The sequence below is a fragment of the Sanguibacter sp. A247 genome, assembly GCF_052324925.1.
Lineage (GTDB): Bacteria > Actinomycetota > Actinomycetes > Actinomycetales > Cellulomonadaceae > Flavimobilis.
On record NZ_JBQPRE010000001.1, the window covers coordinates 1 to 57,671 of the forward strand.

Sequence of the window (57,671 nt, forward strand, 5' to 3'; positions counted from 1 at the left end):
GGCTTCCCTCTCGTACGAGAGTTATTTGGCATTGACTATCAAGCACACTGTTGAGTTCTCAAGGAACAGACGCGCATCCTCGCTCTTCCCTTGCGGGTCCTGCTCGGAGGCAACCGTTCAAACTTACTCCATCTGCTTTCCGTTGTCCAATCCGGTTTCTTTCGAATCCGGAGGGGCGGAGAGCGTCCGAATCCCGTCACGACACAGCGATGCTGCATCAGATCTGGGAGCGGTTCTCCCAGCGGGACCGGCCACGAGCTCTCTCCTTGCGGAGGCCTGCTCGCTGTCCGTTCCTCCCTGCCGGGTGAACGAGTAGAACGTTACGCGGAGGATTCCGCAGGGGTCAAATCCGTGACCGGTGACGCCGGTCACCCCTCCCGCCGGGCGCGATACCGTGTGCCTGTCGGCAGAGCTGCCGGCCCCGGCATCATGCCGTTCCCTGCAGGAGCACGCCATGCTCGAAGCCATCGGCTGGATCGGATCCGCGATCCTCGTCTTCTCGCTCATCCAAACCCGCATCCTGCGGCTACGGATCCTCAATCTCATCGGGTGCCTCGTCCACATCGGCTACAACACCGCCGTCGGCGTCTGGCCCATGGTCGGCCTCAACGTCGTCCTTGCGATCGTCAACGTCGTGCAGCTGCGCAGGCTCCTGCGGGAGCGCCACCTCACCGACGGCGGCTACGACGTCCTGCCCACCGCGGTCGACGCGCCCGTCCTCGAGCACCTGCTCGCACGCCACCACGACGACATCGCGGCCCTCCACCCAGGCCCCGTCGCTCCCGCCGAGGCAACCGACGCGTTCCTCGTCCTGCGCGGGGACGAGACCGTCGGCGCCGTCCTCCTCCATGACACCGGCGACGGGACCGCGCGACTCACCCTCGACCACGTCATCGAGCGCTACCGCGACTTCACCCCCGGTGAGCACGTCTTCCGTCGCCCCGGCCCCCTGACCGGACGCGGCTACACCCGCGTCGTCACCCGCCCCGGAATCACCGGTCGCACCGCCTCCTACTACGAGGCCGTCGGCTTCGAACGCGACGCGACGACCGACGAGTTCGTCCTCACCCTCGACGCGGGATAGCCCAGCGACGCAGACAGCGCCCGCCGTCCGCACCCGAACGGGTGGAACGGCGGGCGCCGTCGTCACACCGACGATCACCGCGACGCCCGCAGCAGCAGGCCGCGGCTGGCACGAGGCCCCTAGACCCAGACGAGCGCCTGACCCGGCTCGTGAAGGACGGCAGCGACGTCCGCGAGGACGCGGCTCGCCAGCTCGCCATCGACCAGCCTGTGGTCGACGCTCAGCGCCAGCTGCGTCACCCAACGCTTCTTGATCTTGCCCTTGTGCACCCACGGCTGCTCGCGGATCGCGCCGAACGCCAAGATCGCCGCCTCGCCGGGGTTGAGGATCGGCGTACCCGTATCGATGCCGAAGACACCCACGTTCGTGATCGTGATCGTGCCGTCCACCATGTCTGCGAGCGGCGTCTTGCCCGTCCGCGCGAGCGCCGTGAGCCCACCGAGAGCCTGCGCAAGCTGCAACAAGGTCGCACGGTGGGCGTCCTTGATGTTCGGAACCATGAGACCGCGCGGCGTGGCCGCCGCGATCCCGAGGTTGACGTAGTGCTTGTAGACGATCTCCTGCGCGGCCTCGTCCCAGCTCGCGTTGATCTCGGGGTGCCGGTCGATCGCGATGAGCAACGCCTTCATGGCAACGAGCAGCGGCGTCACGCGGACCTCCGCAAAATCACGGTCCGCACGCAGCCGCTCGACCAGACGCATCGTCCGCGTGACGTCGACCGTGTGGAAGACCGTGACGTGCGGAGCCGAGAACGCGCTCGCCACCATCGCCTCGGCAGTGCGCTTGCGCACCGACCGCACCGGGACGCGCGTCTGGCGACCGTCTGACGTCACCGCACCTTGCGCGAGCCACGGGTTGTCGTCGTCGTTCGGGTACGTCGCGAGCGTGCGCGGATCGATGCGCTCCGCCTGCCCCAGCACGTCCTCACGCGTGACGAGCCCGCCCGGGCCCGTCGGGACGATCGACGTGAGGTCGACGCCCAGGTCCCGTGCGAGCTTGCGCACAGGCGGCTTGACCCGGACACCCGACGCCGACGACGCAGAAGCCGGGCTCGACGCCGAGGGCGCCGGCGCAGGAGTCGCCGGACGCGCGGGAGCCGACGCGTCGGCAGGCGCAGCGCTTGCACGCGACGGCGCGGGTGACGACGGCGCGGCAGGCGCAGCGCTCGCACGCGACGGCGCGGCAGCCGACGACGTGGCTGTGGGCTGCGCCCGCCGCGGCCGACGCGTCGGTGCGTGCTCCGCCGTGCCGTACCCGACGAGAACCGCGCCCGACCCCGAGTCAGCATCGCCGGGCTCCGCCGCCGCGACAGCCGGAGCCGAGCTCGCGGCCGTACCCGACACAGCAGCCGGAACCGCGACGCCACCCGGATCCGTGTCGATGACGATGATCGGCGTCCCGACGTCGACCGTCGTGCCCTCGGGCGCGAGGATCTCCGCCACCACACCCGTCCACGGGCTCGGCAGCTCGACGAGCGACTTCGCCGTCTCGATCTCGACGATCGTCTGGTTGACCGTCACCTCGTCACCCACCGCGACGAGCCACTGGACGATCTCAGCCTCGGTCAGGCCCTCGCCGGCGTCGGGCAGAGGAAAGGACTCAAAGGTCGGCACAGCGTCTCCGTCTCAGAAAGCCAGCGAGCGGTCGACCGCGTCAAGGACGCGGTCGAGCCCGGGCAGGTAGTCGTGCTCGATCTTCGCGACCGGATACGGCGTGTGGAAGCCGCCCACACGCAGCACAGGCGCCTCGAGCGAGTAGAAGCACTCCTCGGACACGCGCGCCGCGACCTCGCCGCCCACACCGTGGAAGACGGGCGCCTCATGGATGACCACGCACCGGCCCGTGCGACGCACCGAGTCCGCGATCGTCGGGAAGTCGATCGGTGAGATCGAACGCAGGTCGATGACCTCGAGGCTGCGCCCCTCCGCCTCCGCAGCGGCCGCAGCCGCGAGCGCCACATGAACCGACGGCCCGTACGCGACGAGCGTGAGATCCGTGCCCGGCCGCGCGACGACCGCGCGGTCGAGGCAGTCATGACCGATGGCCTCGTACGCGGTCGGCACACCCGCCTCAGGCAGCGCGAGCGGCGCCACCTCGACCGGACCCTTGTCCCAGTAACGTCCCTTGGGCTCGAGGAAGAGCACCGGATCCGGCGACGCGATTGCCTCGCGCAGCATGAGATAGGCATCGGCAGAGTTCGACGGCGAGACCACACGCAACCCGGCCGTGTGCGCGAAGAGCGCCTCGGGGCTCTCCGAGTGGTGCTCGACCGCACCGATGCCACCGCCGTAAGGAACACGGATGACGATCGGGAGCGTCACGCGACCCGAGGTGCGGTAGTGCATCTTCGCCAGCTGCGTCGTGATCTGGTCGAACGCCGGGAAGATGAAGCCGTCGAACTGGATCTCGAGAACCGGCCGATAGCCCCGCATCGCCAGACCGATCGCGGTCCCGACGATGCCGGACTCCGCGAGCGGCGTGTCGACGACGCGGTCCTCACCGAACTCGGCCTGGAGCCCGTCCGTCACGCGGAAGACCCCGCCGAGCCGGCCGACGTCCTCACCCATGACCAGAACCTTCGGGTCCTCCGCGAGCGCCTGACGCATCGCGAGCGTGATCGCCTTCGCAAGCGGCAGCGCAGTCGTCCCCACGGGGAACGGGGCCACGCGGGCCTCACCCGCGGCGGTCGTCGTCATCGTGGTCATCGGGCACCTCCGTCGGCGAAGCCGGACTCGTACTCGGCGAAGAACGCGCGCTCATCCTCAAGAACGGCGTGCGCGCTCGCGTACACGTGATCGAACATGCTCGACGCGGGCGGCGCTTCCATCGTGCGCACGGTTTCGCGCACGCGCGCGCCGAGAGCGCCCGCTTCCTCGCGCACCTCAGCCGCCCAGGAGTCCTCCCACGCGTCCTCGCGGCGCAAGAGCGCCTCGACACGAGCGATCGGGTCGCGGTCGCGCCACTGCTGCTCAAGCTCCCGCGTGCGGTAGCGCGTCGGGTCGTCGGACGTCGTGTGCGCACCCATCCGGAACGTGAACGCCTCCACGAGGCTCGGGCCCCCGCCCGAACGTGCCCGCTCGAGCGCCTCCTGGGTCACGGCGTAGGTCGCGAGCACATCGTTGCCGTCGACCCGGATGCCCGGGACACCGAAGCCCTCACCGCGACGCGCGACCGGAACCCGGAACTGGCGGTCGTTGGGCTCGGAGATCGCGAACTGGTTGTTCTGGCAGAACAGCACGAGCGGCGCCTGGTTGACCGCCGCGAAGACGAGCGCCTCGTTGACGTCGCCCTGCGCGGTCGCACCGTCGCCGAAGTACGTGACCACCGCGGTGTCGACCGTCGGGTCGCCCGTCCCGACGACGCCGTCTCGCTGGACGCCCATCGCGTAGCCCGTCGCGTGCAACGTGTGCGAGCCGATGACGAGGGTGTAATTGTGGAACCGGTGCGCCTCGCCGTCCCAGCCGCCGTGGTCGATCCCGCGGAAGAGTCGAAGGATCTCGGCGAGGTCGACGCCGCGCGTGTGCGCGACGCCGTGCTCGCGGTAGGAGGGGAAGACGTAGTCCTGGGGCGCGAGCGCGCGCCCGGACCCGACCTGCGCAGCCTCCTGGCCGAGGCACTGGGCCCACAGGCCGAGCTGCCCCTGGCGCTGGAGCGACGTGGCCTCGTCGTCGAAGGCACGCACGAGCACCATGTCGCGCCACAGGTTCCGGACGTCGCCGTGATCGAGGTGGGCCGCGCGTTCGCGGTAGCCCTCCCAGCGGTCGTCCGTCGTGCGCTCACCCGTGGGGGTGAGCAGCTGCACCATCGGAACGTCTGAGCCGTTCTGGCCCGTGCGCTCGGTTGCGTCGTCGGTCACGAAGGGTCTCCCCGAGAGCTTTCGGCAGGACGCCGACCGCGGCCGACGTTGGCTACGGTTGCGTAACCTACGCCAGCGTAAGCAGATGGGATCGACGAAGGGATGGGCTGGCGCGCCACGAGCAGCGACAGATCTTTGTAGGAGTCCCACAAAGCCGTTCGTGAGACCCGACGGCTGTCCTCGTCAGCGCTCCGAGCGGTCCGCACGACCGATCGCGAGAGATCCGCAGAACGACACGATCGAGACGAGCAGCGCCGCGACGATCGCCGTCCAGAACCCACCCTCGATGCGGATGCCCCACGACGTCTGCTCGGTGATCCACGCGGTGAGCATGAGCATGAGTGCGTTGACCACGAACGTGAAGAGGCCAAGCGTGAGGATGTAGAACGGCGTCGACACGAGCGCCACGATCGGGCGGACGGCCGCGTTGATGACACCGAAGATGGCCGCAGTCCCGAGGAGGACCGCGATCTTGCCCTCCGTCGAGCTCGATCCGACGAGGAAGAAGCCCGAGACGAGCAGCGACGTGATCCACAGGGCGAACGCGTTGACGATGACACGCAGAACGAAGCTCATGACGTGATCCTGCCAGCACCGCACTCCCGTGTCAGTGGGATGCTGTCCCCGTGAGCGACTCCCCCCAGCTGCGGCCCGCCGTCGGCGCGCTGCCCGCCTACGTCCCCGGCGCCCGCGCAGGTGCAACCTCGTTCAAGCTGTCCTCGAACGAAAACCCGTACCCCGTGCACCCGGCCGTCCTCGCCGCGATCGCCGACGCCGCGCAGGACACCAACCGGTACCCCGACATGCACGCGACCGAGCTGTGCACCGCGATCGCCACCATGATCGGCGTGCGTCCGGGCGAGGTCGTCGCGGGCAACGGGTCCGTGGCCGTCCTCTCGCACATCCTCGCGGCCTTCGTCGATGCGGGCGACGAGGTCGTCATGCCATGGCGGTCGTTCGAGGCCTACCCCATCGCGGTACAGATCGCGGGCGGGTCCCAGGTGCGCGTTCCCCTCACCGACGGCGGTCGGCTCGACCTCGCAGCCATGGCCGCGGCCGTCACGGAACGCACCAAGGTCATCCTCGTGTGCACGCCCAACAACCCCACCGGCCCCGCCGTCCACAGGGACGAGCTCGAGACCTTCCTCGCGGCGGTCCCGCGCCGCGTCGTCGTCGTGCTTGACGAGGCCTACGTCGAGTTCGTCCGCGACCCGCAGGCGCCCGACGGCGTCGCGACCTACGCGGCCCACTCCAACGTCGTCATGCTGCGCACGTTCTCCAAGGCCTACGGCCTGGCCGGGCTGCGCGTCGGCTATGCGGTCGCGCGGCCACGGCTCGCGGCCGGGATCCGCGCGTGCGCGACACCCTTCGGCGTCTCGCACGTCGCCCAGCTCGCCGCCCTCGCCGCAATCGCCCACCGCGACCGCCTGCTCGAGCTCGTCGACGAGATCGTCGACGAACGCACCCGGCTCGTCGGGCAGCTCCGCGCCCAGGGCTGGGACCTGCCCGAGACCCAGGCGAACTTCGTGTGGCTGCCGCTCGGCGAGCAGACCGTTGCCCGCGCGGCCGAGGCAGCGAGCGCCGGGGTCGTCGTCCGTCCCTTTGCGGGCGAGGGGATCCGGGTGAGCGTCGGTGAGCCCGAGGCGACCGATCTCTTCTGCCAGATCACCGCAACGTGGCGCGACGGGTCCTGACCCAGCGCGCGAGCACCTCGGCGCAAGCGGGATCATGAGGACTGCGGAGCATAGATCGCGACGCCTCCCGGGATGAGATCTTGCACGGGCCCGTGCCCGTGCCCGTGCCCAGCGACCTCGCGGACCACGCCGTCGATCGCAGCCGTCACGGTTGACCCCTCGAGCGCCTCCGCCACGCGCGCGCCATTGCCGATCGCATGCCTGCTGTCCTCCGCCGCGTGAGGCGTGCCGAGCGCCTCGGCCGGGTTGAGGTTGATGGTCGTCCGCGACGGGGTCGCGGGGTTGGGCCGGCCATCGAGCGCATGCACCAGATCCCCCGCGGTCTCGTAGTGCGCCGCCACAACCGACGGTGGCAGGTCGATCCCGCCGCTGGGTGACCCCACCGTGATGAGCCCTCCGTCGCCGCGCTCCGCTGCGAGCCGTGTCGCGATGATGCCACCCTGGCTGTGGCCCACAAACACGACCTTCTCACCCGCCCGGATGCCCGCCGCCGCCATCGCCGCCTCGACCGCGCGCAGGGAGCGCTCACGTGTGCCGCGCAGCAGCCCGGTGTTGTTCGCGTACGAGCGCGCATGATCAGCCTCGTAGAAGTCCTTGCGCCGGGGGTCCGGCTTCCCTTCGCTCCCCGGGATGTAGACGACCCAGGCACTCGAACCGTCCGCGAGCAGGTTGCGCTGAATCCCGACAGCGCCGTCGCGCGCGTCACGGTTGATGGCTTCGAGCGTCCGCAGGGCCTCAGCCGACGTGCCGGCGCGGCGCGCGTCCGCGACGGCCGGCTGGGCCACCATCGCCGGGGTCGCCAGCTCGGCGCGGGTCTTGCGGGTGCGCAGCCACGTGAGGGGTTGGATGAACCCCAGATCCGTCACGTCGGTCAGCAGGTCCGCGGTTCCCGCACGCGTCAACGGATCGCGCGCGCCCATCGCCCACGTGAACGGCGCGGCGAGCGGGCTCCAGGTGGCCGACGCAGCGGCGCGCGCGTTCGTGAGGACATCGAGCGCCAGACCCACGTAGTCGACATTGGCCAGGCCACGACGCACGACGTCGGTGACGGACGAGAACACCGATCTCTCTGCGCCCTCATAGATCGTGCGGGCCGCCGTCACGTCGCCGGCCAGCAGCCTCGCCTCACGGACCGCAGCGTCGAGCCCATCCCCCACGCGCCCGAGGTCGTACCTCACGTCCGCCGCCTTGCCTGAGGCCACGCTCCAGGCCGTGCGCACCCCGCCGCTCAGGGGCGAGACACACGCCTCGCCCGTCACGCGCCTCACCTCGAGACCGACTCGCTCGGTCACCGCGTCGAGGTCGGCCACGGCCGCAGCCTGCTGAGCCGACGCGCCCTCCAGAGCGGATGCGAGCGACCTGAGGTCGGTCGCCAGCTCGTCCAGGTCGTCGAGGTTGATCCGCGCGTCCAGCGTCCCTCCGGCCACGCTGACCCCCGCGGGCAACGGCGGCGGGGCAAGGCCGGGACCGCGCCCGTCGCTGCAGCCAGGGGGCGTGCCGCTCACGGCTGCACCGACCGAGCGAGCTCCGCTGCGGACTCGGCGGCACCCATCGCCTGCGTCAACGACATGAGTGCCGTCTCAACCTCGGCACAGGTCGCCTCGACCGTCACGAGGGCCTCGCTCAGGTCCCCGAGGAGCGAGAGGAACCGGGTGGCCGAGTCCGAGCGCCACGACGTCCCGCTCACCTGTCGAAGCGTCGCGTGCGCGGCCGTCAGGGCCCCGGACACCTCGCTCATGCGTGAACCCACCCACGTGATCTCTGACCCGAAGGGTGCGGGATATGCGGGCAGCGGCGTGTAGATGTCTTCGATCATGCGGCCGACGGTAGGGGCCCCCCGGTCGACGCGCGCGGCCGCTCCTCACATCCGTGGACGGCACGCGAGAACCCTGCCCTGTGGTCAGGTCGCAGGCCGGACGACCCCGCCGCAGCGCGTGCCCGCCGTGGCAGGATGCTGCCATGCCTTCGACGACGCCCACGCCCGTGCCCGCCCGCGTCAGCCTCGCCGACGCGAACCCGCCGATCGCCCTCGGCGCGCTCGACGGTCGGTACCGGCGCTCGGTCGCACCCCTCGTCGACCACCTCTCCGAGGCCGCGCTCAACCGCGAGCGCCTCCACGTCGAGGTCGAGTGGCTCATCCACCTCACCGAGCAGCAGGTCGTCCCCGGCGCCCGCACGCTCACCGAGAACGACAAGGGCTACCTGCGCGCCATCGTCGCCGACTTCGGCGCCGCCGGGATCTCGGAGCTCGCCGAGATCGAACGACAGACCGTCCACGACGTCAAGGCCGTCGAGTACTTCATCAAGCGCCGCATCGCCGCCGCCCCCGGCACGCTCGGGGACGACACCGCCCTGCCGTCCGTGAGCGAGCTCGTCCACTTCGCGTGCACGAGCGAGGACATCAACAACCTCTCGTACGCACTCATGGTCCAGGGCGCCGTCCGCGCCGTGTGGCTCCCCGCCGCCGACGCCCTCGTCGACCAGATCGTCGCCATGGCCCGCGAGCACGCGGACGTCCCGATGCTTGCGCGCACGCACGGCCAGCCCGCAACGCCGACGACCGTCGGCAAGGAGCTCGCCGTCCTGGCCCACCGCCTCCGCCGCCAGACGCGCCGCATCGACACCGCCGAGTACCTCGGCAAGCTCAACGGCGCGACCGGCACCTACGGCGCGCACCTCGCAGCCGTTCCCGGAGCCGACTGGCCCGCGGTCTCCCAGAGCTTCGTCGAGCACCTCGGCCTCACGTGGAACCCCCTGACGACGCAGATCGAGTCGCACGACTGGCAGGCCGAGCTCTACGCCGACATCGCACGCTTCAACCGCATCCTCCACAACCTCGCAACCGACGTGTGGACGTACATCTCCCTCGGCTTCTTCACCCAGATCCCCGTGCCCGGGGCGACCGGCTCCTCGACCATGCCGCACAAGGTCAACCCCATCCGCTTCGAGAACGCCGAGGCCAACCTCGAGATCTCGAACGCGCTTCTCGACACGCTCGCCGCAACCCTCGTCACAAGCCGCATGCAGCGCGACCTCACCGACTCCTCGACGCAGCGCAACATCGGCACCGCATTCGGCCACTCCCTGCTCGCGATCGACAACGTCGCCCGCGGCCTCACCGCGCTCGCCGTCTCCGAGCCCACGCTGCTCGACGACCTCGACCACAACTGGGAAGTCCTCGGCGAGGCCATCCAGTCCGCCATGCGCGCCGCCGGGGTTGCAGGCGTCACCGGCATGGAGAACCCCTACGAGCGGCTCAAGGAACTCACGCGCGGCCACCGCGTCACCGGCCCCGAGATGCGGGAGTTCATCGGGACGCTCGGCCTGCCGCGCGACGTCACCGAGCGGCTGCAGGCCATGACGCCGGCGTCCTACACCGGCATCGCCTCGAGCCTCGTCGAGCGCTACCTCTGACGCCCACGCGGGCGGCTCCGTCACCGCGGTGACGGAGCCGCCCGCGTGTCACAACGCGTCGGTGCGGCGCAGGATCGCGCCCTCACGCATCGCCCACGGGCAGATCTCGACCTCCGCGACCTTGAGGGCCCGCATCGCCTCCTCAGCGACGATCGCGCCCCCGACGATCTGATACGTGCGCTCCGGAGTGATGCCCGGGAGCTCGGTACGACCCTGAGCCGTGAGCCGTGCCAGCCGCGGGACCCAATCGGCGAGCATGGAGCGGCGCAACCGCCAACGATCGTCGGGCCCTACCGCCTCGACCTGCATACCCGCGAGCCGCGCGAGCGAACGGAACGTCTTCGACGTCGCCACGACGTGATCCGGCCGCGGACGCTCCTCAAGGGCGCCGAGCGCCTCCCCCAGGACACCGCGCGCGTAGCCGCGCAACGCGTCGACCTGCGCGGGCGTCGACACGTCCGTGTCGAGGAACTGGATCGTCGACCGCCCCGCGCCGAGCGGCAGCGAGAACGCGATGTCAGGAACCTCGCCCTCCCCGTACGCAACCTCGAGCGAGCCGCCCCCGATGTCGAGCAGCAGGATCCGCCCGGCACCCCAGCCGTGCCAGCGCCGCGCCGCGAGGAACGTGAGCGCCGCCTCCTGCTCGCCCGAGAGGATGCCGATCGACTCCCCGAGGATCTCCTCGATCCGCGCGATGACCTCGCCACCGTTGGGTGCCTCGCGGATCGCCGACGTCACGAGGACAAGCAGCTCGGCGATCCCGCGCTCGCGCGCGAGCTCACGCCCGTCACGCACACCCGCCGCGATGAGCTCGATGCCCGCCTCGCCGATCGAGCCGTCGGGCTCGAGAAAACGCATGAGCCGCACGACCGAGCGCCGGCTCGCCACCGGCACGTGCGGACGGCCGCGCTCGGCATCGACGACGAGCATGTGCACGGTGTTGGACCCGACGTCCAGGACTCCCAGCCTCATGGGGAGACGCTACAGGCGAAGCACCCTCAACGGCGGTTGATGACGGCCTTCGTGCGGCCCGAGCCCTTCTTGACGATCTTGCCCTTCGCGAACGACTGCGTGCACACGCGCTTGGAACCCTTGCCCTTGCACGTGCGGTCGCTCGTCGGCAGCCCGAGCTTCTTCTGAGACTTGAGGAAGACCGTCCGGAAGTGGCCCGTCACCGCGACCGTGTCACGACCCGTGCGCGAGACGAGCGTGGCCTTGGCGAACTCCTGTCGGCACGTGTTGACGCCCTTGCGCTTGGTGCACCTGGTCGCGGCCTTCGCGTAGCCGTAGTTGCGGCCCGCCTTGCGCTGCGCGTTCCACTCGGCGCCGATCCGGCCGTTGGCGTGCTGGACCCCGTACTTGGGGTGCGACGTGACCACGCCCTTGCTGAAGTCCTGGCGGCACCACTTGCCACCCGTCACCTTCGCGCACTTGCGAGCCGATGCGGGCCAACCGAGCGATCCGCTGCGCCCGCCCTTGCGCACCCAACGCTTCGAGAAGTCACCCGTCACCGCGTGTGTTCCATACGTCGGCTGCGTCGCCGCGTAGCCGCCCTGGAACTTCTGCGTGCACGACCGACCAGACTTCGTGCAGCGCTGCTCGGCACGCGGCATGCCCAGCGCTCCGTTGCGCCCGCCTGCCTTGACCCATGCAGAGGCGAGCCGGCCGAGGACGACGCGCGTGCCCGTCGTCGGTGACGTCGCACCGTAGCCGCCCGTGAACCTCTGCGTGCACCGACGGTCCTTGCCACACCGCTGCGCGGCCTTCGGCCAGCCGAGCGCACTCGTCTGCGAGCCGAGGCGCACCCACTTCGTGCGGATCGCACCCCGGGCCATCGTGAAGCCCTTCGACCCCGACGACGCGATCGTGCCGCCCGCGAACGTCTGGACGCAGTAACGCGGCGACCCGGTGGTGCACCTGACGTTCGCGCGCTGCACCCCGAACGCGCCATCGACCCCACCCGTGCGCAGCCACGCCGACTGCACGGGACCCGTCACGCCGATCGTCGTCGAGCCGAACCATTGCGTGAACAAGCGCCAGAAGTTGCGGTTGCCGTAGGACGAGCACGCATCGCCCGTGCCCGAGAGGTTGCTCATCGCCGCGGCGTTGGGTGTGTACGGCGTGTAGTAGTAGAGGCCTGCCGTCGCCTTGTTGGCGATCTTCACGGTCTTGGTTCCACAGCTGAGCTTGGGGTGGTACTGGATCTCGTGCGTCTGGCCCGCGGGGCGCCAGCTGTAGATTCCGGGCTCATTGGCGTACCGCTGGTACTGGCGACCAGCCCCGTACACCTGGTTGAAGAAGCCCTCATTGGCAGGGTTGCAGCCACCCGAGTCGGGGCAGGCAAAGCCGGTCGCAGCGTCGTACTGGCGCTGCGTCGGCGCCTTCGCGGTCACGAGGCCCTGCTCCTTCTGCAGGAGCACGAGAAGCGACTTCGCGCTCACGCCGCACGCCTTGGCGACCTTGGCGATGACGGTCGAGGCACGCTCGTTCTTGCTGCCCCGGTAGGCGCGGCAGTAGCTGTTGGCCTTGACCGACGCCGTCGTCAGCCGGAAGTTCTTCAGGCACGTCGGCCCTGACGTGGCCGCGCAGTCCGGCACCTTGTCGACGAGGAACGACTGGATCTGCGACGCGCTGAGGTCGGCTCCCGCGAAGAACACGTCATCCGTGATGATGCGGCCCGCGTCGAAGCGGCCGAGGGGGGTCGAGACGACCTGGTCGTCGTCGGCTGCCCTCGCGACGGGCGTGACAGACGCCGCTGACGACGCTGCGGCCGGCGCAGCCTCGACGACGGGCACGCCGAGCCCCACGACGAGCGTCGCCCCGCACACGAGCGCGGTCATCCGCCTGGCGCGCCCGCGTGGGTCCTCAGCGGACGGCAGGGGTGTTGCGCGGGTGTGCCTCATCATTCGCCACATCGTGTGCTTCCGTCCCAGCGTCCTCGTCCGTGCGCGGCTGCCCGCCGTTGCGGAACCGTCGGCCGCCGCGTGCGGTGAGCGTCCGAGCGCGGCATCGTCGCGCCCGGCCCGACCACCGTACGACGCCCGCGCGCCGCGCGCACCCCCCTTATCGGGTGCGAGCAGCGACCGCCGCCTTGGCCGCGAGCAGCGCCGCGTGCCGGCGCGCGAACGCGGCACGACGTGCCGCACGCGCCGCCGCCTGCCCTGACGCTGGCGATCCGCAGGAGTCCGTCTCCGCCGCCGCCTCTGCCGCCTCGCGCTCGGCAGCTGCTGTGAGCTCGATCGCCACACCACGGACGAGCGCATCGATCGTGCGTCGCGACTCCCGCCGGGCGAGCTCGCTCAGCCCGTCAGCGACGAGCGCGTCGGCGTGCGCGACGGGCTCGGCGCCCGCCGCCGGTGCGTGCGCACCGATCGTCGCGAGGTCGAGGAGCATCACACCCTCGACATCGCCCACGGCCGCCTCGACATCGCGCCGCAGCGCCAGGTCGAGGATGACGAGCGGTCGGCCGAGAGGGTCAGGCTCGTGTGCCCGCATCTCGGCGCGCTCGGTCGCTCTCTCGCGCGCTGCCGCGACCCCTGCGGCGTCGAGAACATGCCCGACGCGTCCCGAGCACGAGACGACGAGGTCGGCGTCCGCAACCGCCTCGACGAGTCCCTCCGCGCCGACCGCAACCGCACCTCGCGTCGCCGCAAAGTCCTCCGCCCGGCCCGAACGCGAGTGCACGCGCACGTCGACGACGCCGCGACTACGGAGCGCGGCGAACGCGGCACCCGCATACGAACCCGTGCCGACAAGGACGGCTCGGACCTGCCGCCACGGCGGCAGGTTGAGACCGGCAAGATCGAGGCCGACACCGACGACGGACCGGCCGACCGCACCCAGGCCCGTCGCCGACTCGACGCGCCGCGACGTGCGCGACGCCTGCTGGAAGAGAAGATCGAGCGCGGGGGTCGACGTGCCGAGCTCACGAGCCCGCACCGCCGCGCGTCGCACCTGGCCCGCGATCTCACGTTCGCCCACGACCATCGACTCGAGGCCCGCCGCGACGCGCAGCAGATGTTGTGCTGCGTCCTCGGCGGACCGGCGGGTGAGCGCGGACGCGACCTCCGAGCTGCCGAGGCCCGTCGCAGACGCGACGACCTGCTCGACCCGCTCGGCCGCAGCACCGGCGTCGGACGCGTCGACGTAGACCTCGACCCGGTTGCAGGTCGTGAGAACGACCGCGCCGTGGACATCGACCGACCGCGCGGGTGCAGACCTCGCCGGGGCTGGCGCGACGATGTCGAGCGCGAGCCCCGGGCCCACCGAACCGAGCTTCTCGAGCAGATCGAGATCAAGGTCGTGGTGCGACGCGGAGAAGGACCAGATGTTCACGGTGAGAATGATTCAACCATCCACAGGAATCCACGGCACAATCGTTCTTGATGAATCTCACCACACACCCGCTTTCTGACGGGACGACATCTTCCTCGCGCATTGTGCGCGCATTCCTCGGCGATCGACCGGAGGTCACACCAGTCTGGTTTATGCGCCAGGCCGGGCGTTCCTTGCCGGAATATCGCCTGATTCGCGAAGGCACCGGGATGATCGAGTCGTGCCTCCGCCCCGACCTCGCGGCAGAGATCACGCTCCAGCCCGTCCGACGCCACCACGTCGACGCCGCCGTGTTCTTCTCGGACATCGTCGTACCCCTCCGGCTCGCCGGCGTCGACGTCGACATCGCCCCGGGCGTCGGGCCCGTGCTGGGAGCCCCCATCCGCACAGCCGACGACATCGCACGCCTCGAAGAGCTCCACCTCGACGACGCAGCGCTCGCGCCCATCAGGGAAGCCGTCGAGCTCTCGGTCGCTGGCCTCGCCGCCGAGCCCGGAGCAAGCGGCGAGGGCGACACCCCACTCATCGGGTTCGGCGGCGCACCCTTCACCCTGGCCGCCTACCTCGTCGAGGGCCGGCCCTCGCGCGACCACCTCGCGGCCCGCGCGCTCATGCATGCCGACCCCGACCTGTGGGCACGCCTGCTCACGTGGTGTGCGCAGGCCACCTCCGACTTCCTCGTCGCGCAGGTGCGCTCCGGCGCAAGCGCCGTCCAGCTCTTCGACTCGTGGGCGGGGTCGCTCTCGCTCGCGGCCTACGAACGTTCAGTCGCGCCGTTCTCGCGCCTCGCCCTCGAGGCAGTCCACGCGCTCGACGTCGGCGGCCGCGCGGTTCCCGTCGTCCACTTCGGCACCGGGACCGGGCACCTCCTGGGAGCCATGCGGGCCGTGGGCGCCGACGTCGTCGGCGTCGACCACCGGACGCCGCTCAGCGAAGCCTCCGCCCAGCTGGGCCACGCCACCCCGCTCCAGGGGAACATCGACCCTTCCTACCTGTTCACACCTCGTGCAACGCTCGACGCACACGTCCACGACGTGCTGCGCAGCGGCCTCGCCGCACCCGCGCACGTCGTCAACCTCGGCCACGGCGTCCCGCCCGACGCCGACCCCGACGTCCTCACGGGCGTCGTCCGCACGGTCCACGCTTGGCAGCCGGAGGCGTCATGACCCGCACGATCGTCGTCGGCGCAGGAGTCGCGGGCCTCACGGCCGCGCGGGACCTCGCCCGCGCCGGTCACGACGTCACCGTGCTCGAGGCGTCGCCCCACCTAGGTGGGTGCGTCGGGCCGCTCGTCGTCACGCGCGGCGGGATCGACCGTGCCGAGCCGCAGTGCCCGGCCGACTCCCCGTTCGAGAGCGTGACGCTCGACGCAGGTGCGGAGTCCTTCGCGACCCGGTCGACGGCCGTGGCCGAGCTCCTCGGCGAGCTGGGACTCACGGACGACATCGTCCAGCCAGCGTCAGCGCCCGCCTGGGTGCGGACGCCGGACGCCCTCATGCCGCTGCCCCGCTCAGGCATCCTCGGAATTCCCGGCGACCTCGACGACATCAGGCGTCTGCTCGGCACGCGGGCATGGCTGCGCGCACGCCTCGACGCGGCGCTTCCCGCGTCCGTCGGCACGGGTGGCGACGCCGTCTCCGTCGGCCACCTCGTGCGCGCACGACTCGGCGTCGACGTCCTGCGCGCGCTCGTCGCCCCAGTCGCAGGCGGCGTCCACTCCGCATCGCCCGACCTCCTCGACGTCGACGCTGTCGCGCCCGGGCTGCGCGACGGCGTGGCGCGCCACGGCTCGCTCATCGCAGCCGCCGCGGCCGCCCGGGCCGCCGCCCCCGCAGGGTCCGCGGTCGCCGGCCTGCGCGGCGGGATGCACCGCCTCGTCGCGGCGCTCGTCACCGACCTCGCCTCGATGGGCGTCGAGATCCGACGCTCGACACGCGTCGAACGTCTTGAACGTCTTGGCTCTGCCTGGCGCGTCCACAGCCTCGGGCCCGCACGTCCCGGGACGTTCGAAGATGCCGTCGGCGCGCACGCCGCCCAGACCGAGGACGCCGACGGCGTCGTGCTCGCCGCGAGCGCGGCCGAGGCCGCACGGCTCCTCACCGGGCACGTGCCCACCGACGTGCTGCCACCCACACCCGGCGGACACGTGAGCATCGTGACCCTCGTCCTCGCCGACGCACGGCTCGACGCCGCCCCACGCGGCACGGGAGTGCTCGTCGCGTCGGGCGTCAACCCAGCGCACGGCGTACGCGCCAAGGCCCTCACCCACTCGAGCGCGAAGTGGGCGTGGGTGCGCGACGCGCTGCCCGACGGGCACCACGCCGTGCGCCTCTCGTACGGACGCCTCGGCGGCGATCCCGACCCCGGTGACGCGTCCGCGACGTCGCTCGAACGCACCGCGCTGCACGACGCAGGCCAGCTGCTCGGCGTGCCGCTCACCCCCGCGCAGGTCGTCGGCACACGGGTCGTGCGGTTCTCGGCGGGCATGCCGTTCGCGGCCCTCGGGCACGCAGCGCGCGTCACGCGGCTTCGGGGTGCTCTCGAGGTCGTGGCTGGGCTCAGCGTCACGGGCGCATGGGTGGCTGGGACCGGCCTCGCCTCCGTCGTCGCCGACGCGCGGCGGGTCGGCCGCGAGCTTCACGGCACCGCCCACCGCTGATCCCTTCACCTCTCGAAACGCGCGACAGGGACGTGCTCGACCCTCATTGCCGCGAGCCCCCTCCCGGGAGTGAATTCACGCAGGTTTGATGAACAATCGTCATGACAAATCGCCAGATCGACCTCACATGGCGACAGCGTCGCAGCATTTCCCCTTGAGCCCCACCGGGGACCACAATCGACTGCATGAGCCACGACGCGTACGGCACCCCCACGTCCGAGCACGACGGCCCCGAGCCCGTCGCCTACACACTCTGGGCCGTCCTGCGACGCGACCTCGCCGCCGAGCCGCTCCTCACGCGACTCCTCGGCGACGAGGTCGACGCGACCGCAACCTCGGTCCCCCAGGACACGCTCGTCGAGCTGCTCGAGGCAGCGTCGTCCGACCTGGGCGAGCTCGCCGACGACCTGCCCGAGGGCGTGACCCTCCGCGGCCTCTACGACACCTCCGGCCTGCGCGCCGACGCCGACGTCATGGTGTGGCTCACGGGCGACACCGCCGAGAGCCTCCAGGCCGCGCTCCGCACCCTGCGCACGTCCGTCCTCCTCGGCGACCTCCTTCCCGTGTGGAACGCCCTCGGCGTCCACCGACCCGCCGAGTTCACCGCGCGCCACCTGCCCGCGTTCATGCGGGGCGCGGAGCCCAAGGACTGGCTCACCGTCTACCCGTTCGTGCGCTCCTACGAGTGGTACCTCCTGCCCGAGGAGGAGCGACGCGCGATGCTCTCCGACCACGGGCTCAAGGGTCGCGAGTTCCCCCAGGTGCTCTCCAACACCGTCTCCGCGTTCTCGCTCGGCGACTACGAGTGGCTCCTCGGGCTCGAGGCCGACGAGCTCACCGACCTCGTCGACCTCATGCGTCGCCTGCGCTACACCGAAGCCCGCCGCCACGTGCGCGACGAGCTGCCCTTCTACACCGGCCGCCGCGTGAGCATCGAGCGTCTCGCTGCAATCCTCCTGGACGTCGCATGAACCCCGAAAACCCCCTTCCACTCGCCGACGACGCGCACGCGTGCGCGTGCGGCCACGACGACTGCCAGGACGTCGAGCTCGAGCTCGACGACTACCTCGCGGACATCGTCAGCCAGCTGCCGCCCGCAGCCGCGTCCCAGCGCGTCGCCTACGACGCCGTGCTGCTCGTCGGCTTCGGCGGCCCCGAGGGCCAGGACGACGTCCTGCCGTACCTGCGCAACGTCACCCACGGCCGCGGAATCCCCGACGAGCGCCTCGAAGAGGTGGCCGTCCACTACCGCGCCCGCGGCGGCGTCTCGCCGATCAACGAGCAGAACCGCCAGCTGCGAGCCGCCCTCGCGGCCGAGCTCGCGGCCCGTGGCCTCGACCTGCCCGTCCTGTGGGGCAACCGCAACTGGGACCCGTACCTCGCAGACACGCTGCGTGAAGCCGCCGACGCTGGTCACCGGCACCTCCTCGCGATCGTCACCGCCGCCTACTCGTCGTACTCAGGCTGCCGCCAGTACCGCGAGGACCTCGCCCGCGCGCTCGACGAGACCGGGCTCACCGGGGTCGTGCAGATCGACAAGGTGCGCCAGTACTTCGACTCCCCCGGGTTCGTCGCACCCTTCGTCGAAGGCGTCCGCGGCGCGCTCGACACGTTGCGCGGCAAGGACCCCGAGAAGGTCGACGCAGCCGGCGGCGTGCGCGTCCTCTTCTGCACCCACTCGATCCCGACGGCCGCCGCAGAGGCGACCGGACCTCAGAGCGGCCCGGGCGGGCAGATCGGCTGGGCCGACGGCGGCGCCTACGAGGCGCAGCACTACGCCGTCGCGAACGCCGTCATGAACGCGGTCGACGACACGGTGCCATGGGAGCTCGTCTACCAGTCACGCTCAGGCGATCCCCGGACACCGTGGCTCGAGCCCGACATCAACGATCGTCTCGCCGAGCTCGCAGCCGACCCCGACGATCGCCCGGACGCCGTCGTCATCGTCCCCCTCGGCTTTGTCTCCGACCACATGGAGGTCCTCTGGGACCTCGACACCGAGGCGCTCGGGACGTGCGCCGAGCTCGGCCTGCGCGCCGAACGCGTGCCGACGCCCGGCGTCCACCCGTCGTTCGTCGCGGGCCTCGTCGACCTCATCGCCGAACGGACGGACGCAACGACACAGGCGCCGACGCAGGCGACGTGCGGGGCGGCCGGGAACCTCGGCCCCTGGTACGACACGTGCCGGCCTGACTGCTGCGTCGACCCGCGCGGGCGCGTGCTGCCCACCGTCGCAGAGGACGTCGGGTGACCGTCGTGCGCGTCGGGACGCGCGCATCCGAGCTCGCCCGCACCCAGACCGGGCACGTCGTCGACGCGCTACGCACGGCCTCCCACGCGCGCGGGGCCGCACTCAGCCTCGAGACGGTCCACGTGACGACCGAAGGTGACACGACGCGCGCGTCGCTCTCACAGCTCGGCGGCACAGGCGTGTTCGTCGCCGCACTGCGCGACGCCCTGCTCGAGGGGCGCATCGACATCGCGGTCCACTCCCTCAAGGACCTGCCGACGGCGCCTGCTCCCGGGCTCACGGTCGCAGCGATGCCCGAGCGTGTGACACCGCTCGACGCGCTGTGCGCACGCGACGGGCTCACGCTCGCGACGCTCGCGCCCGGCGCGCGCATCGGGACCGGGTCCCCGCGGCGACGGGCGCAGCTGCTCGCCGCGCGGCCCGACCTTGAGGTCGTCGACATCCGCGGGAACGTCGGGACGCGTCTTGCCCGCGCGCTGGGGCCAGACGCCGATCTCGACGCGGTCGTGCTTGCGGCGGCAGGGCTCGCGCGTCTCGGTCAGGACGACGCGATCTCGGAGCTGCTCGACCCCTCCGTCATGCTTCCCGCTCCCGGTCAGGGTGTGCTCGCGATCGAGACTCGCACGGGCTTCGACGTCGCTGGTCTCGAGGCGCTCGACCACCTGCCGTCGCGGCTTGCTGCGACGGCCGAGCGTGCGCTGCTCGCGCGCCTCGAGGCCGGGTGCGCGGCGCCCGTCGGCGCTCTCGGAACCGTGTCCGTGACGGGCTCGGGTGCCGGTGCGCGCATGCACCTCGACCTCGATGTCGTCGTCGCGGCGCTCGACGGGACGCGGGTGCTGCGGCACGCCGCGTCGCAGAGCGGGCCCGTCGTGGCCGACGGATCGGGGTACGGCGTCGCTGAGGCCGTCGAGAGCGCCGAGTCGCTCGGGATCAACCTCGGCGAGATCGTCCTCGAGCTGGGTGCCGCGGACATCGCGCCCCTGCGATGACGGTGGCCGAGCCGAGCGGGCCGCCGGTGCGTGTTCTCGTGCCGCGGGGCGGCCGGCCGGGCCGGGAGCTCGCTGACGCTCTCGCGGCAGCCGGGTATGTTCCCCTCGTCGCTCCACTCATCACGTTCGGCCCGCCTGTGGACACCGCACCGCTTCTCGAGGGTGTGGTCAGGCTGGCGGCGGGCGAGTACGACTGGCTCGTCCTCACCTCCGAGCGCACGGTCGACGCGCTCGTCGACACGTCATCACAGCCCGGCGTCGTCCAGGTCCCTGCAGTCACGCGGACCGCGGCCGTCGGTCCGTCGACCGCGCGCCGCGCGCGACGGGCAGGGATCGACGTCGACATCGTTCCCGAGTGGGACCGCACGGCCACGGGCCTACTCGCGGCCCTCACCGCCCCGAACCCTAGCGATAGCGGATCGGGACGCTCCATGCGGACGGATCGGCGATCGAGCACTCGCGTGCGGGCCTTTGCGCCACGGTCCGCGATCGCGCGGCCCGAGCTCGTCGACGGGCTGCGCGCCGCCGGCTGGCTCGTCGACGCCCCCGACGCCTACACGACCGAGCTCGCCACCTCACTGCCCGCCGCCGCGCGCGACGTCGACGTCGTCGTCCTCACCTCCTCGAGCACCGCCGAGACCTGGGCCACCCTCACCGCGCACACCACCGACGACACAGCAGCACGGCAGCTCATCGTGAGCATCGGTCCCCGCACGACAGCGACCGCGCGCACGCTCGGACTCCGCGTCGACGCGGAGGCAACCACGCCCGACGTCCCCGCGCTCGTCGCCGCGATCGACCGCACGCCGAGGCTGCGATGATGAGAACCACCCCGGACGAGGAGAGAACCTTGACGCCCTATGACCGCCCCCGCCGCCTGCGCCGCACCCCCGCGCTGCGACGGCTCGTCAGCGAGACGCGCGTCCACCCGCGCGACCTCGTCCTGCCCGCGTTCGTCAAGGAAGGCCTCACCGAGGCCGCCCCGATCATGTCGATGCCGGGCGTCGTCCAGCACTCCCTCGACTCGCTGCGCCGCGAAGCCGTGCGCGTCGCGGAGGCGGGCCTCGGCGGACTCATGCTCTTCGGCGTGCCCCTCGATCGTGATGCTGTCGGCTCGGGCGCAATCGACCCCGACGGCATCCTCAACGTCGCCACCGCAGCAGTCAGGGCCGAGGTCGGCGACGCCGTCGTCCTCATGACAGACGTCTGCCTCGACGAGTTCACCGACCACGGCCACTGCGGCGTCCTGCGCCACGACGGCACCGTCGACAACGACGCGACCCTCGACCTCTACGCACGCATGGCCGTCCTCCACGCCGAGCGCGGTGCCGACGTCGTCGCGCTGTCCGGAATGATGGACGGCCAGGTCGCCGCCGTGCGCGAGGCGCTCGACGACGCCGGCCACACCGACACCTCCGTCCTCGCCTACGCCGCCAAGTACGCGTCCGCCCTGTACGGGCCCTTCCGCGACGCTGTCGAGTCGACCCTCACGGGTGACCGCCGCACCTACCAGATGGATCCCGCCAACCGGCGCGAGGCACAGCGCGAGGTCGCGCTCGACATCGCCGAGGGCGCAGACATCGTCATGGTGAAGCCTGCAAGCCTCTACCTCGACGTGCTCGCCGACGTCGCTGCGAGCTCCGACGTTCCCGTCGCGGCCTACCAGGTCTCAGGGGAGCTCGCGATGGTCGAGGCCGCCGCCGCCATCGGCTGGATCGACCGCGAACGCACGATCGCCGAGTCGCTCACGTCGATCAAGCGCGCGGGGGCCGACATCATCGCCACCTACTGGGCGCTCGAAGCCGTCGAGAACCCCGACGTGAGGGAGCTCCTGTGAGCAACGCGTCCGACTTCGCCCACGCCCAGCGCGTCCTGCCGGGTGGGGTGTCCTCGCCCGTGCGGGCGTTCGGGTCGGTCGGGGGGACGCCGCGCATGCTGCGGTCGGCGCGCGGCGCGTACGTCACCGACGCCGACGGCGTCGAGCGCGTCGACCTCGTCGCGTCGTGGGGCCCGGCGCTGCTCGGGCACGCGCACCCCGAGGTCGTCGCGGCTGTCCAGGAGGCCGCCGCGCGCGGCCTGTCGTTCGGCGCGCCGACCCTTGCCGAGGCCGAGCTCGCTGACGCGGTCATCGCCCGCGTGCCGTTCGTCGAGAAGCTGCGGCTCGTCTCGACGGGAACCGAGGCGACGATGACCGCGGTGCGGCTCGCGCGCGGCGTCACGGGCCGGCCCCTCATCGTGAAGGTGGCGGGCTGCTACCACGGGCACCTCGACGCGCTCCTCGCGCAAGCGGGCTCGGGCGTCGCGAACCAGGCGCTGCCGGGCTCGGCGGGGGTCACCGAGGCGACGGCCGCCGAGACGATCGTCGTCCCGTACGACGACGTCGCGGCCGTGGCCGCGGCCTTCGACGCGCACCCGGGAAAGATCGCAGCCGTCATCGTCGAGGCTGCGCCCGCGAACATGGGCGTCGTCGAGCCCGCGCCCGGCTACAACGCGGCCCTGCGACGCCTGTGCTCGCAGCACGGGGCACTCTTCGTCCTCGACGAGGTGCTCACGGGCTTCCGCGTGTCGTCCGCCGGGTGGTGGGGTCGCGAAGGCCGACGTGAGGGCTGGGAGCCGGACCTCGTGACGTTCGGCAAGGTCATCGGCGGTGGCATGCCTGTCGCTGCTGTCGGCGGACGGGCGTCGGTCATGGACCATCTCGCGCCGCTCGGGCCCGTGTACCAGGCGGGCACGCTCTCGGGGAACCCGGTTGCGGTCGCGGCGGGTCTCGCGACGCTGCGCCTCGCGGACGCGGACGTGTACTCGCACGTCGACCGGGTCTCGCTCGAGGTGTCGCGCGCGGTCTCGGCCGCTCTGGACGCCGAGGGCGTCGCGCACTCGGTGCAGCGCGCGGGCTCGTTGTTCTCGATCGCGTTCGGGGAGTGGGAGACGTCGGCCGACGGCATCACCGGCCCGCGCGACTACGCGCAGGTGCAGGCGCAGGAGGCCTGGCGGTTCCCGCCGTTCTTCCACGCGATGCTCGACGCTGGCGTGGCGCTGCCCCCATCGGTGTTTGAGGCGTGGTTCCTCACGGCCGCGCACGACGAGGAGGCCGTCGGCCGCATCCTCGAGGCCCTGCCGGCTGCGGCCCGGGCGGCCGCTGCTCCTCGCTAGTCAGCCCTCGAAAGCCGATCCGGACACCTCACGTGTGCGGATCGGCTATCGGCGGGCTGCTTGGCTCAGTTGAGGCCGTCGAGCCGGCCCGGTAGGGACATCGATCGCCGATCCGGACACTTCACGTGTGCGGATCGACTATCGGCGGGCTGCTGGGCTCAGTTGAGGCCGTCGAGCTGGCCCGGTAGGGGCATCGATAGCCGATCCGGACACCTCACGTGTGCGAATCGGCTATCGGCGCGCTGCTTGGCTCACTCGAGGCCCTGCCGGCTGCGGCCCGGGCGGCCGCTGCTCCCCGCTAGTCAGCCCCCGATAGCCGATCCGGACACCTCGCGTGTGCGGATCGGCTATCGACGGGGGTAGGTGGTTCATTCACGGACGCGCGGACGGAGCTGCCCCGCGAGGGACATCGAGAGAACCGTCGCAAGCGTGATGAGGCCGAGCGCGTGCCGCGCCCCGAGCCCGTCGACGAGCGCGCCGAGGACGGGCGGCGCCGTGAGCATCGCGATCGTCGAGAACGACGTGACGACGGAGACGCGCCCCGCCGCCTGCAGCGCGTCGTCCGACGCCGCCGCGATCGTCACCGGGTTGACGAGCGCCGCGCCCACACCCCAGAGGACGACGCCGATCCACGCCGTGGCGAGGCTCGGGGCAAGCGCGAACACCGCGAGCCCGACGAACGCCGCCGCCCCCGATATCCGCACCACAGTGACGCGCCCGAGGCGATCGACGAGGCCCGTCCCGAGGAACCGCACGATCGTCATCGACGTGACGAACGTGCCGTAGGCGAGCGCCCCGATGGCCTCGCGCGCCGCGAAGCCGTCGGTCACGGCGATCGACAGCCACGTACCCGCTGACCCTTCGGAGAGCGACGAGGCGAGCAGGACGAGGCCGAGCAGGAGGGTGCGCGGCTCGGTCCACGCGCCGAGCGCCGACCGGAAGCCGCGGGGAGCCGGCGCGGCGAGGCGGCCCTCGGACGCAGGCGACGTGACGACATCGTCGACCGCGGCGACGCCGGCCGCGGCCCGCACGGTGTCGGCCACCGATGACGCGTCACCGGCCAGAGGGTCACGGGGCAGAGCGTGAGCGGCCAGAGCATCGTCGGGCAGAGGGTCACGGGGCAGCACGTCACCGGGCAGTACGTCACCAGGCTGAGCGTCACCAGCCAGGGCATCGTCGGGCAGCATCTCGGTCGCGGCCGTGGCCGCGCGGAGCGTGACGACGCGCACGATCGTCGCGACGCAGAGCACGATGACGAGCTGCACCTCGACGGGGACGTGACCCCAGGAGAAGGCCGCCGCGACAAGCGTTCCGGCAGCCGCGCCGACGGAGAACGTCGCGTGGAAGTGCGGCAGGACCGTGCGGCTGAGCCGTCGCTCGATCGCGGCGCCGGCGATGTTGATGGGAATGTTGATGAACGCGCCGCTGATGCCATTGACGACGAGGCCCGAGACGAGGATGACGACGGACCCTGTCGCAAGGCCGGTCCCGACGAGCCCGAACCCGATGGCGCTCGCCAGCGTGCCCGCGACAAGGATGCGCCGGGCGCCGTAGCGCGTGACGAGTCCCCCGGTCATGAGGACGGACGCGAGCGTGCCGAGACCGCCGAGCGTGAGGAGGCTGCCGAGCTCGAGGGCATCGAGGCCGAGCGTCGCACGGACCGACGGAAGCCGGGCAAGCCACTGCGCACCGACGACTCCGAAAAGTCCGAAGTGAACAAGGAGAGCCGCGCGCATCGCGCTGACGGGCGGGGCCGGAGATCCGGCGGACTGGCTCACGTCTCACGATCCTAGGGCGCGGCCCAGACACGACAATGGCCCGATAGCCGATCCAGACACTTCAGGTGTCCGGATCGGCTATCGGCGAGCTGCGTGGCCCACTCGGGCCACGGAGGGGGTCAAGAAGCGAGACCCGCTTCGCTGCGCAGGTCCTCGACGAACGTCGGGTTGGCCTCGAGCCACGTGCGGACCGACGCGTCCGGGTCCTTGCCCTCGTCCTGGTTGAACATGATGTTCTCAAGCGAGAAGAGCTGGTCGCCCGTGAGCGTGAAGGCCTTGATGAGCGCGGCAACGTCCGGGTGGTCGGCGGCGAAGCCGGCACGGCCGACCGTGTGGATCTCCTCAGCGCCGCCCAGGGCGCCCTCAGGGTCCTCGAGGTCACGGATCGGGAAGGCGTCGTACGCCCAGTGCGGGCGCCACAGCGTCACGGCGACGTTCTCGCCGGCGTCCGTGCGGCTCTTGAGCTCCGCGAGCATCGCGGGGGTCGAGGCGATGACGTGCTCGATGTCGTCGAGGCCGTACGTCGGAATGACCTCGTCCTGGGTGATGCGGGTGAGGCCCGCACCTGCCTCGATACCCACGAGGCGACCGTCGAACTCGTCAAGGTTGTCCGCGAGCTCGGCGAGCGAGGTGATGGGGGCGTCCTCGTTGACCGCGATCGTCAGGCGCGCGTCGTCGTACCAGACGCCGAGCTGCTCGAGCTTGTCACCGTACTGCTCGAGGTAGTCGGCGTGCGTCGTGGGGAGCCACATGTCGAAGTTGAGGTCGTAGCCACCGCCCGCAAGGCTCGTGTAGACGATGCCGGGGTCGGCGGTCTCGGTCGTGACGGCGTAGCCGTCGTCCTCGAGCATGACCTTGAACAGGTGCGAGACAGCAATGCCCTCGTCCCAGCCCGAGTGGATGCCGATGCTCACAGCCTTGGCCGGAGTCGTGGGCGCGTCGGTCTCGGTGTCGCTCGCGCAGGCACCGAGCGTGAGGCCGAGGCCGAGCGCGGCCGTTGCGGCGAGCGTGCGACGGAAGGTCGTGCGGTTCGTGCGGGTCATGCGTTCCTCTCGTGGACGCGTCAAGCATCCAGGTCGGGTGGGTGAAGCGGGTGCGGGACGCGGAGCGTCCCCCACAGCACGGGGCGTCGGGCGCCCCGCAAGCGTGGTCAGGTTCGTGCAAGCGCCTTGGCGACGGGGGCACGATCGGCGAGAGCCGAGGTGAGGCGATCAAGGATCATCGCGAGGACGACGACGGACAGGCCGGCCTCGACTCCCAGCGAGACGTTGACGCGCTGGAGGGAGGCGACAACGTCGCGTCCCAGGCCGGGAGCTCCCGTGAGCCCCGCGATGACGACCATCGACAGGGACAGCATGATCACCTGGTTGACGCCGGCCATGATCGTGGGCAGTGCGAGCGGAAGCTGGATCTGCCGCAGGATGCGGCCCTCGGTCGCGCCGAAGGCGTGCCCGGCTTCGACGACCTCGGGGTCGACCTGGCGGATGCCGAGCTCGGTGAAGCGCACGCCCGGGGCGAGCGCGAACACGATGGTCGCGACGATCCCGGGGACGACGCCCGTGAGGAAGACGACGACGGTCGGGATGAGGTAGACGAACGCCGGCATCGTCTGCATGAAGTCGAGGATGGGCCGGACGACCGCCGAGACCCGGTCGGAGCGTGCGGCCCAGATGCCGAGGGGTACGGCGATGAGGATCGCGACGGCGCTTGCGAGCAACACGAGCGCGATCGTGTCCATCGCGTTGTCCCACTGGTCGACGGCAGCCACGAGGATGAGCCCGATCGCGGAGCCGAGCCCAAGACGCCAGCCCTTGACCCACCAGGCGGCGGCCGCGATGACGAGGATGACCACCCACGCCGGCGGCGCGGCAAAGATCGTCTCGATGGGTTCGTGGACGGCGAGGAAGCCGGTCTTCACGGCATCGAAGAAGCCCTTGCCGGCCTTCGTGATGACGTCGACGGCGTCCGCGACGGCGTCGCCGAGGGGGATGCGGGGCACGAACGTGTCGCTCATCGGGCGTCTCCTTCGGTTGCGGCGGGCGCGGTCATCTCGATGGGGCCGGTCGGGTCGGCCGCGGGGAGGACGTCGGGGGCGAGCCCGGGTACGCCGTCGTCCGGGGGGAGCGGTTCGTAGCCGTCGGGCACACCGTTGCCGTTGCCGTTGGTGTGGGTTCCGCCGCCGACGACGGTTGCGTGGATCTCGCCGTCGTCGGGCTCGTCGGAGCCGTCGAGCTCTGGGGGAACCATGGCTTCGAGCAGCGTGACGCGCGGGACGACGCCGAGCAGGCGGCCCTGTGCGTCGGTCACGGCGACGGGCACGACGGACTCGGCTGACGGGGCGAAGACCTCAGACAGCGGGGTGTTCTCGTCGACGGTCGCCACCTCGCTCGAGACGAGGGACTCGAGTCTGGTGGCACCCGCACGGGCGGCCGCGACGACGTCGTCGTCGCGGACGACGCCGAGAAGAACGCGGTCACGGTCGACGACGAAGGCTGCGGCGACCTGGGCCTCTCGCATCGCGCGTGCCGCGCGGCGCGGGCCTGCCGCGACGGGCAGGACGACGCCCGGGCGCAGCATGACGGACGAGGCCGTGAGGACGCGCGTGCGGTCGACGTCGGCGACGAACTGCGCGACGTAGTCGTCGGCGGGCGCCGTGAGGATCTCTTCAGCGGTGCCGATCTGGACGATGCGACCTGACCGCATGACCGCGATGCGGTCTCCGAGGAACATCGCCTCGTTGAGGTCGTGCGTGATGAAGACGATCGTCTTGCCGAGCTTCTGCTGAATCTCGACGAGCTGCTCCTGCATCTCGCGGCGGATGAGCGGGTCGAGCGCGGAGAACGCCTCGTCCATGAGGAGGATGTCGGTGTCGGCGGTGAGCGCGCGGGCAAGGCCGACGCGCTGACGCATGCCACCGGAGAGCTGCCCCGGCAGGGAGTCCTCCCAGCCGCCAAGGCCCGTGAGCTCGAGCGCGGTGCGAGCGCGCTCGCGGCGTTCCGCCTTGCCGACGCCCTGGATCTCGAGGGGGTAGGCGGCATTGTCGAGGACGGTGCGGTGCGGCAGGAGCGCGAAGTGCTGGAAGACCATCGAGACGGTCGTGCGGCGCAGGGTGCGCAGGCGCGACGCGCTCACCGTCGCGAGGTCGTCATCGCCGAGCAGGACGCGGCCCGCGGTCGGGCGCCACAGTCCGTTGAGCATGCGGATGAGAGTGGACTTGCCAGATCCGGACAGTCCCATGACGACGAAGATCTCGCCGGGTGCGACCTCGAAGGAGGTGTCGATGACGGCAGCCGTCCCGTGCTGACGGATGTCGTCACGGGACGCACCGGCGCGGAGCTTGCGGACGGCTTCCTGGGGTCGTCGACCGAAGACCTTGTAGACGTTCTCGACGCGTATCGCTGCCATGCGGTTGTGGTTCGCCACCTTTGTGCTCTCGCTGTCCGGAGCGGGGCGGTGGCCCTGCTCTCACGGACCGGTCGACGGGGCGTCGTGCGCCCAAGCGGCGGGGCGGCGGTTCAGCACAGGTGCGGCCGAACGCGGTGCGGCGGAGGCCGCGGCCCTGCGCCGTCGTCGGCCCTGGTCCTCGACCACCTTGCCCTACTCGAAACGCTATCTCGACCTGCGGGGCCGTGTTTTTTATGTTTCCATGACGCTTTCATGGTGCAAACAGACGCCTGACCTGCGTTAACGCAGGAAACCGCATCGTTACACGATCGTGATATTTACCCAAGTGAGGGGATTCACAGGACGGTCATGGGAATCGCCGGCGGCGTGCGCCCCACGGGCACCCTCGCAGCCCGCCGACGGCCACCGTGGGAGCGATACCCCTGGGGGGTTTACATGCGTACCCCATGGGGGTATCGTCGACGTCATGGAGCACACCGCTAGCACGACTCCCCACGGCTACGTCCAAGACAAGGACGCCTACCTCAAGCGCCTCGCGCGCATCGAGGGCCAGGTCCGCGGAATCGCACGCATGGTCGAGAGCGACACCTACTGCATCGACATCCTCACGCAGGTCGCAGCGGTGACGAAGGCCCTGCACGCCGTGAGCATCGGGCTCGTCGGCGACCACCTCGGCCACTGTGTCGTCGACGCCGCCAAACAGTCTGACGAGGCCGGAGCCGCCAAGGTCGCCGAAGCCACCGACGCCATCGCACGCCTGCTCCGCTGAGACGAGGAGACCCACCATGAGCACAACAGAGCCCGTCATCATCGACCTCGCAGTCGGCGGCATGACCTGCGCCTCGTGCGTTGCACGCGTCGAGAAGAAGCTCACGAAGCTTCCCGGCGTCACCGCAACCGTCAATCTGCCCCTCGAATCAGCACACGTGAAGATCGAGGCAGTCGACGGCCAGACGGTCGACGCCGCCGCACTCGTCACCGCCGTCGAGTCCGCAGGCTACACCGCAATCGTGACCCGCACGACGGTCAAGCCCGCCGCGAACCCGGCGCCAGCTCAGGCGCCCCACCCGGCGCCCGACGAGTCAGCGGCCCCACGCCTCGAGACGCCCGCACCCGCCGAAGCACCACGCGTGCCCGCCCCGCACGCAGCCGCACCAGGCCACGACCACGGGTCCGACACCTCCGCGCCCACGCACGACCGTGGGACCGACCTCTTGCGACGCCTGCGCGTCTCAGCGGTTCTCGCCGTGCCCGTCGTCGTCCTGTCGATGATCCCCGCCACACAGTTCGACGGCTGGCAGTGGCTCGTCGCCGCACTCAGCCTCCCCGTCGTCACCTGGGGCGCCTGGCCCTTCCACACCGCAGCGTTCCGCGCCGGACGCCACGGCGCATCGACGATGGACACGCTCGTCTCGCTCGGCGTCATCGCCGCAACGGGCTGGTCCGTGTGGGCGCTGCTCCTCGGAGGCGCAGGCGAGATCGGCATGCGCATGGAGCCGACCCTCGTCCCGCGCGCGGGATCGCACTCGGGGCTTCCCGAGCTCTACCTCGAGGTCGCGGTCGTCGTCACCGTCTTCCTCCTGCTCGGCCGCTACACCGAGCACCGTTCGCGTCGCCGCGCAGGCGATGCCCTCCGCACGCTCCTCGAGCTCGGCGCGACGACCGCGACCCTGCGCGTCGTCGGCTCGGACGGCTCCGTCACCGAGCGTGAGATTCCCGCCTCCGAGCTCAAGGTCGGCGACGAGTTCGTCGTCCGCCCGGGCGGGAAGATCGCGACCGACGGCGTCGTCGTGAGCGGCAGCGCAGCAATCGACACCTCGCTCCTCACCGGCGAGCCGGTTCCGGTCGACGTCACGGTCGACGGCGCCGTCACGGGCGCGACGATCAACACCGACGGCCACCTCGTCGTGCGCGCCACACGCGTGGGCGAAGAGACGACGCTCGCGCAGATCGGGAGGCTCGTCGCCCAGGCCCAGACGGGCAAGGCGCCCGTGCAGCGGCTCGCCGACCGCATCTCGGCGGTCTTCGTGCCGATCGTCCTCGTCATCGCCGCCGTCACCCTCGCGGCATGGCTGCTCATCGGCGGAACGGACGCGGCCAACGTCCAGGCTGCGTTCACCGCAGCCGTGGCCGTCCTCATCATCGCGTGCCCGTGCGCGCTCGGCCTCGCCACTCCGACGGCGCTGCTCGTCGGAACGGGCCGTGCCGCCCAGCTCGGCATCGTCATCAAGGGCCCCGAGACACTCGAGTCCACGCGTCGCATCGACACCGTCGTGCTCGACAAGACGGGCACCGTCACCGCAGGTGCGATGGCCGTCGACCACGTCGTCACGCTCGACGACGCCGTCCCGACCGACGAGGTCCTCGCCTTCGCGGGCGCGATCGAAGGCGGCTCGGAGCACCCCGTCGCCCGCGCGATCGTGCGCGCCGCAGACGAAGCCGCAGGCGCGCCCACGACGGATGCCGCTCTCGGCGCGGACGGCGTCGCCATCGGTTCGCTCCAGGCCCTCGACTTCACGACGACGGCGGGCGGCGGCGTCACCGGGACCGTGCGCACCGCCCACTCAGGGCCGCACCTCTCGCGACGTGTGCTCGTCGGCAAGCCGGCCTGGATCGCGGAGCAGACGGCTGCGGCGTCCGACGCCTCAGTCCGCGCGGCCGACGCCGTGCGCGTCGCGGAGGACTCCGGCGCGACGGCCGTCGTCGTCGCCTGGGACGGGGCCGCTCGCGGCGTCATCGTCCTGCGCGACCCCGTGAAGCCCACGTCGCGCGAGGCGATCACCGAGCTGCGGGCCCTCGGCCTGCGGCCCTACCTCGTCACGGGTGACAACGCAGGCGCGGCCCGCGAGGTCGCCGCCGAGGTGGGGATCGACCCGGCCGACGTCGTCGCCGGGGTGCTGCCCGCGGGCAAGGTCGACGTCGTCCGTCGTCTGCAGGCTGAAGGGCGCGTCGTCGCCGTCGTGGGCGACGGTGTGAACGACGCTGCCGCGCTCGCCCAGGCCGGGACTCGCGGCCTCGGCATGGCGATGGGGACGGGGACCGACGCCGCGATCCAGGCGTCCGACGTCACGCTCGTGCGCGGTGACCTGCGCTCGGCCGCGGCAGCCGTGCGGATCTCGCGGCGGACGCTGCGCATCATCAAGCAGAACCTCTTCTGGGCATTCGCGTACAACGTGGCGGCCATTCCGCTCGCGGCGCTCGGCATGCTCAACCCGATGATCGCGGGTGCCGCGATGGCGGCGAGCTCGGTCATCGTCGTCGGCAACAGCCTGCGCCTCGCCAAGGCGGCCTAGCCTCCCGCGCCGCTCCCGGCGCAGCTCCCTCCGATAGCCGATCCGCACACGACACGTGTGCGGATCGGCTAACGGCCGCGTGCTGCTATAACGGGTCCGTGAGCACTGACGCCGCACCCACGACACCGCCCCGCCCCGACCGGGCCACCCGACTTCGCCTCGGCGTCGAGATCTGGATCGTCCTCGGGCTCTCGCTCGGCCGCTCCGCCATCTACGCGATCGCGAACATCATCGAGCGGCTCAGCGCCGACACGGCCCTCAAGGACCAGGCCGCGTCGATCAACACCTCGCTCTCCCCCCGGCCTTGGGTCGACCTTGCCTACCAGCTGCTGAGCATCGGGTTCACCCTCGTCCCCGTCGCTCTCGCGCTCTACCTGCTCTCCAGCCCCGGCCGGTCGGCACTCGCGCGCCTCGGCCTCGACCGGGCCCGACCGCTGCGCGACCTCGGCTGGGGTGTCGCGCTCGCCGCCGCCATCGGTCTTCCCGGCCTCGGCTTCTACGCGCTCGGACGCGCCGCCGGCATCACCGTCCAGGTGCAGCCCGCCAACCTCGACGCCTACTGGTGGACGGTCCCCGTCCTCATCCTCCACGCGCTCAAGAACGCGCTCCTCGAGGAGATCATCGTCGTCGGCTACCTCATGGAGCGGCTGCGCGAGATGCGGTGGTCCCTACCCGCCATGATCATCGCGTCTTCGGTGCTCCGCGGCTCCTACCACCTCTACCAGGGCATCGGTCCGTTCTTCGGCAACGTCGTCATGGGCATCGTCTTCTGCCTCTTCTACGTCTCGCGGTGGGGCAGGCGACGCACCATGCCGCTCGTCGTCGCGCACACGATCCTCGACATCGTCTCGTTCGTCGGCTGGGCACTCCTCCCGGCAATCGTGCTCGGGGCGCTCGGAGTCCTCTAGGACGCGAAGCGCTGCTCCTTCGGGACAGACAACCTACGACCCAGGGATGATCCTCGCGCACACACCTGGAAAAACTGCCAGGAACGGGCACCGATCACCCCTAGACTCGGGAGCATGCCGAGCAGTCCGAGCCCTTCCGACGTGCCCTCGCACGACGATGCGCCCGCGGCCGCCCCCCTGGCCCGCACGCACGCCATCGGGTCGTACACGCGCAGCAGGCGGCTCACGCCGACGCTGCCCGACGTCGGCGAGCCCGGGCACGTCCGCCTCGTGGACGCCCCGTCCAACCACGTCCGGCGCCCCCAGGACGCCCTCGGCATCATCCTCGCGCTCGTCGGCATCGCACTCGTCCTCCTGCTCACCGTCTTCGCGCACGCGACCACGGTCGGCGTCCAGCAGGACGTTCGAGGCTTCTCACGCCTCCTCGCACAGATCCTCACGCTGCCCGTCGTGCTCCTCGAAGGAGTCGTCACGCTCGGCGTCCCGCTCGTGGTGCTCGGCGAGCTCGCGTGGCGACGACACGGACGCCAGGTCATCGAGTCCCTCACAGCAGCGGGCCTCGGCCTGCTGCTCGCGCTCGTCGCGTACTGGGGGGTGACAACGTTCGGCGCCCAGTCGCTCGTCGCGGGCCTCACGATCAGCGTCAACGAGCAGCCCACCCTCTCCCTGCCCGCCTACGTCGCAGCGATCAGCGGCCTGCTCGTCGGCGCCGGCCCTCGCACCCGCCGCCGCTCCGTCGCGTGGTCGTGGAACGTCCTGTGGTTCACGCTCGGCATCTACCTCGTCACCGGCCAGGTCTCGCTCGCGGGCGTCTTCCTCATGCTCCTCGTCGGGCGCGTCGCGGGCCTCGTCGTCCGCTACGCCTCGGGCGTGCGGTCCGAGCGCGCCCACGGCGCAACCCTCGTCGACGGCGTCCGTCGCGCGGGGTTCGAGCCGACCGCGCTCGTCCGCGTCCGCGACCTCTCCGACCGGCCGCACGACGTCGTGCAGGACATCGTCCCCGACGGCGACGCGTCCGTGCGCCGGTCGGGACCCTGGTGGTCCGGGAGCGCCCTCGGCACCCCGGAGCCGTCCCCGTTCGACGAGGCGACCCTCGCACTCATGCGGTCCTCGGACCACCGCGTCTACTCGATGACGACCGCGGAGCGCGACCGACTCGACGTCGTCGTCCTCGACGGCGAGCGCCAGGTCGTCGGCATGCTCGCGCGGGCATGGCGCTCGCTCCGCATGCGCGGCATCGAGGGCCGTTCAGCGATCTCGCTGCGGCAGATCGCCGAACGCTCCGCGCTCCTGCAGTACTCCGCCCAGGCTGCGGGCGTGCGGACGCCCGAGCTCCTCGGCGTCGCAGCAGCCGACGACTCGATGATCCTCGTCCAGGAGCACATCTCGGGGTCGCTCCCGCTGCGGGACATCCCCGAGCTCGTGCTCGATGACATGACGCTCGCCGAGTGCTGGCGGCAGCTCCTGCGCGCGCACGACGCAGGGCTCGCGCACCGCTCCCTCACCGCGGACGTCGTCCTCGTCGGCCACGACGCCGACGGACAGCCGCAGGTGTGGCTCACGGGCTGGGAGAACGGCGACATCGCGAGCGCCGAGCTCGCCCGTCGCGTCGACCTCACGCAGATGCTCGCTCTGCTCGCGCTGCGCGTGGGCCCCGAGCGCGCGCTCGCGTCGGTCTCGGGGCTCGTGCCCGCCGCCGAGGTCGAGGCGCTCGGCCCGCTCCTGCAGACGATCGCCCTGCCCCGCGGCACGCGCGACGAGATTCGCAGGTCCAAGAGCGACGTGCTCGACCGGCTGCGCGACGAGATCGTCGCCCGCCTGCCCGAGGCGAACGTCGAACCGCTGCGCCTCGTGCGCTTCGGTGTCCGCACGGTCCTCACGGCCGTGCTCGCGATCGTCGCCGTCTCGGTGCTCGTCACGAAGTTCAAGTTTGACCAGATCGCGCAGGCCGTCGCGGACGCCAACCCGTGGTGGGCAGTCACGGCCTTCGCCGTCGGCTGCCTCACGTGGTTCGGCGCGGCGCTCGCCCTCATGGCGTTCTCGCCCGCGCGCCTGTCACTCTGGAAGACGACGCTCACGCAGGTCGCCGCCTCCTACGTGTCGATCGCCGCCCCCGCGGGCATCGGGCCGGCAGCGCTCAACCTTCGCCTGCTCACGCGTGCGGGCACCTCCGGGACGCTCGCAGCGGCGTCCGTCGCGCTCGTCCAGGTCGCGCAGGTCATCGTGACGATCGTCATCCTCGTCATCCTCGCGGCCGCGACGGGTGACGGCGGTCTCCTGCGCCAGCTTCCGTCGGCCGCGGTCCTCGTCGGCCTCGGGGTCCTCGCCGCCCTCATCGCGGGGGTCCTGCTCGTGCCCGCCGTGCGCCGGTGGGCCGGCGCACGCATCGAGCCGATCCTCAACCAGACGTGGCCGCGCCTCTCGACGATCCTCTCCTCGCCCCGCCGCATCGCGATCGGGCTGGCCGGCAATGCGCTCATGTCGCTCGGCTACATCTTCGCGTTCGCGGCCTCTCTCAAGGCATTCGGCCTCGACGTCGCACTCGTCGACGCGTCGGTCATCTACCTGCTCGGCAACACCGCGGGCGCGGCCGTCCCCGTGCCGGGCGGAATCGGCGCTGTCGAGGGCGCGCTCACGCTCGGCCTCCAGCTCACCGCGGGCGTGCTCCCGGCCGTCGGGGCGACCGCGGTCATGCTCTTCCGCGTCATGACGTTCTGGCTGCGCATCCCCATCGGCGCGGTCGCCATGCGGGTCCTCCAGCGCTCAGGCGACCTCTAGCGCCGCTGCGCCCCTGGCCCCGGCCACGCCGGCCCACGCCCCGCACAGACTTCACGCCCCGCACAGGCATGAAGAAAGCCCCTCACCGCGATGCGGTGAGGGGCTTTCCGGTGGTCTTCAGCTCGTGGTGACGAGGGCTCAGCCCTCAACGCTCACGAGGCCGCGCTGCGCGCCCTTGACGAGACGACGCGGGATGCGGACGGTCTGACCGTCGACACGGACCTCGACGAGCTCGGTCGCGGTGGCCTTCCACTGCGAGCGGCGGGCACGGGTGTTTGAGCGGGACATCTTCCGCTTCGGAACTGCCATGATCGTCCTTCGACTCGGGTTGAAACCTTGCTCCGACAAAAGCCAAGGCCCGGGGAGCGGTCATATTTCGCCCCATGCTACGGCCGCGCCGGAACAGGGGTCAAATCACTGGCGATATCACGGACGTAGATCACATCCCGTGAACGACACGACCTCACCCCTCGGACGAGGGGCGAGGTCGTGAACGCCAGGGGCGCTGCGTCAGGCCTGGACGGCCTTCTTGAGCAGCGAGCCAGCCGACAGCTTGACGCCGTAGCCAGCGGGGATCGAGATCTCTTCGCCCGTGCGCGGGTTACGACCCGTGCGCGCAGCGCGCTCGACACGCTCGACGGAGAGGAGGCCCGTGAGCTTCACGGCCTCGCCCTTGCCGAGGGACTCGATGAGAACGTCCTGGAGAGCGGCAACGGCGCGGTCGGCGTCGGCCTTCGTGAGCTCAGCCTTGGCGGCGATGGCCGAGACGAGGTCGGAACGGTTGAGCGACATACGTATCCCTTCATCGGGTCACGGCCCGGCGACGAGGCGTCGGGACGTCAGACTTCTGTGCCCTGCCATATGGCGGGACCGTGGACAATCCTAGGGAATTCTGCCCCGTCCTCCTATCGAGGGCGCCAGCATCGTTCCGCGTGTCACCGTACATCGTTCACAGGCCCTCGTCGCACGCACGACGCGCCCAGGGCCGCAGGATGTCGCGATGTTGACCCATTTTTACGGCGCCTCCGGTTGCGGGCGCTCCAAGATCGGGTCACGCTGGTCACCGTCCACATGCCCCGCAAGGCTTGGCATGACTCGCAAAAGCACCCCCGTCGATCGCGGAAATGGGGCAACGGTCCATGAAGCACGCACTGGCGATTGCGCATGGCTTCGATGCGATTGCGCCCGCGCGACGCTGGGCTGCCGGGCACCTCAAAGAGGCGGGCGTCGACGGCCACCTGCTCGACATCCTCGTGCTGCTCGTGAGCGAGGTCGTGACGAACGCTGTCGCACACGCAACCCCGCCGGTCCTCATGCATCTTGAGGTGTCGAACACGGTCGCGCGTGTCGAGGTCACCGACCAGGCACGCGAAGTGCCCGTCATTCGCCGTCCAGCGCCCACGCAGGGCGGAGGGCGCGGCGTCGGGCTCGTTGACCAGCTGGCGACGCGCTGGGGCGTCGTGTCATCGGACGACAACGGCTACCTCAAGACCGTCTGGTTCGAGGTCGCGCTCCGCACCGTCTAGGGCGCGAGCGCAGCCTTCATCCGTCGGACCGCCTCGGTGACGACATCCGCGTGCGTCGCAAAGTTCACCCGCACGTGGTGCTCGCCGCCGGGACCGAAGAAGAGCCCGTTCGAGAGCCCCACCCGGCCACGCTCGAGAATCTGCTCAGCCGGGTCCTCCCCGGCGTCGTACGCGGACAGGTCGAGCCACGCGAGGAACGTCGCCTCAGGCACGCGCATCCGCGCCCGCGGCAGGTGCTCGGCAACGAGATCGACGAGCAGGTCCCGCGACCGTGTGAGCGCCGGCAGGAGCTCATCGAGCCAGGGGCCGCCGTCGCGGAACGCCGCGGTGTGCGCGACGAGGCTCACGTGGCCGACAGCGTCGAACAGGGTCGACGGGAGCGCCTCAAGCGTCGCGCGGGCCTGCGGGCCCGCAAGGACGATCGCCGACTTGAAGCCCGCGAGGTTCCACGTCTTGGCCGCGCTCAGGACGGAGAGCCCGCGCGGGTCGACCGTGAGATACGGCACGAACTCCGCGCCCGGGTGCACCAGGGGCGCGTGCGCCTCGTCGGACACCACGAGCACGCCGTGGCGCTCCGCTGCCGCGGCAAGCGCAGCGAGCTCGTCGCGCGCGTGCGCGACACCCGTGGGGTTGTGCGGGTTGGCGAGCAGCATGAGGGCGCGGCGGCCGCCCCTCGTCGCGGCGGCGAACGCCACCTCGAGGGCGGGCACGTCGAGCCGGCCGGCCTCGTCGAGCGCGACCGGGACCACCTCACGCCCGAGCGCGCGCGGGTGGCCGAAGAACGGGCCGTAGACGGGCGAGGCGACGATGACCTGCTCACCCGGGTCCGTCGCCACCTGGATGACGGCGTCGAGGCCCGACATGATGTCGGGCACGACGCGCGACAGGTCGATGTCGACCTCCCAGCCCCAGCGGGCTGCAGCAAAGGCCGCGAGCGCCTCGACGTAGCCCGGCGCGTGGGGCGGGTACCCGGTGTCGCTGCTCGCCATGAGGTCGGTGACCGCGCGCACGACGGGTTCCGCGAGCGGCACGTCCATCTCGGCGACCCACAGCGGCAGGACGTCAGGCTCATAACGACGCCACTTGAGGCTCGTCCGCTCGCGGAGGCGGGCCGGGTCCAGGGAGTTCAGCAGGTCGGTCACATCGCTGACGCTACCCGCTGGGCGATGATGAGCCAGTGACTTCTCGTATTCGCCTCATCGCCTCGGACGTCGACGGCACGCTCCTCACGCCCGACCACCGCATCACCCCTGCCGTGCGCGCCGCCGTGCGTCGCGCGACCGACGCGGGCGTGACCGTCGTCCTCGCCTCGGCCCGCGGCCCCGAGGCGTTCCGGCACATCGTCCAGGAGCTCGGGCTGCCACCCTTCGCGGACGCGCCGTCGGAGGACCCCCTCGCCGGCGCCTTCGTGTCGTTCCAGGGAGCGGTCGTCGGGCACCTGCTCGCGGACGGCACGCTCGACGTCCTCCACGAGACGCGCCTCGACCTCGAGATCGCGCGCACGGTCGTGCGCACCGTCATCGACGCGGGGCACGTCGCCAACTGGTACGACGGCGCCGACTGGCTCCCGTCGCGCTGGGACGAGCAGGGTGAGCACGAGGCGCGCGCGACGGGTGTGGAGCCGACGGGCTTCATCGGGGACGCCCAGCTGCTCGACGCGAGCGCGCGCGCACCGCACAAGCTCATGGTTCCGCCGTGCTCGTGGGACCCGACGCTCGTGCCGCGCATCGCGGCCGCACTGCCGGCCGGCTGCAGCGGGTTCCTCTCGGGTGAGCACTATCTCGAGATCGTTGCCGAGGGCGTGGACAAGTCGACGGGTCTGGTCCAGCTCGCGGGTGATCTCGGCGTCGGGCCTGAGGCCATGGCCGCAATCGGCGACGGCCCCAACGACCTGGGCATGTTTGCGCACGTCGGGACGTCGATCGCGATGGCGAATGCATCCGATGCGGTCAAGGCCGCAGCCACGTGGGTGACAGGGTCGAACCTCGACGACGGGCTCGCGGTGGCGATCGACCGCCTCCTCGCCTCCAACGGCTAGCGGCGCGGGCGCAGGCGTCGTCCAGCCTGGGAGGATGACGTATGCCATCGGGGAGCTCCATCGTCTTCATCGGACCCGCAGCGACAGGGAAGTCAACCATCGGTGGACTCCTTGCCTCAGCGCTCGGGCGCACGCTGGTCGACGCTGACGAGGTGGGCGACCGCTACTACGCCGAGGTCGGCTGGAGCATCGACCGGCTCGTCGAACGCATCGCAGACGTGGGTCGTGTGGCCGCCGAGCGGGAGTGGGAGGCCGCCCGGGCCCATGCCGTCGCACGCATCATCGAGGACTACCCGGGCGCGGTCATCGCGCTCGGAGCGGGCCACGCGTCGTACACGGACGCGGAGTGTCACTCGGCGGTTCGCGACGCGCTGAGCGTCGTGCCCCACGTCATCCTCCTCCTGCCCTCTCTCAACCGCGCCGAAGCCCTGCACGAACTGCGCACTCGCTCACGTGAGAGCAAGGGAACCGACTGGGTGCGCGATGGCCACGACTTTCTCGCCGAGTGGTTCGACGACCCCGGAACACGGGCGCTCGCGACCATGACGGTCGTGACGGGCCACGAGTCCCCCGCTCACACCGTGAGTCGTCTTCGCACACTCCTCGTCTGATCGCCCGCGTCGTGCAGGCTGGGAGGATGGGGGCGTGAGCATCGTCGACGATCCCGCACGGGGCGACGCATCGTCGCCGCCGCTGCCGTCGACCGTCGCGGGTACGACGATCCACGAGCTGGTCATCAAGAAGTCGCGCTTCATCACGCGACTCGTCCACGTGACGTCGGTCGACGAGGCCGACGCCGTCATCGCAGCCATCCGCAAGGAGTTCTGGGACGCGCGGCACCACTGCGTCGCGATGGTCCTCGGCACGCACGCCGACCAGCAACGCTCCAACGACGACGGTGAGCCCTCGGGAACCGCCGGCATCCCCATGCTCGAGGTGCTGCGCCACCGCCATGTCACCGACGTCGTCGCCGTCGTCACGCGCTACTTCGGAGGGGTACTGCTCGGCGCAGGTGGGCTCGTGCGCGCGTACTCCGGAGCCGTCGCCGAGACGCTCGACGTCGCCCCGATCATCCGACGTGAAGAGCTCGTCGAGCTCGCGCTGCCCGTTCCGTTCGCGGAGGCCGGGCGCGTCGAGCACGTCGTGAGGACGTGGCTCGCGGCGCACGACGGCGTGCTCGCGGGCGTCGACTACGACGCCGAGGCCCTCTTCACGGTGCTCATTCCACCCCGCCTTCTCAGCGGCTTCACGGCCGAGCTGGCGGCCGCGACGTCGGGCACGGTTGAGCCCCTCGAGCGTGGCCGCCGCATCGCCGACGTACCGGTCTAGCACCGCAGGAGCCGGGCGGGGCGCGCCCGGCCCGTCAGCCCTCGCACCACGCGGTCCGCGCGAGGTGCGCGCCCGCGCGCTCAAGCCAGTACGCCGGGTCCGCAAGCGCTGCCTCGAGGGATCCCGCCTCACTCACCAGGTCGACGACCACGCCTCCCACCTGCTGACACATCCGCTCTCTGCGATCGACGTCGTCGCCCGCGAGCGCGTCGGCCACGCCGGGCTCAGCCGAGCCGACGACGAACCCCACCGGGAGGCCAGCCGCCCGCGCACGCCGCGCAACCTCTGCCGGAGCCTTGCCCGCGAGCGACTGCGCATCGAGACGCCCCTCCCCCGTGAGGACGAGATCGGCTCCCGCCAGGTGCGCGTCGAGCCCCACGGCGTCGGCGATCGCCGCCGCCCCCTGCACGAGCCGAGCTCCCCACGCGACGAGCCCGAACGCGGTCCCACCCGCAGCCCCGACCCCCGCCCTGCCCGACGTTCCACACGGCACCTCGCCCGACGCCTCCAGCAGGTCCGACCAGCGCCCGAGAGCCGCGTCGAGCAGGGCGACGTCGTCGGGTGTGGCTCCCTTCTGCGGCCCGAAGACGGCCGCTGCGCCCGCCGGGCCGCACAGGGGGCTCGTCACGTCACCCCAGACCTCGACACCGTCGGGCGGCAACGCCACGAGCTCGGCGAGCTCGACCGACGCGGCACGCGCGAGGCCACGACCACCGTCGGGCACGTCTTGGCCCGACGCGTCACGGACACGCGCGCCAAGCGCACGCAGAAGCCCGAGGCCCCCGTCGGTCGACGCACTGCCGCCGAGCGTCACGACGAGTCGGCGCGGCCGCGCTGCGAGCGCCGCCCGCACCACCTCCCCCACACCCCGGGTGTGCGCGTCGAGCGGGAGGGGTCGGTCAAGGAGCGTGAGGCCGCTCGCGCACGCCAGCTCGACAACCGCGGTCCCGTCCGGGAGCGCAAGCCACGCGGCCCTCACCGTGCGATCGTCGGGGCCCGTGACCGTCACCGGGCGGCGCACCGCGGCCGGGACCGCGCGCTCGAGCGCATCGAGCGTGCCCTCACCGCCGTCGGCCATGGGCAGCTCGACGCACACGTCGTCCGGCCGCACCGCACCCCAGCCGCGCGCGATCGCGGCCGCAACACCGACCGCGCCGAGCGAACCCTTGAACGAGTCCGGCGCGACGACGACGCGCCTCACCACGGGTCGGACCGCCGCGTCACGGGGTGGAAGCGCGAGCCCCACCGGCGCGTCACCTCGACCCCGAGCACCTGTGCGACGAGGTTCGTCCGAGCGCGCGTCAGCTCGGCGACGCGAAACGCCTCGTCGTCGTCGTCAGCCGTGAACCGCACCGTCACGCGCGGCAGGCCACGGACGATCCCGACGTCCCACGCCTCAACCTCGGTGAGCTCGCGCGCCCCCGCGACGGCGGCGGGAAGCACCTGGTCGGGCGTGCGCCCCACGCGCATCTCACCGATCGGCAGGACAACGCGGTACGTAGGCACGCCACCACCCTAGGTGCGCACGGCGCACGCCGTCGGAGCACCATGGCCGGCGACTCAGCACGGCCGGGGAGGGAAATAACCTTGGGGCGTGCGCCGTTGGGGTGAGGCAATGTGATGTGCCCCCTCCGACGGCACCCCCAGCCCCACCCGTCTGCCCCCTTGGGCGCCCCGTGCCCCGCCGACCGAAGGACACCCGTGCGCAGCACACCCTCGCCCTCCCGCCCCGACGCCGCAGCCGACGCCGCGCCACACCCGGTCGCGGACACTGCCGCAGCCGTGTCGACAGGCTCGACGCCCCGCAGCCAAGGCGTCATCTGGCTCCTGCTCGCGGCCGCGTTCGTCGTCATCCTCAACGAGACGATCATGGGCGTCGCGATCCCGCACCTCATGACCGACCTCAGCATCGACGCCGTCGCAGCCCAATGGCTCACCACCGCGTTCATGCTCACGATGGCCGTCGTCATCCCCGTCACCGGCTACCTGCTGGAGCGCGTGACGACCCGCACCCTGTTCATCGCGGCCATGTCACTGTTCTCGACCGGCACGCTCGTCGCCGCGCTCGCACCCGGCTTCCCCGTCCTGCTCGGGGCACGCGTCGTCCAGGCGTCGGGCACCGCGATCATGATGCCCCTGCTCATGACGACGATCATGACGCTCGTCGCCCCCGAACGACGCGGCCGCCTCATGGGCCGCATCTCGATCGTCATGTCCGTCGCGCCCGCGATCGGCCCCACCATCTCGGGCCTCGTGCTCAAGTACCTCACGTGGCGCTGGATGTTCCTCATCGTTCTGCCCATCGCACTCGCGATGCTCGCGATCGGCGCCCGTCACGTGACGAACGTCGGCGAGACCCGCAAGGCCCCGCTCGACCCCCTCTCGATCGTGCTCGCCGCACTCGGGTTCGGCGGCCTCGTCTACGGGCTGTCGCTCGTCGGCGGTGAGGGCACGGGGGACACGGCCGCCGCGCACGCGGCCCAGGGCCGCGCGATGGTTCTCGCGCTGAGCGTCGGCGGGGCCGCACTCGTCGCGTTCGTCGTCCGCCAGCTGCTGCGGCAGCGGACGAACTCCGCGCTGCTCGACCTGCGTCCCTTCCGCTCTCGCAACTTCGCCGTCTCGATCGGGCTCATGACGGTGCTCATGGCGGTCCTCTTCGGCACGATCATCCTGCTGCCGCTCTTCATGCAGCGGTCCCTCGGTCTCGACACCCTGCAGTCGGGGCTCGTGCTCCTGCCCGGATCGCTGCTCATGGGCCTGTGCGGCCCGATCGTCGGCCGCGCGTACGACCGCTTCGGGCCGCGCCCGCTCGTCGTTCCCGGGGTGACGATCGTGTCGGCCGTCCTGTGGTCGCTCACCCAGGTGACCGAGACGACCCCGACGGCCCTTCTCGTCACCGCGCACGTGACGCTCTCGTTCGGGCTCGCGCTCACGTTCACCCCGCTGTTCACGTCGTCGCTCGGGTCGGTCGAGCCGCGGCTGTACTCGCACGGATCAGCGATCCTCGGAACCGTGCAGCAGGTCGCCGGTGCCATCGGCACGGCCGTCTTCGTCACGCTCATGGCGTCCGGCGCGGCTGCGATGCTGGCCGACGGGGCGACCGAGACGGTGGCGACGGCTGCCGGCGTGCGGTCCGCGTTCCTCGTCGGCGCGATCGTCTCGCTCGGAGCCGTCGGGCTCTCGCTCTTCGTGCGTCGGCCCGACCTGACGGGACCAGCCGCGCCGCCCGTCCACTAGCACGCGGTGCCGGGCCCGCACGGGCCCGGCACTCGGGGCGCCAGGGGTCTCAGCCCGTGCACGACGCGGACGACGGTCGTAGCGTGGAGATCCCCCGAGGGAAGGACCATCATGAGCACGCCTGCCCTGCGTCCCGGCGTCGTCGCCTGGATCGACATCTCGACGACCGACTTCGACGCAACCCGCCCCTTCTACGAGTCCGTGCTCGGCTGGCGGATCGTCGATGCGGGCGAGGAGAGCGACCACTACCAGCTCGTGTACGTCGGCGACCGCCTCGTCGCCGGCCTCATGCCCGTGACGCCCGAGTCCGACACGATGATCCCCGGCGCTCGCAACACGTGGACCGTCACGCTCGCGGTCACCGACATCGAGGCAGCAGTCGCACGCGCCCGCGCCGAGGGAGCGACGATCCACCACGAGCCCATGACGTTGCCCGACGGCCCCGTCCTCGCGTTCATCGCCGACCCGTCCGGCGTCGACGTGGGCCTCATGCAGATCGCCGAGGGCTCGACACAGACGTTCGACGGCACCACGGCGGGAAGCCCCGCCTGGGCCGAGCTCTGGTCGAACGACTACGCACGCGCTCGCGACTTCTACACGCGCGTCGTCGGGTGGGACCTCAACGACGACATGGTCTCCGACACGTTCCGCTACGCCCGACACATGAGCGACGGCGAGCCCGCGCTCGCGCTCGTCGACGCGACGCTCGAGGACTCCGTCGACGGCGGCCGCTGGCACGTGTACTTCAAGGTCGACGACGTCGACGAGGCTCTCGCCCGCGTCACCGCAGCGGGCGGCACGGCAGTCTCAGGAGTCGATGACACGCCGTTCGGACGTCTCGCCGTCGTCACCGACCCGACCGGAGCGATCTTCCGGCTCGTGTCCTAGCGCTGCCCGGGGGCACCTCGGTGCCCCCGTCGTGCCGGGCAGTCCCCGGCGCCTAGGACTCCGCGTGCCGCGCGAACGCCTGCGCGAGGTCCTGGCCCTGCAGGCCTGAGGCGAGAAGCAGCATGAGCAGGAGCCGGGCCTTCGACGCGGTGAGGTTGCCCCCGGGCAGGACGCCCCGCTCGAGCAGGTCGACCTCGCCACCCTCGTACCCGTACGTGCGCGTGAACACGGGCCCGGCACCCGTGCGCGAGCACAGGACGACGGGCATCGTCTGGGCCGTCAGAGCGACCGCGTCGACAGCCGCAGCCGGAACATGCCCCGCACCCATGGCGACGAGCACGACCCCGTCATAGCCCGCGTCGGCCAGCGCTGGCAGGACCGCGAGGTCGTCGCCGAGACCGGCAGCCACGGTCGCCACACGCGCAGGCGGACCCTCGGGCACCTCGAACGGCGGCAACGGCCGCGGCACACCACCGATGCGCACGCGCCCTTCCGCGACGATCCCGACGGGGCCGTACGGCTCGGAGGTAAAGGCATCGACCCGAAACGTCGACGTCTTCGTCACCCAGCGGGCCGCATGGAGACGGTCGGCGAACGCGACGACCACACCCTTGCCCCGCAGGGCGGGGCTCGCCGCGGCGCGCAGCGCGGCGACGACGTTCGCGGCCCCGTCCGGGCCGGGGGCGGTGCGGTCGCGCATCGCTCCTGTCACGACGACGGGAACCTCGTCAGCCGCCCCGACGAGGTCGAGCGCGTACGCCGTCTCTTCAATCGAGTCGGTCCCCTGGGCGACGACGACACCGTCGACCCCCTCACCCTCCTCGACAAGCTCTGTGATGCGTGCGGCAAGCTCGCGCAGGTCACCGATCGTCAACGACACCGACGGCACCATGCGGACCTCGACGGGCACGACCGTGATCCCCGGCAAGAACCGTTCGACCTCGCGCACGAACGTGCTCGCACCCGACACCGGGACGACCGCACCGCCACCCGCGTCAGGGCCCGGCGACGCGTCACCGTCGAGCGGCTCGGAGCTGATCGTCCCGCCAAGAGTCACCAGTGCGATCCTCATGGCTCCATCCTCGCGCGCCGCAGCCCGCGGGCAGCGACGGCACGACGGGACGCGCCGTCGAACAACCGGCGTCACACCGCGCCGCCCGCCCCGCCCGCACCGCCGGGGCGATCACGCTCACCCCCGGGCCGTGAGCACCTCGACGAGCGCCGAGCGCAGCGCAGGCTCGAGGCCCAGCGCCTCGATGTGGGCCAGCCGCACCGCGAGCGGGCGGTCCGACGTCGCGACATCCATGACCCGGCTCTTGAGGTCGTACTCGATGCGCGCCTCGTCGAGCAGCTCGAAGACGAGACGACCCGCATCATTGCCCGCGAGCGCGACGCCGCCGTGCGCGGGCTGCAGGGTGATCGTCAGCCGCGCGTCGGCCGGGACGTCGGCGACCCGCACCCCCAGGCCCGTCGCCCCCGTCTCACCGGGCAGCGGCGCGAACGCGTCGACGTGCACGCCGGCGGGGCGGCCGTCGACCGTCGCCGTCGCCGTCCCACCCCAGCCGAGGTCGACCGCGGGCAGGAGGACCGTCCACGTGCGGACGTCGGGCGCCGACGTGCGCGCGGCCGCCGCGTCACCACGCGTGGCAACCGGCCCGACCGTCAACGTGCCCGACGCCTGCTCCCAGCGCAGGGGCGTGACGAGCGTCGGCACGTCCGTCGGACCAGCGGGCCCCGGGACGGACCCGTCGTCCTCGAGGAGGTCGAACGCACCGTCTGCACCCGCGACGACGACGACCTCGAGGTCGCGCGGCGCTTCGGCACCGTTCGCGGGAACGTGCGCGCCGTCGAGCGGGACGACCGCACCCGGCGCCGCGAGCACGGGCACCGACGCGAGACCACGCCACAGGACGATCTCGCGGCCACCGTCGTACACGACGCCGGTGAGGACGTCGACCCAGGTACCGTCGGGCAACCACGCGCGCACCGACGCCCGGCCCGCACGACGGTCCGCGGGCTGCGTCACCGGCGCAACGAGCAGCTCGGTCCCGAAGCGGAACTGGTTCGGCACCCGGTACGCCTCGGGGTCCTCCGGATGCTCCCAGTACATGGGCTCGACGAGCGGAGAGCCGAGCGCAGCCCTGTGGTTCATCGTGTGCAGGTACGGGACGAGCCGGTGCCGCAGCCGCAGGAATGCCGTCTGAACACGCTGGGCCTCAGCCCCGAACGCCCACGGCTCCTTGTGCGTGAACGGGTTGTTGCCCGAGTGCAGGCGCATGATCGGCGACAGGACGCCGAGCTGCACCCAGCGCGTCGCCAGCTCGTCGTCCTTGACCCCGTGCATGTGCCCACCCACGTCATGGCTCCACCAGCCGTAACCGATGTTCGACGCCGACGCCGTGAAGTACGGCTGGAAGTCGAGCGAGGCCCACGTGATCGCCGTGTCCCCGCTGAACCCCACGGGATAGCGGTGCGAGCCCGGCCCCGCGTAGCGGGAGAACGTCAACGGGCGGCGCTCGCGGCCCCGGCGACGGTCCGCGTTGTCGAGGAAGTGGACATGGTTGAGCATCCACAGCGGGTCGATCCCGGCGACGCGCGAGTGCGGGCCCGACTGCCAGTCGAGCCACCACAGGTCGACGCCGTCGCGCTCGAGACCGCGATGGAGGACGTCGAGGTACGCCTCGAGGAACGCCCTGTCGGTGACGTCGAACTGGATGGGCGCCTCGTCGCCCGTCGCACGGCCCAGGGCCGCCGCCATCTCGGGGTAGGCGTCCTCGAACGCGCGCACGCCGTCGGCCGGGTGGACGTTGAGCGTGACGCGCAGCCCGTGCTCGTGCAACCACGCGAGGAACGCGGGCGGGTCCGGGAACAGGTCGCGGTTCCACGAGTAGCCCGTCCAGCCCGAGCCGAAGCGCGCGGGCACGTCGACGACATGCCAGTCCATGTCGATGACGGACACCGAGAAAGGGATGCCCTCGGCCGTGAACCGCTCCATGAGCTCGCGGTAGCCGTCGGCCGTGTACGGGAAGTAGCGCGACCACCACGAGCCGAGCGCAAACCTCGGCAGGAGCGGCGTCGGCCCCGAGACGCGATAGAGGTCGCGGACCGCACCCCGGTAGTCGTGGCCGTAGGCAAAGACGTAGAGGTCGGTCGCGCCCGCAGGGCGGGGCGCGACCCAGCCGTCGTCCGTGAGCAGGAGCGTCCCGGAGTCGTCGAGCGCGACGACTCCCGTCTGCGAGACAACACCGTCCTCGAGCTCGACCGCCCCGTCAGCCGTGTCGAGCGTGCGGGCCGTGCCCGCAAGACGCACGAGACCCGCCGAGTTGCCCTCGCGATCCCACCGTGGCTGCTCAGGCCGCCACACCGACTCGTACGCCGTGAGACCACCGAGCGCCTCGACCGAGAGACCGGACGTCGTGAGCGGACCCTTGTCATACGTGAGGCGCAGCCGGGCGGTGACGATCTCGACGTGCGTCCCCGTGTCGTGCACCGTGAAGTCTGCGACCGGCAGGTCCCGGTGGAGCGCGAACGCGGAGGCGCGATCCTCGACGTGCCCGTCGGGTGCGTGCTCGATGCGGACGAGCGCGTCGGTGAGGACCGTGATGCGCCAGGTGTCACCGGCAACGACCGCGCCGGGGAGCGCGACGGGGGAAGTCGGGATCTGACGGAGTCCGGTCTCGGGAAGCATGCCTCATCTTCGCCCCACACGGCAGCGCATGGGTAGGCTCGTGCGGTGCCTGTGACCCTTCGCCCGTGGACGCCCGACGACGCAGCCGCCCTCATGGCCGCCCGCGCAGGCGACGCCGACCTCGACAAGCAGTTCGGCGGATCCGGTCCGCGCACGCTCGCAGAACACGCGGCGTTCATCGTCGCTGAGATGTGCGTCGAGCCGTCCTCGCAGGTGAGCCTCGCGATCGATGTCGACGGGGTCGCCGTCGGCAACGTCGGCGTGGGAGCGATCGAGATGCGCCACAACACGGGCTGGATGCACTACTGGACAGCGCCCGGCGCGCGCGGGGCCGGACTCGCGACGCGCGCGTGCGCGAGCCTCGCGCGCTACGCGTTCGACCACCTCGGCGTCCACCGGCTCGAGCTCGGCCACCGCGTCAACAACCCCGCCTCGTGCCGCGTCGCCGCACGCGCCGGATTCAGCGCCGAGGGCCTCGAGCGGCACAAGCTGCGCTACGGGGCCGAGCGTTTCGACGTCGAGACCCACGCGCGTCTCGCAACCGACCCCGACCCCGCGATCGATCTCCTCCTCATCCGGCTCTAGCCTCTGCCACCAGTGGGAGGATGGACGCATGCTCCTCGACGACCACATCGACGACTTCGCGTCCTTCATCTCTGCCTCCCCCTCGTCGTTCCACACCGTGGCCGAGGCCGCGCGCCGGCTCGACGCCGCGGGCTTCACCCGCCTCGCAGAGACCGACGACTGGGCTCCTGACGCCCTCGCCCGCGCCTACGTCGTGCGCGAAGGCGCGATCATCGCGTGGGTGCGTCCCGCGAACGCCACGCCGACGAGCCCCTTCCGGATCCTCGGCGCCCACACCGACTCCCCCGGCCTCAAGGCCAAGCCCGACCCGCGCCTGCGCGCGCACGGCTGGAACCAGGTGGCCGTCGAGGTCTACGGCGGGCCGCTGCTCAACAGCTGGCTCGACCGTGAGCTCGAGCTCGCCGGCCGCCTCGTCACACGCGACGGCTCCGAGCACCTCGTGCGCACAGGTCCGTACCTGCGGGTCCCCCAGCTCGCCGTCCACCTCGACCGGGGCGCGAACGACGGGCTCACGCTCGACAAGCAGCGCCACACGCAGCCCGTCATGGGCGTCGTCGGCGACGGCGTCTCCTCCGAGGTCGAGATCCTCACCCACCTCGCCGCGCTCGCCGGGCTCACGGCGGACGACGTCGTCGGGCACGACCTCATCACGGTCGACACGACCCCGCCGCAGCGGTTCGGCGCGGGCGACGCGCTCTTCGCCGCCCCGCGCATGGACAACCTCACCTCCGTCCACGCGGCCCTCGTCGCCCTGCTCGAGGCGCCCGCGGATGCAGCGCACACGAGCGTGCTCGCGGCCTTCGACCACGAGGAGATCGGCTCGGAGACGCGCTCGGGAGCCTGCGGGCCCTTCCTCGAGGACGTGCTCGTGCGGCTCTCGGGAGGCACGGCGACCGAGCTGCGTCGCGCCTACGCGGCCTCGTGGCACGTCTCGAGCGACGTCGGGCACTCGATCCACCCCAACTACGCCGAACGCCACGACCCGACGCACCACCCGCTCGCGGGCGGCGGCCCCCTGCTCAAGGTCAACGCGAACCAGCGGTACGCGACCGACGGCCCGGGCGCGGCCCTCTGGACCCGCTGCTGCGAGGCCGCGGGGACGACGGCTCAGCCGTTCGTCTCGAACAACACCGTGCCGTGCGGCTCGACGACCGGGCCGCTCACCGCGACCCGGCTCGGCATCCGCACGGTCGACGTGGGCGCTCCGCTGCTCTCGATGCACTCGGCGCGCGAGCTCATCCACGTGCGCGACCCGCACGCGCTCTCGGGCGCGATCTCAGCGTTCTACGCGGGCGCGTAGCCGAGCCGTCACACGGACGACGACGGTCGCCGCGCTCGTGCGCGGCGACCGTCGTCGACTCCCGGACCGCACCCGGGGCGTACCCGCGGCGTCAGGTCACTCCGGGGCGTCAGGTCACTCCGGGGCGGGCAGGAGCCAGGCCCGGTGGACGACGAAGTCGAGCGTCACCGCATCACCCTCGGCGAGGATCGACTCGGTGCTCGGGTCAGGCACGACGACGACGACCGTCCCGTACTCGGTCTCAACCTCGTACTCGACGTGCTCGCCGTAGAACACCGCTGACAGCACGCGCCCATGGTCACCGACGACGTCGACCGCGCGGTCCGTGACGTCGACGGGCGCGATCCGCATGGACTCGGGCCGCACAAGAAGCGTCACGCGCTCCCCCACGATGCAGCCCGGGTGCGCCGCAACCTCCACGTCACGGCCCAGGACCCGCACGCGCGCTCGCGCCCGGCCGTCCGCGCCCTGGGTCACCGTCACCGCATCGGCGTCGAGGAAATTGGCGCGGCCGATGAAGTCGGCAACGAAGACGGAGGCGGGGTGACGGTAGATCTCGTCCGGCGTCGCCGCCTGCTCGATCCGTCCCTGGTTCATGACGACGATCCGGTCCGACATGCTCATCGCCTCGGACTGGTCGTGCGTCACGTAGACCGACGTGATGCCGAGGCGCTTCTGCAGGCGGCGGATCTCGAGCCGCATCTGCACGCGCAGCTTCGCGTCAAGGTTCGACAGCGGCTCGTCGAAGAGCAGCACCTTGGGCTTCATCACCATGGCGCGGGCGAGCGCAACACGCTGCTGCTGACCACCCGAGAGCTGGTTGGGCGCGCGACCCGCGAGCGCCAAGAGGTTCATCGACGTGAGCGCCAGGTCGACCTCCTCGGCAAGACGGTCCGCGGGGAGCCGCCGGAGCTTGAGGCCGTAGGCGACGTTCTCCCGCACCGAGAGGTGCGGGAAGAGGGCGTAGGACTGGAAGACCATCGCCATGGGCCGCTTGTTCGGCGGCTGCACGACGATGTCCTCGTCGTCGAGGTAGATGTGGCCGCTCGTCGGCTCCTCGAAGCCCGCGATCATGCGGAGCGTCGTCGTCTTGCCGCAGCCCGACGGGCCGAGCAGCGTGACGAACTCCCCCGGCTCGATGTCGAGCTCGAGGTCGTCGACCGCGCGCACCGTGCCGTCGCCCTGCCCGAACTCCTTGACGATGTCGGTGAGGCGGAGCCGACCGATCTCGCCCTCGCGGGCGAAAGCCTCGGTCTCGGCGGTGGCGAGCGTCTCCATGGCGGACTCCTTGACGGTCGAGCGGGCGCGGCGGGTGCGGCGCGAGTCAGGTGCGGGGTCGAGGGCGCTCACAGCGCACCTCCGGGCAGGACAGGGGCGGCAGTGCGGCGGCCCGCCCGGCCGCGGGCAGCGAGGTTGAGCAGCCCGATCACTGTCATGACGATGACGATGAGGATCGTGCAGAACGCGAAGGCATTGCCGAACCGTCCCGCATCAACCTCGGAGAGGATCTGCGACGTCATGATCTTCGTCTGGGGCGTCGTGATGAAGATGATCGGCGAGAGCGTCGTCATCGACCGCGCGAACGCATACGTGAGCCCCGAGAGCAGGGCGGGCTTGATGAGCGGGAGCGTCACCTTGCGGAACGTCGTCACACCGCCGGCGCCGAGCGAGGCCGAGGCCTCGTCGATCGCGGTGTCGATCTGCTGGAGCGCGGCAACACCCGACCGTTGAGCGGACGGCATCGACCGGATGATGTACACCATGATGATCGCGACCGCGCCACCGAAGATCGCCGCGCCACCCGCGAAGGCTGGCAGGATCATGCGATTGCCGATGATCCACGGCTGGTTGAACGCGAGCGCGTAGCCGATCCCGACGACCGTGCCGGGAACAGCGAGCCCGAGCATGCCCGCGAAGTCGAGCAAGCCACGGCCGCGCTTGAGCTTGCGCACGACAAGCCAGGCGATGAGCATGCCGAGAACCGCCGCGATCGGGGTCGCGATGAGCGCGAGGACCGTCGTGTCGATCATCGCGTCGTTGCCGATCCCGCCGAGCACGTAGCGGTAGTTGTCGAGCGAGAACGTGTTGTTGACGCCCAAGATCTTGGTGAACCCGCCGATGATGACGGTGGCATAGATGACGACGATGAACGCACCGATCGCGAACGCGACGACGAGCAGCGGGACCCGCGCCCATCCTTCGATCTCACGGTGACGGCCCGTCGGCTTGCCCGTGACGGAGACGACGGAGTGCCGCTGCGACCAGAACCGCTGGACGAGGAACACGAGAACGGCCGGGAGCAGCAGGATGACGGAGTAGGCGGCTCCCGAGGCGACGTCGTACTCACCCGTGATCGCGATGTAGGCCCGCGAGGACAAGACCGTGAAGTCGCCACCGATGACGAGGGGGTTGGCAAGGTCGGCGATCGTCTCGACGAAGAGCAAGAGGAACGACGAGGCAAAGCCGGGCACGAGCATGGGCAGCGTGACCGACGTGAAGATCTTCCAGCGCGAGGCGCCCATGCCCGAAGCAGCCTCGTCGAGCGCCGGGTCGAGGCTCTTGAGCATGCCGAGGAAGTTCATGTACGCGACGGGGAAGAACGACAGCGCGAGCACGATCGTCAGGCCCGGCAGACCGTAGACGTTCGTGTCGAGCCCGAGCCACTGGTGCGTGATGATGCCGGAGCGGCCGAAGAGCGTGATGACCGCGGTCGCGACCGCGAACGGTGGCGAGACGATCGGCATGAGCGCGAGCAGGTGAAGCGCACGCTTGCCACGGAACTTCATGCGCGCCTGGGCGTAGGCGAGGGCAAAGCCGATGAGGGTGCCGATGGCGCCGACGACGACGCCGAGCAGGACCGTGTTGCTGATGATCGTGCGGTGCACGGACGACGTGAACATCTTGCCCGCGACCTCGAGGCCGGCCGCCGAGAACGCTGTCGAGAAGATCTTGACGAGCGGCAGACCGATGAGCACGACAAGGACGAGCGAGACGAGGACGACAACGACGGTCGTCGGGACGTCGCGCCGCGTACGGGACCTCGTGCGCACCTTGTCAGCGGGTGGCTGCGCGACGGGCGGGTCGAGCGTCTGGACGGGCATGGCTTCCTCCGTGCGGCACGGCCGCGGCGTTCGAGGCGGGGGGCGGGCGACGTGGCGCTCGCGGGGGATCGACGGGTCTGGCCCGGGCGCACACGGCGCCCGGGCCGACCACGTCACTCCTTGGGTGCGGAGGCGATCTCTTCGTCGAACCGCGTCGTCAGCTCCTTCTTCGCGGCCGCGGCGGCCGTGAAGTCGTAGTCGACGAGGTTGACGTCAGCGAGCGTCACCATGCGCTCGTCGACCTTGGCGTCCGGGTGGGTGAGGACCTGGAACGACCCGACGGTCGGGCCGTTGTCCTGCGCCTCAGCGGTGAGCGTCCAGTCGATGTACTTCTTGGCCGCCTCAGCGTGCTTCGAGCCCTTGATGAGCGCGACGCCACCGATCTCATAGCCCGTGCCGTCCTCCGGGAACGAGACAACGAGGTCGCTCATGCCCTCTTCCTTGTACTTCACGCAGTCGTGCGAGAAGACGAGACCGACGGCGACCTCGCCGCGGCCCGCAGTCTGGCCGGGCGCGGTGCCGGACTTGGAGTACTGGAGGATGTTGTTGTGGAGCTTGGCCATGTACTCCATGCCCTGGTCCTCGCCGCCCAGGCGCGTCACCTGGGTCCACAGGGTCGTGAACGCCGTGCCCGACGTCGAGGGGTGGGCAGAGGAGACGTTCTTCGACAGCTTGGGGTCGAGCAGGTCATCCCACGACGTCGGGGCGGCGACGCCGATCTTGTCGAGGACCTTCTGGTTCGAGCAGAACCCGAGCACGCCGACATACACGCCGGTCCAGTAGCCGTCGGCGTCCTTGTACTTGTCGGGGATCGCGTCCCGGTTGGGGGACTTGTAGGCGTCGATGAGGTCCGCGTTCTTCGCGGCCCCGAAGCCGTCGACCGGTCCGCCGTGCCACACGTCGAACTCGGGCGACGCCTTGGCCGCCTCGAGACGCGCGACCGTCTCACCCGACGAGAGCCGGACGAAGCTCGCCTTGATGCCTGTCTTCGCCGTGAACGACTCGGTCATCTTCTGGCACCAGTCCTCCATGGCGCCGCACGCGATCGTGATGGGCCCGTCAGCGGAACCTTGCGCGCCCTCGTCGACCGAGCAGGCGGTCACCCCCAGCGACAGCGCGAGCAGGCCCGTGATGGCCGCTGCCTTCCTGATGCTCATGAGTGCTCCTTTGCACTTCGAGACCGGCGGCGCCGACCTCAGCGTCAGCACCCTTCCCTCGCCACGGTAGGTCGCCCAGGAGCGGCCGCGGGTCACGGTGCGGTCGCGACCGGTCACAGTCCTGTGACTTGGCGACATCCGCGCTGGTGGCCGGTCACGCGCGTGTCACCGGACGCACCATCCGGTAGCCGACGCCGCGCGCCGTGAGGATGCGCTCGGGGCTCGACGGGTCCTTCTCGAGGCGGGAACGCAGCCGGTAGATGGTCGTCTTGAGCATCTCGCGCCCACCCTCGTCGCCGTCCGTCGCCCACACCTCCCGGACAAGATCGCGCCACGGCACGGGCTCACCGAGCCGCGAAGCGAGCGCGACGAGCAGGCGCATCTCAGTCGTCGACAGCTGCAACGGGACGTCGTCGTCGACCGCGCGCATCGTCGCAAGATCGATGTCGAGGGTCCCGACGACGAGTCCCGTCGGGCGCTGCGGGGGACGCGTCCGCCGCACGACGACGTGCGCGCGCAACGCAAGCTCACGCGGCGAGAACGGCTTGGTCACGTAGTCGTCAGCGCCCGCCTCGAGCCCGTCGACCCGATGGCGCACCTCGCCCTTGGCAGTGAGGAGGATGACCGGCACGTCGTGCCCACCGTCCCGGATGCGTCGGCACAACGCCACGCCGTCCTCCCCCGGCATCATGACGTCAAGCACGACAAGGTCGAGCGGCCGGTGCTCGACGACGTGCCACGCCGCCGCCGCATCACCCGCCTCGACGCACGTAAATCCCTGGGTCTCGAGCGCGAACGTGATGATCGCGCGCATCTGCGGCTCGTCATCGACGACGAGCGCGACCGGGTCCGTCTCGGTCATCGGGAGCCTCCGTCGGCGGGTTCGGCGGCGACCGCGGTCGCGCGCAAGGGCAAGGTGAGCAGGACGACGGTGCCGGCGCGCGTCGCCGTGTCGACAAAGATGCGGCCGCCGTGAAGCTCGACGATCTCCTTGGTGATCATCATGCCGAGACCCGTGCCCCGTCCGGGACCACCACCGACGACGAACGGCAAGAAGAGGGTGTCGCGTTCCGCAGCCGTCATCCCGGGGCCGTCGTCGGCGACCGAGACGAGCACGTCGTCGTCACCCACCGTGATCCGGACGGTGATCGTCACCTCCGCACCCGAGTGGCGGGCTGCGTTGTTGACGAGGTTCCACAGTGCCTGCCGCACAAGATTGCGGTCGAGGTCGAGCCACAAGGGGGCGCCCCGGGAGTCAAGGAGCACGGTGACGCCGTGCATGCGGCGCATCTCGCGCACCGTCTGCCGTGCGAGCGCGCGCACGTCCGTGCGCTCGAGGTGAAGCTCGAAAAGGCGCGCCTCGAGGCGGGCCGCGGTGAGCAGGTCCTCCGCCATCGCGATCATCTGACCGCAGTTGTCGACGATCGTGTCGACAAACCGCCTCTGGTGATCGTTGAGCGGCCCCGGCGTCTCCTCCGCGAGGAGCTCCGCTGCACCTTGGACGAGCGTGAGGGGCGTGCGGATCTCGTGGGAAAGCACCGAAGACCGTTCGGCGCGCGCCCGGGCGAGGGTCCGCAACCGCTCGGCCTCGTGCCGAGTGACGGCGAGGTCGGCGCGACCGGAGCGAAGGCGTCGGACGGTGAACGCGAGCGTGGCCGCGAGCAGGACGCACGCCGCGACCAGGGCCCACGTCCACGTCGTCGTTTCCACGCGGTGAGCCTACGCGGCACCGAGCGCACGCGATGCCTCATCGCTGCCGCCTCGCAGCCGATAGGTCCTCCGAGCGCCCGTCCCAGGCACGGTGCGCGTCGACACCTCGCGTCGACGCCTCGCGCTGCGGGACGGAGGGTGCCGGATGGACTCGGTGGGCGCGGTGACCGCTCGGATCAATGAGATCCAGAACCAGTTCGCGTGGCTGACCACGGGCGGCGCCGGCGGCGTCCTCGGCGGGATCCCCACCCCTGCGGCGACCGGCGCCTCGGCGACCGGCGCCTTGGCGACGTCCGGGGCGACGCTGGCTGCTGCGCCCGGCTCGGCCTTCGCCGACGCGCTCGCGAGGGTCGCAGGAGCTGGTCCGGCCGGTGTGGCCGGAGGCAAGGACCGGCTCGGGGTCGACAACGTCCCCGAAGACCTGCGCCGCTACGGCAACGGCAAGGTTCCCGCCTCCGCTCTCTCGCCGGTCGAGGGGACGAACAAGGCACTGTGGGAGCCTGCGGCACGGTCGCTCGAGGCTCTGCGCAAGGCGGCCGCGGCCGACGGCGTAAAGATCGGCGTGACCGACGGCTACCGCACCTACGAGACCCAGGTCGACCTGGTGCGGCGCAAGGGCCTCTACTCCCAGGGCGGGCTTGCCGCGGCTCCTGGGACGTCAAACCACGGCTGGGGCATGGCTGCCGACCTTGCGCTCGACGCGAAGGCCCTCGCCTGGATGCGGACCAACGCGGCCGACTACGGGTTCGTCGAAGACACCCCCCGCGAGTCGTGGCACTGGGGCTACCACCCCACCCACTAACCCGGTCCGCTGGCCGCCCGGCCGCCGGGCCCGGCTACCCGCAACTTTGTGCCGCACCCGCAAGTCTGAACCCGCGGGTAGAGCAGAAAACTGCGGGTGGGCGAGAGGCGCGAGCGCAGGCAGAAGAGCGGGCACCAGTAGAGGAGCGGCCGCCGGCAGGAGCGCGGGCGTCGGTCCCGGCAGCCAGCCCCCGTCCCCGGCCCCCGGCCGCCAGGCACCGGCGACCAGCCGTCGGCCCGGCTACCCGCAACTTTGTGCCGTACCCGCAAGTCTGAACTCGCGGGTAGAGCAGAAAACTGCGGGTGGGCTAGAGGCGCGAGCGCCGGTCCCCGGCAGCCAGCCCCTGTCCCAGTCCCCGGCCGCCAGCCGACGGCCACAAGTCGCCAGGCCGCCAGGCACCGGCCACCAGCCGTCGGCCCGGCTACCCGCAACTTTGTGCCGTACCCGCAAGTCTGAACTCGCGGGTAGAACAGAAAACTGCGGGTGGGCTAGAGGCGCGGGCGCCGGTAGAAGAGCGGGCACCAGTCGAGGGGCGGGCGCCGGTATAGGCGCGGGCGTCGGTCCCTGGCCACCAGCCGCAGGCCGCCAGCCGCAGACCGCGGGCCGCAGGCCGCCAGCCGCTGGCCGCTGGCCGCTGGTCGGCTACCCGCGACTTTGTGCCTTACCCGCAAGTCTGGACTTGCGGGTGGAGCAGAAGATTGCGGGTGGGCTGG

General features: G+C 71.3%; 49 protein-coding genes. 24 read left to right on the forward strand and 25 right to left on the reverse strand.

Features of this window, described 5'->3' with window-relative positions; genetic code table 11:
• The first annotated feature begins 454 nt into the window (after window positions 1-454).
• Window positions 455-1,084, forward strand: coding sequence for a hypothetical protein (locus ACTVCO_RS00005; protein ID WP_443726332.1), 630 nt, complete (start codon window positions 455-457; stop codon window positions 1,082-1,084).
• Between the two features lie 119 nt (window positions 1,085-1,203).
• On the opposite strand, the gene ACTVCO_RS00010 is transcribed toward ACTVCO_RS00005, so the two are convergent.
• The 4 genes from ACTVCO_RS00010 to ACTVCO_RS00025 form a co-directional block, all read right to left on the reverse strand.
• A complete protein-coding gene (locus tag ACTVCO_RS00010; protein ID WP_443726333.1) occupies window positions 1,204-2,697 on the reverse strand; it encodes a dihydrolipoamide acetyltransferase family protein in 1,494 nt (497 codons plus the stop codon).
• A gap of 12 nt (window positions 2,698-2,709) precedes the next feature.
• Entirely contained in the window at window positions 2,710-3,789 is a 1,080-nt protein-coding gene (locus ACTVCO_RS00015) for an alpha-ketoacid dehydrogenase subunit beta (RefSeq protein ID WP_443726334.1), read from the reverse strand.
• Window positions 3,786-4,940, reverse strand: coding sequence for a pyruvate dehydrogenase (acetyl-transferring) E1 component subunit alpha (gene pdhA, locus ACTVCO_RS00020; RefSeq protein WP_443726335.1), 1,155 nt, complete (start codon window positions 4,938-4,940; stop codon window positions 3,786-3,788). Before pdhA ends, ACTVCO_RS00015 begins: the two co-directional genes overlap by 4 nt.
• Before the next feature lie 183 nt (window positions 4,941-5,123).
• Entirely contained in the window at window positions 5,124-5,516 is a 393-nt protein-coding gene (locus tag ACTVCO_RS00025) for a phage holin family protein (protein WP_443726336.1), read from the reverse strand.
• Between the two features lie 50 nt (window positions 5,517-5,566).
• Between ACTVCO_RS00025 and hisC the strand changes: the two genes are divergently transcribed.
• Window positions 5,567-6,634 (forward strand): histidinol-phosphate transaminase, encoded by a 1,068-nt coding sequence (gene hisC, locus ACTVCO_RS00030; protein ID WP_443726337.1) that lies wholly within the window; start codon window positions 5,567-5,569, stop codon window positions 6,632-6,634.
• A gap of 32 nt (window positions 6,635-6,666) precedes the next feature.
• Here the strand turns inward: hisC and ACTVCO_RS00035 are convergent, their stop codons facing one another.
• Window positions 6,667-8,061: a hypothetical protein gene (locus ACTVCO_RS00035; protein WP_443726338.1), complete on the reverse strand. Its 1,395-nt coding sequence runs from the start codon at window positions 8,059-8,061 to the stop codon at window positions 6,667-6,669.
• Between the two features lie 74 nt (window positions 8,062-8,135).
• Window positions 8,136-8,450: a hypothetical protein gene (locus ACTVCO_RS00040; RefSeq protein ID WP_443726339.1), complete on the reverse strand. Its 315-nt coding sequence runs from the start codon at window positions 8,448-8,450 to the stop codon at window positions 8,136-8,138.
• A 143-nt stretch (window positions 8,451-8,593) separates the two neighbouring features.
• On the opposite strand from ACTVCO_RS00040, the gene purB reads away from it, so the two are divergent.
• Window positions 8,594-10,048, forward strand: a complete 1,455-nt coding sequence (purB, locus tag ACTVCO_RS00045; RefSeq protein ID WP_443726340.1) for an adenylosuccinate lyase — start codon at window positions 8,594-8,596, stop codon at window positions 10,046-10,048.
• A 48-nt stretch (window positions 10,049-10,096) separates the two neighbouring features.
• Here purB and ACTVCO_RS00050 read toward each other — a convergent pair whose 3' ends face one another.
• From ACTVCO_RS00050 to ACTVCO_RS00060, 3 genes are all read right to left on the reverse strand, one after another.
• Window positions 10,097-11,020, reverse strand: coding sequence for a Ppx/GppA phosphatase family protein (locus tag ACTVCO_RS00050; RefSeq protein WP_443726341.1), 924 nt, complete (start codon window positions 11,018-11,020; stop codon window positions 10,097-10,099).
• A 26-nt stretch (window positions 11,021-11,046) separates the two neighbouring features.
• Window positions 11,047-12,954: an LGFP repeat-containing protein gene (locus ACTVCO_RS00055; RefSeq protein WP_443726342.1), complete on the reverse strand. Its 1,908-nt coding sequence runs from the start codon at window positions 12,952-12,954 to the stop codon at window positions 11,047-11,049.
• Between the two features lie 157 nt (window positions 12,955-13,111).
• On the reverse strand, window positions 13,112-14,383 hold the full coding sequence (locus ACTVCO_RS00060; protein WP_443726343.1) for a glutamyl-tRNA reductase: 1,272 nt from the start codon (window positions 14,381-14,383) through the stop codon (window positions 13,112-13,114).
• A 50-nt stretch (window positions 14,384-14,433) separates the two neighbouring features.
• Here ACTVCO_RS00060 and hemE point away from each other — a divergent pair, with 50 nt between their 5' ends.
• The 8 genes from hemE (at window position 14,434) to hemL (ending at window position 23,435) form a co-directional block, all read left to right on the forward strand.
• Window positions 14,434-15,549, forward strand: coding sequence for a uroporphyrinogen decarboxylase (gene hemE / locus ACTVCO_RS00065; RefSeq protein WP_443726344.1), 1,116 nt, complete (start codon window positions 14,434-14,436; stop codon window positions 15,547-15,549).
• Window positions 15,546-17,042 (forward strand): protoporphyrinogen oxidase, encoded by a 1,497-nt coding sequence (gene hemG, locus ACTVCO_RS00070; RefSeq protein ID WP_443726345.1) that lies wholly within the window; start codon window positions 15,546-15,548, stop codon window positions 17,040-17,042. Before hemE ends, hemG begins: the two co-directional genes overlap by 4 nt.
• Before the next feature lie 185 nt (window positions 17,043-17,227).
• Window positions 17,228-18,013, forward strand: coding sequence for a hydrogen peroxide-dependent heme synthase (gene hemQ / locus ACTVCO_RS00075; RefSeq protein ID WP_443726346.1), 786 nt, complete (start codon window positions 17,228-17,230; stop codon window positions 18,011-18,013).
• Complete coding sequence (locus ACTVCO_RS00080) at window positions 18,010-19,293, forward strand: ferrochelatase (protein WP_443726347.1); 1,284 nt, start codon at window positions 18,010-18,012, stop codon at window positions 19,291-19,293. Before hemQ ends, ACTVCO_RS00080 begins: the two co-directional genes overlap by 4 nt.
• Complete coding sequence (gene hemC, locus ACTVCO_RS00085) at window positions 19,290-20,282, forward strand: hydroxymethylbilane synthase (protein WP_443726348.1); 993 nt, start codon at window positions 19,290-19,292, stop codon at window positions 20,280-20,282. The genes ACTVCO_RS00080 and hemC overlap by 4 nt, the downstream gene beginning before the upstream one ends.
• Window positions 20,279-21,103 carry a uroporphyrinogen-III synthase gene (locus ACTVCO_RS00090; RefSeq protein ID WP_443726349.1) on the forward strand — a complete coding sequence of 275 codons (825 nt, stop codon included), beginning with the start codon at window positions 20,279-20,281 and terminating at the stop codon, window positions 21,101-21,103. Before hemC ends, ACTVCO_RS00090 begins: the two co-directional genes overlap by 4 nt.
• Window positions 21,104-21,132: 29 nt before the next feature.
• Window positions 21,133-22,119 (forward strand): porphobilinogen synthase, encoded by a 987-nt coding sequence (gene hemB / locus ACTVCO_RS00095; protein WP_443726350.1) that lies wholly within the window; start codon window positions 21,133-21,135, stop codon window positions 22,117-22,119.
• A complete protein-coding gene (hemL, locus tag ACTVCO_RS00100) occupies window positions 22,116-23,435 on the forward strand; it encodes a glutamate-1-semialdehyde 2,1-aminomutase (protein WP_443726351.1) in 1,320 nt (439 codons plus the stop codon). Before hemB ends, hemL begins: the two co-directional genes overlap by 4 nt.
• 368 nt (window positions 23,436-23,803) lie before the next feature.
• Here hemL and ACTVCO_RS00105 read toward each other — a convergent pair whose 3' ends face one another.
• The 4 genes from ACTVCO_RS00105 to ACTVCO_RS00120 form a co-directional block, all read right to left on the reverse strand.
• Window positions 23,804-25,213 carry an MFS transporter gene (locus ACTVCO_RS00105; RefSeq protein WP_443726352.1) on the reverse strand — a complete coding sequence of 470 codons (1,410 nt, stop codon included), beginning with the start codon at window positions 25,211-25,213 and terminating at the stop codon, window positions 23,804-23,806.
• Window positions 25,214-25,332: 119 nt separating this feature from the next.
• Window positions 25,333-26,256 (reverse strand): glycine betaine ABC transporter substrate-binding protein, encoded by a 924-nt coding sequence (locus ACTVCO_RS00110; RefSeq protein ID WP_443726353.1) that lies wholly within the window; start codon window positions 26,254-26,256, stop codon window positions 25,333-25,335.
• Window positions 26,257-26,363: 107 nt separating this feature from the next.
• Complete coding sequence (locus tag ACTVCO_RS00115; protein ID WP_443726354.1) at window positions 26,364-27,227, reverse strand: ABC transporter permease; 864 nt, start codon at window positions 27,225-27,227, stop codon at window positions 26,364-26,366.
• Complete coding sequence (locus ACTVCO_RS00120; RefSeq protein ID WP_443726355.1) at window positions 27,224-28,618, reverse strand: quaternary amine ABC transporter ATP-binding protein; 1,395 nt, start codon at window positions 28,616-28,618, stop codon at window positions 27,224-27,226. The genes ACTVCO_RS00115 and ACTVCO_RS00120 overlap by 4 nt, the downstream gene beginning before the upstream one ends.
• Window positions 28,619-29,084: 466 nt before the next feature.
• Between ACTVCO_RS00120 and ACTVCO_RS00125 the strand changes: the two genes are divergently transcribed.
• From ACTVCO_RS00125 to ACTVCO_RS00140, 4 genes are all read left to right on the forward strand, one after another.
• On the forward strand, window positions 29,085-29,387 hold the full coding sequence (locus tag ACTVCO_RS00125; RefSeq protein WP_443726356.1) for a metal-sensitive transcriptional regulator: 303 nt from the start codon (window positions 29,085-29,087) through the stop codon (window positions 29,385-29,387).
• Window positions 29,388-29,403: 16 nt separating this feature from the next.
• Window positions 29,404-31,911 carry a heavy metal translocating P-type ATPase gene (locus tag ACTVCO_RS00130; RefSeq protein WP_443726357.1) on the forward strand — a complete coding sequence of 836 codons (2,508 nt, stop codon included), beginning with the start codon at window positions 29,404-29,406 and terminating at the stop codon, window positions 31,909-31,911.
• A gap of 98 nt (window positions 31,912-32,009) precedes the next feature.
• Window positions 32,010-32,819, forward strand: coding sequence for a CPBP family intramembrane glutamic endopeptidase (locus ACTVCO_RS00135; protein ID WP_443726358.1), 810 nt, complete (start codon window positions 32,010-32,012; stop codon window positions 32,817-32,819).
• A gap of 114 nt (window positions 32,820-32,933) precedes the next feature.
• Complete coding sequence (locus ACTVCO_RS00140) at window positions 32,934-35,597, forward strand: lysylphosphatidylglycerol synthase domain-containing protein (protein ID WP_443726359.1); 2,664 nt, start codon at window positions 32,934-32,936, stop codon at window positions 35,595-35,597.
• A gap of 138 nt (window positions 35,598-35,735) precedes the next feature.
• Here ACTVCO_RS00140 and rpmF read toward each other — a convergent pair whose 3' ends face one another.
• Together rpmF and ACTVCO_RS00150 are read right to left on the reverse strand one after the other, a co-directional pair.
• Window positions 35,736-35,906, reverse strand: coding sequence for a 50S ribosomal protein L32 (gene rpmF / locus ACTVCO_RS00145; protein ID WP_102509854.1), 171 nt, complete (start codon window positions 35,904-35,906; stop codon window positions 35,736-35,738).
• Between the two features lie 201 nt (window positions 35,907-36,107).
• Window positions 36,108-36,389 carry an HU family DNA-binding protein gene (locus ACTVCO_RS00150; RefSeq protein WP_443726360.1) on the reverse strand — a complete coding sequence of 94 codons (282 nt, stop codon included), beginning with the start codon at window positions 36,387-36,389 and terminating at the stop codon, window positions 36,108-36,110.
• Between the two features lie 347 nt (window positions 36,390-36,736).
• Here ACTVCO_RS00150 and ACTVCO_RS00155 point away from each other — a divergent pair, with 347 nt between their 5' ends.
• Window positions 36,737-37,123, forward strand: a complete 387-nt coding sequence (locus ACTVCO_RS00155) for an ATP-binding protein (protein WP_443726361.1) — start codon at window positions 36,737-36,739, stop codon at window positions 37,121-37,123.
• Here the strand turns inward: ACTVCO_RS00155 and ACTVCO_RS00160 are convergent.
• Window positions 37,120-38,265 (reverse strand): MalY/PatB family protein, encoded by a 1,146-nt coding sequence (locus ACTVCO_RS00160; RefSeq protein WP_443726362.1) that lies wholly within the window; start codon window positions 38,263-38,265, stop codon window positions 37,120-37,122. The genes ACTVCO_RS00155 and ACTVCO_RS00160 overlap by 4 nt on opposite strands.
• Window positions 38,266-38,300: 35 nt before the next feature.
• On the opposite strand from ACTVCO_RS00160, the gene ACTVCO_RS00165 reads away from it, so the two are divergent.
• The 3 genes from ACTVCO_RS00165 to ACTVCO_RS00175 are packed head-to-tail and all read left to right on the forward strand — an operon-like array spanning window position 38,301 to window position 40,490.
• On the forward strand, window positions 38,301-39,161 hold the full coding sequence (locus ACTVCO_RS00165) for a Cof-type HAD-IIB family hydrolase (protein ID WP_443726363.1): 861 nt from the start codon (window positions 38,301-38,303) through the stop codon (window positions 39,159-39,161).
• A 41-nt stretch (window positions 39,162-39,202) separates the two neighbouring features.
• Entirely contained in the window at window positions 39,203-39,772 is a 570-nt protein-coding gene (locus ACTVCO_RS00170) for a shikimate kinase (protein WP_443726364.1), read from the forward strand.
• A 34-nt stretch (window positions 39,773-39,806) separates the two neighbouring features.
• Entirely contained in the window at window positions 39,807-40,490 is a 684-nt protein-coding gene (locus tag ACTVCO_RS00175; RefSeq protein ID WP_443726365.1) for a YigZ family protein, read from the forward strand.
• A gap of 34 nt (window positions 40,491-40,524) precedes the next feature.
• On the opposite strand, the gene ACTVCO_RS00180 is transcribed toward ACTVCO_RS00175, so the two are convergent.
• Window positions 40,525-41,691: a glycerate kinase gene (locus ACTVCO_RS00180; RefSeq protein ID WP_443727125.1), complete on the reverse strand. Its 1,167-nt coding sequence runs from the start codon at window positions 41,689-41,691 to the stop codon at window positions 40,525-40,527.
• Complete coding sequence (locus ACTVCO_RS00185) at window positions 41,688-41,996, reverse strand: hypothetical protein (protein WP_443726366.1); 309 nt, start codon at window positions 41,994-41,996, stop codon at window positions 41,688-41,690. Before ACTVCO_RS00185 ends, ACTVCO_RS00180 begins: the two co-directional genes overlap by 4 nt.
• 114 nt (window positions 41,997-42,110) lie before the next feature.
• On the opposite strand from ACTVCO_RS00185, the gene ACTVCO_RS00190 reads away from it, so the two are divergent.
• Complete coding sequence (locus ACTVCO_RS00190; protein WP_443726367.1) at window positions 42,111-43,727, forward strand: MDR family MFS transporter; 1,617 nt, start codon at window positions 42,111-42,113, stop codon at window positions 43,725-43,727.
• A gap of 111 nt (window positions 43,728-43,838) precedes the next feature.
• Complete coding sequence (locus ACTVCO_RS00195) at window positions 43,839-44,615, forward strand: VOC family protein (protein ID WP_443726368.1); 777 nt, start codon at window positions 43,839-43,841, stop codon at window positions 44,613-44,615.
• Between the two features lie 52 nt (window positions 44,616-44,667).
• Here ACTVCO_RS00195 and ACTVCO_RS00200 read toward each other — a convergent pair whose 3' ends face one another.
• Complete coding sequence (locus ACTVCO_RS00200) at window positions 44,668-45,687, reverse strand: asparaginase (RefSeq protein WP_443726369.1); 1,020 nt, start codon at window positions 45,685-45,687, stop codon at window positions 44,668-44,670.
• 117 nt (window positions 45,688-45,804) lie between these two features.
• Window positions 45,805-48,303 (reverse strand): TIM-barrel domain-containing protein, encoded by a 2,499-nt coding sequence (locus ACTVCO_RS00205; protein ID WP_443726370.1) that lies wholly within the window; start codon window positions 48,301-48,303, stop codon window positions 45,805-45,807.
• Between the two features lie 45 nt (window positions 48,304-48,348).
• On the opposite strand from ACTVCO_RS00205, the gene ACTVCO_RS00210 reads away from it, so the two are divergent.
• Both ACTVCO_RS00210 and ACTVCO_RS00215 read left to right on the forward strand, forming a co-directional pair.
• A complete protein-coding gene (locus ACTVCO_RS00210; protein ID WP_443726371.1) occupies window positions 48,349-48,888 on the forward strand; it encodes a GNAT family N-acetyltransferase in 540 nt (179 codons plus the stop codon).
• 28 nt (window positions 48,889-48,916) lie between these two features.
• A complete protein-coding gene (locus ACTVCO_RS00215) occupies window positions 48,917-50,188 on the forward strand; it encodes a M18 family aminopeptidase (protein ID WP_443726372.1) in 1,272 nt (423 codons plus the stop codon).
• Between the two features lie 114 nt (window positions 50,189-50,302).
• Here ACTVCO_RS00215 and ACTVCO_RS00220 read toward each other — a convergent pair whose 3' ends face one another.
• The 5 genes from ACTVCO_RS00220 to ACTVCO_RS00240 all read right to left on the reverse strand — a co-directional run bounded on the left by ACTVCO_RS00220 (window position 50,303) and on the right by ACTVCO_RS00240 (window position 56,156).
• Window positions 50,303-51,538 (reverse strand): ABC transporter ATP-binding protein, encoded by a 1,236-nt coding sequence (locus ACTVCO_RS00220; protein ID WP_443726373.1) that lies wholly within the window; start codon window positions 51,536-51,538, stop codon window positions 50,303-50,305.
• Entirely contained in the window at window positions 51,535-53,289 is a 1,755-nt protein-coding gene (locus ACTVCO_RS00225; protein WP_443726374.1) for an ABC transporter permease, read from the reverse strand. Before ACTVCO_RS00225 ends, ACTVCO_RS00220 begins: the two co-directional genes overlap by 4 nt.
• A 113-nt stretch (window positions 53,290-53,402) precedes the next feature.
• On the reverse strand, window positions 53,403-54,446 hold the full coding sequence (locus ACTVCO_RS00230) for an ABC transporter substrate-binding protein (RefSeq protein ID WP_443726375.1): 1,044 nt from the start codon (window positions 54,444-54,446) through the stop codon (window positions 53,403-53,405).
• 154 nt (window positions 54,447-54,600) lie between these two features.
• Window positions 54,601-55,308, reverse strand: coding sequence for a response regulator transcription factor (locus tag ACTVCO_RS00235; RefSeq protein WP_443726376.1), 708 nt, complete (start codon window positions 55,306-55,308; stop codon window positions 54,601-54,603).
• Complete coding sequence (locus tag ACTVCO_RS00240; protein WP_443726377.1) at window positions 55,305-56,156, reverse strand: sensor histidine kinase; 852 nt, start codon at window positions 56,154-56,156, stop codon at window positions 55,305-55,307. Before ACTVCO_RS00240 ends, ACTVCO_RS00235 begins: the two co-directional genes overlap by 4 nt.
• A gap of 163 nt (window positions 56,157-56,319) precedes the next feature.
• Between ACTVCO_RS00240 and ACTVCO_RS00245 the strand changes: the two genes are divergently transcribed.
• Entirely contained in the window at window positions 56,320-56,958 is a 639-nt protein-coding gene (locus ACTVCO_RS00245) for a M15 family metallopeptidase (protein ID WP_443726378.1), read from the forward strand.
• The last annotated feature ends 713 nt before the right edge of the window (window positions 56,959-57,671 follow it).

Coding starts and splice junctions, on each gene's coding strand:
- ACTVCO_RS00005 (WP_443726332.1), top strand. CDS start 455: ATGCTCGAAGCCATCGGCTGGATCGGATCCGCGATCCTCGTCTTCTCG.
- ACTVCO_RS00015 (WP_443726334.1), bottom strand. CDS start 3,789: ATGACCACGATGACGACGACCGCCGCGGGTGAGGCCCGCGTGGCCCCG.
- ACTVCO_RS00025 (WP_443726336.1), bottom strand. CDS start 5,516: ATGAGCTTCGTTCTGCGTGTCATCGTCAACGCGTTCGCCCTGTGGATC.
- ACTVCO_RS00040 (WP_443726339.1), bottom strand. CDS start 8,450: ATGATCGAAGACATCTACACGCCGCTGCCCGCATATCCCGCACCCTTC.
- purB (WP_443726340.1), top strand. CDS start 8,594: ATGCCTTCGACGACGCCCACGCCCGTGCCCGCCCGCGTCAGCCTCGCC.
- ACTVCO_RS00050 (WP_443726341.1), bottom strand. CDS start 11,020: ATGAGGCTGGGAGTCCTGGACGTCGGGTCCAACACCGTGCACATGCTC.
- ACTVCO_RS00055 (WP_443726342.1), bottom strand. CDS start 12,954: ATGATGAGGCACACCCGCGCAACACCCCTGCCGTCCGCTGAGGACCCA.
- hemE (WP_443726344.1), top strand. CDS start 14,434: ATGAATCTCACCACACACCCGCTTTCTGACGGGACGACATCTTCCTCG.
- hemG (WP_443726345.1), top strand. CDS start 15,546: ATGACCCGCACGATCGTCGTCGGCGCAGGAGTCGCGGGCCTCACGGCC.
- hemQ (WP_443726346.1), top strand. CDS start 17,228: ATGAGCCACGACGCGTACGGCACCCCCACGTCCGAGCACGACGGCCCC.
- ACTVCO_RS00080 (WP_443726347.1), top strand. CDS start 18,010: ATGAACCCCGAAAACCCCCTTCCACTCGCCGACGACGCGCACGCGTGC.
- ACTVCO_RS00090 (WP_443726349.1), top strand. CDS start 20,279: ATGACGGTGGCCGAGCCGAGCGGGCCGCCGGTGCGTGTTCTCGTGCCG.
- ACTVCO_RS00110 (WP_443726353.1), bottom strand. CDS start 26,256: ATGACCCGCACGAACCGCACGACCTTCCGTCGCACGCTCGCCGCAACG.
- ACTVCO_RS00115 (WP_443726354.1), bottom strand. CDS start 27,227: ATGAGCGACACGTTCGTGCCCCGCATCCCCCTCGGCGACGCCGTCGCG.
- ACTVCO_RS00120 (WP_443726355.1), bottom strand. CDS start 28,618: ATGGCAGCGATACGCGTCGAGAACGTCTACAAGGTCTTCGGTCGACGA.
- ACTVCO_RS00125 (WP_443726356.1), top strand. CDS start 29,085: ATGGAGCACACCGCTAGCACGACTCCCCACGGCTACGTCCAAGACAAG.
- ACTVCO_RS00130 (WP_443726357.1), top strand. CDS start 29,404: ATGAGCACAACAGAGCCCGTCATCATCGACCTCGCAGTCGGCGGCATG.
- ACTVCO_RS00140 (WP_443726359.1), top strand. CDS start 32,934: ATGCCGAGCAGTCCGAGCCCTTCCGACGTGCCCTCGCACGACGATGCG.
- rpmF (WP_102509854.1), bottom strand. CDS start 35,906: ATGGCAGTTCCGAAGCGGAAGATGTCCCGCTCAAACACCCGTGCCCGC.
- ACTVCO_RS00150 (WP_443726360.1), bottom strand. CDS start 36,389: ATGTCGCTCAACCGTTCCGACCTCGTCTCGGCCATCGCCGCCAAGGCT.
- ACTVCO_RS00155 (WP_443726361.1), top strand. CDS start 36,737: ATGAAGCACGCACTGGCGATTGCGCATGGCTTCGATGCGATTGCGCCC.
- ACTVCO_RS00170 (WP_443726364.1), top strand. CDS start 39,203: ATGCCATCGGGGAGCTCCATCGTCTTCATCGGACCCGCAGCGACAGGG.
- ACTVCO_RS00190 (WP_443726367.1), top strand. CDS start 42,111: ATGTGCCCCCTCCGACGGCACCCCCAGCCCCACCCGTCTGCCCCCTTG.
- ACTVCO_RS00195 (WP_443726368.1), top strand. CDS start 43,839: ATGAGCACGCCTGCCCTGCGTCCCGGCGTCGTCGCCTGGATCGACATC.
- ACTVCO_RS00200 (WP_443726369.1), bottom strand. CDS start 45,687: ATGAGGATCGCACTGGTGACTCTTGGCGGGACGATCAGCTCCGAGCCG.
- ACTVCO_RS00205 (WP_443726370.1), bottom strand. CDS start 48,303: ATGCTTCCCGAGACCGGACTCCGTCAGATCCCGACTTCCCCCGTCGCG.
- ACTVCO_RS00215 (WP_443726372.1), top strand. CDS start 48,917: ATGCTCCTCGACGACCACATCGACGACTTCGCGTCCTTCATCTCTGCC.
- ACTVCO_RS00225 (WP_443726374.1), bottom strand. CDS start 53,289: ATGCCCGTCCAGACGCTCGACCCGCCCGTCGCGCAGCCACCCGCTGAC.
- ACTVCO_RS00230 (WP_443726375.1), bottom strand. CDS start 54,446: ATGAGCATCAGGAAGGCAGCGGCCATCACGGGCCTGCTCGCGCTGTCG.
- ACTVCO_RS00235 (WP_443726376.1), bottom strand. CDS start 55,308: ATGACCGAGACGGACCCGGTCGCGCTCGTCGTCGATGACGAGCCGCAG.